This window comes from Bacteroidota bacterium, from assembly GCA_039111535.1.
Taxonomy (GTDB): Bacteria; Bacteroidota; Rhodothermia; order Rhodothermales; family JAHQVL01; genus JBCCIM01.
In genome coordinates, this window is sequence record JBCCIM010000012.1 from 1 (window position 1) to 57,671 (window position 57,671).

Here is a 57,671-nt window from a genome sequence, read left to right on the forward strand (position 1 = left end):
CAACCAAAATGGGGCTATAGCTCAGTTGGTAGAGCGCTTGAATGGCATTCAAGAGGTCAGGAGTTCGACTCTCCTTAGCTCCACATATGAAAACTCCTAAGCCATTGCAGCGCAATAACGTAGGAGTTTCCATATGTGGAGCTAAGGAGAGTCGAACTCCTGACCTCTTGAATGCCATTCAAGCGCTCTACCAACTGAGCTATAGCCCCATTTTGGTTGAGAATCCTATCAACGTCGATAGCGCCGGCTTGTTTCAGGCCGCTGAATAGATAAGCAGAAGGAGCTGGTACCATAATTTGCCCTGTCAAAGTTTAACATAAATGGGTATGTTATGACAAACAGGTTAGCATGCAGGGATGCACAGATGAAACACAAATTCACCCTACTCCTCATCGTTCTCTTCACCCTGTCTGTAACAGATAAAGCAGAGGCACAGCGCGTCAGCACAACAGATTCGCTTGCGCTGGTTCAGCTATTCAATGCCACTGATGGCGCTAACTGGACAAAAAACACCGGTTGGCTCTCAGCCGAATCTGTATGCACGTGGTATGGCATCACCTGCAGTACCTCAGCTGACGACAGCTTACGCATTGCACTTGACCTGCACCGCAACAATCTAACTGGCACACTGCCAGGTGCATTGGGTGATATTGCCGGCCTTATCGAATTATCACTGACCGACAATGCCCTCTTTGGCCCCATCCCGCCCAGCCTGGGAAATCTTGCCAATCTTGAAGAGCTTTCACTTTTTTTCAACGAGCTAAGCGGTCCGCTCCCAGCTTCCCTTGGTCAGCTAAAAAATCTCAAGGTCCTCCAACTGTATGACAACCAGTTCTCTGGAGACATTCCCGGGTCGCTGTCAGACCTGACCAGTCTCGAAGTGCTTGTCCTCTCGGGAAACCAGCATACAGGTCCGATTCCTGACAATATTGGGCAACTCTCAAACCTGACGTATCTGACGCTTGCCCATAATAACCTGAGTGGCGAGATACCTGCTTCGCTGGGCAACCTAACGCTACTCTGGTGGCTGGATCTGGGTAACACCGGCCTGACGGGCAACATCCCGACTAGCTTCAGCCAACTGGATCAACTGCAATTTCTCAACCTTGCAAACAACGCACTCAGCGGGCCAATTCCGCCAGAAATGGGCGAACTGGGCCGGCTCCATACGCTGTGGCTCAATCACAACCAGCTATCGGGTGCTATCCCTTCCGAACTTGCAAAAGCGCCTCAACTGTCAACATTGTGGCTTTTTAACAACCAGCTGATAGGGTCCATTCCGCCAGAATTTGGTAACGCCCCATCACTGGGTACATTGTCTGTACAACACAACCAACTCACCGGGACCATTCCACCCGAACTTGGTAGTTCTTCAACGCTAGGCACCCTGATTTTTAGTGACAACCAACTTACCGGGACCATTCCACCCGAACTTGGGACATCCACGCTCAGCTTTCTCGCACTCGAAAACAATCAGTTAACGGGCACCATTCCTGAAGCACTGGGAAATGCAGCTAACCTGCATATCCTCTGGTTGTCCAATAACAACCTGCAAGGTTCCATTCCTACATCCATCGGTAATCTGATTCAGCTCACTTCACTTTTTATTAGCGGAAACGCCGAACTTGCAGGGCCCTTACCCCAATCTTTTGCGCAGCTGTTCAATCTGAAGCATCTTCGATTCCAGGATACAGCGCTATGCGAAAATGGAGACGCATCCTTCCAGCGGTGGCTTGATACGCTGGAGGAACTTCAAAGTACAGGATGCCTACATCTCGGAGTGCTGCCCACCGATACCGTGTTGAATCCTAATTTCCCTAACCCTTTTATCAGCAACACCAGCTTCAGTTTTGGAATCCCCGAGACCATGCCGGTAAAGGTAACCGTTTATGATATTCAAGGGCGACTGGTCACGACTTTGACAGACCGCATTTATGACCGTGGATGGTATGAATTAACCTTCGACGCCACCAACCTCCCCGCCGGCGTCTATTTTTACCACCTGCAAACCAATGCGGGGCAGGATACCAGGCGTATGGTTGTGCTCCGGTAAGAAACTTGATACCCGCTTTGCGCGGCAAAATGCACCGGAACCGCTTTCTTAGTCTATTATTTAGCAACGCAACGAGTAAAATAACTTTTATTGGGTCGATTGCGCTTCCATCCACCAGGCAAATCAAAGATGCAGTCCGGCCCCTGGCACATCATCCATACGGAATTCACCACCCTGAACAAGGCGGGTGGCACTTATAACCTGGTGCATTTGCTTTCACAGCAAGCGGGGAGCCCTGTGCTGCTTCTCAGCCAGTATGCAACCGATACGTGTCCGGGGAAGGCAACTGTGCAAGCGCTGCTGGATACCATCAACGGCATAGCTGTCCACACCATTTGGCTGGCACAGCACAACACCTCCAACGCTGAATTGGCTGAGCAACTTGATGGCTGTCCGGCTGACACCGTACCCATTTTTGTAGCACCCTGCACAGATCAGGCCCTTGCTGGTGAGCAACTGGCTGCAAAACTCGTGCAGACACGGCAGGCGCAAAGATTAACCCTGCTGACCGAGGCGCCGGGTATCTGGTCTGCGCCGCCGGCATTGGCTGACGATGCATTTATCCTGCAAAACCTGAGCTTTCAGGAAGCTGCAGAGCTTGCATTTACCAACAGCGAGGTGCTACACCCACAAACGCTCATGCTGTTGCAGCCTGAACACCTGACGATCTGCGTGCATGCGCTCGATGGTGAATCATCAGGCACAAAAATTACAAACGAAAGCGGAAAAGAAGACGGACTCGCCAGGGGAATCACGGCACAAACCGGACTCTCTCTGATTGCCATCGAGGGACTCGGTATGACGGGTGTACCCGGCATTACTGCACACGCCTTCAGCGCCCTCGCCGCAGCAGACATTAACCTCGTTTTACTGTCGCAGGCCTCTACCGAGCAGAGTATTGGTATTGTCATCAAAAGGGCAGATAAAACGCGCGCGCTTGATCTGCTCGAAAAAGCTTTTGCTCCTCGGCTCGCTGCCGGCGAAGTATCGCGTATTTATGCGCTTGATGACGTGGGTATTGTTACCGTTGTCGACGACCACATGCGGTATCGTCCAGGATTAACAGGCAGCATGTTCTCCACACTCGGCCGCAGCGGCATCAACGTGCTCACCATTGCAGATGGGGCTTCAGAAAGCAATCTGTCTGCAGTTGTTGCCGGCGAAGACGTTGCTGCTGCAGTACAAGCGCTGCACGAAGCGTTTTGCTTTGGCCGGCGGGTTGCCCACGTATTTATGTTTGGTGTTGGTACCATCGGCGGCAAATTGCTCAAACTGATGGAGCAACAGGCTGAGGCCTGGCTGTCTGACCTGAATCTCAAAATCAGCCTCGTGGGTTTGTCGAACTCCCGGCACATGATATGGAATAAACGCGGCATTCCATTTAACAGGGCGCGCGATACCCTGCTGCAGGCTGAAGACCCACTCGATGTACAGGCAATTTTCAAACACCTCATTGAAAGCCGGCTCGACCGACTCATTGTCATCGATGCAACGGCTTCCGATGCCATTGCAAAGCTGTACCCCGACCTGCTTGAGCATAACATTGCCGTGGTCACGCCAAACAAACGCGCCAACACACAATCGGTAGCAGCATACCAACGCTTGCAAACTGCAGCCCGCGACCATCAGGTGCCCTATTTCTACGAAACTACCGTCGGCGCCGGCTTGCCTGTCATTTCCACCTTACGGGACCTCATGCGCAGTGGCGACGAACTGATCCAAATTGAAGGGGTGGTATCAGGCACGCTGTCCTTTCTGTTTAATCAAATGGGAGATGGCAAATCGTTTGCTGAAGCGCTCGAACTTGCCTACGACAGCGGCTTCACAGAACCCGACCCCAGAGACGATCTTTCGGGTGAGGATGTGGCCCGCAAAATGCTGATTCTTGCCCGCGAAGCCGGCATGATGGTGGAGCGCGATGCTGTTGAAATTTCCCCACTCCTACCCGACAAATTGATGGCGCTATCCAGGGAGGCATTTATGGATACATATCCGCAAGCGCTTGTCACCTGGCAACCTGACATTCCGGTACAATCCGGACAAAAAATCCATTATGTAGGCCGCATTACTGCCGACGGCGTCCGTATAGGCTTGCAAGCATTGGATGCAAACCATCCGTTTGCCGCACTACACGGCACGGATAACATGATCATTTTCAAGACACGCAGGTACTTTGACAATCCGCTGATTATCCGCGGCCCTGGCGCCGGCCCGGCAGTAACCGCCGGTGGTGTACTCGCCGACCTGATCAAAGCAGCCGAACTGGTCACTTGATACCAGTTAAGCAGAAAACAGTAGCTACCAAAAGAGAGTCATTTTCCAGATTTTTTGCGAGAACGTCCGCGACCTTTTAGCGACAGTGCAAAATTTTAAATTCTGCTAAGAATCTTTTGTAGCACAAAGGCTATCTATCCAACACAACAAACGTTTTCTCTACCAAAGCCCATGAAGATTGCGCTCGCCGGCACAGGCAAAACAGGAACAGCAATCGAAACCATGGCCCACGACATGGGCCACGAAATTGTTGCCCGATTTAACTCAGGCGACCCGGTCCTTGCACAGCAAAATGACAAAATCCTGCAACACTGCGATGTTGTCATCGATTTTTCCCAGCCGGCGCTTGCATTGCCTCATATCACGCATTACTGTAAAAATAGTGTGCAGGTTGTAATGGGGACCACCGGTTGGTACACAGAATTGGAGCACGTGCAGCGCTTGCTTGCAGCACACACCTGTGGGTTACTCTATGCGCCGAACTTTTCGATTGGTGTGGCCGTTCTTTCGCGGCTGATCGAAAAGGCAGCCGGCATCATGGATAAAATTCCGGAATATGACGTCAGCGTGCACGAAGCGCATCACCTGCACAAACTCGACAGCCCCAGCGGTACGGCGCTACATCTGGCAAACATACTGGTTGAAGGCATCAACAGGAAAGCCCGTATTGAGCCAGAGACACAACATCAGCAAATTGCCGCAGATGCACTGCATGTAACCTCGCAACGGCTGGGACATATTTTTGGCCAACATACCGTGACATTCGACAGTCCATACGACCAAATCAGTATTTCTCACGACGCAAAAAACCGCAATGGTTTTGCGCTGGGGGCGCTGCGTGCTGCTGAATGGATCGTCGGAAAACGAGGCCTCTACACGCTGGATAATCTGCTGGATGACTGGCTGTCCGACTTGTAGTTGATTGCTTCGACGGCTTACGGCCAATCCCCGACCCTTATGCAATGCCCCCATCCCCATGAACACAGACATGATTTTTAAAGGTACCGCCCCGGCACTTGTAACACCTTTTACCCCTGCCGGAGACATAGACGAAGCTGCTTTCCAGCAACTAATTGACGACCAAATTAGTGGCGGTGTTGCTGCCCTTGTTGTGCTTGGCACGACGGGCGAAAACCCGACCATCAGTCACACCGAAAGACGTCGGCTTATCGATCTCGCCATTGCCCACACCGCAAAACGCGTCCCTGTAATCGTGGGCAGCGGCACATACAACACGCAGGAGAGCATCACCTTTTCAAAAGAAGCGACAGCAGCTGGCGCTGATGGGCTCCTCGTTGTTGGACCGTATTACAACAAACCAACGCCTGCCGGCTACAGGGCCCATTTTGCAGCCATTGCAGACGCCACCGACTGCCCGATTATTGTTTACAATGTACCCGGGCGAACCGCATCGAATATCACAGCGGACCTGCTCCTTGAACTTGCAGCGCTTCCTACAATCGTGGGGGTCAAAGAGGCATCGGGAGACCTGGCACAAATTGCTGATATTCTGCGTAATCGACCAGAAGGGTTTGCCGTCTATGCTGGCGACGACGAAATGGCATTCCCTTGCATTGCGCTCGGGGCAGAGGGTGTAATTTCAGTCATTAGCAACGCTTGCCCACAGCCTTTCTCGCACATGATTCAACTGGCATTGGAGGGCGACTTTACTGCTGCACGAGCCGCCCATTTGGCCATGCTGCCAGCCATGCGGGCCTGCTTCCTGGAAAGCAACCCGGTCCCGGTCAAAACCGTGCTTGCTGCCGGCGGGAAGATGCACCCCACGGTACGCCTCCCGCTTGTACCGATGAATCAATCGTCAACCGCATCGGTTCTAGCTGCATTTGAACCGTTTGTTGCACAAGTGAGCGCCTGATTTTGATGCTGGAAGACCTAGCTGCTGCTTACCCGGATTACCGCATAGAAGACCGTTCCGTTGCCATTGCCAGCCTGCCTTCGTGGGTTTGGATCCTGTCACTCGTTCTCGCGATCGTTCCTATCGTGATCTACCTCTGGCTTACCGGTGCAGGTTTTGAAATACAATGGAAATGGCTCGCGTATACGTTTGGGTTGCTGCTGCTCCACGAGGGTACACACGCCGTTGCATGGAAACTTGCCAGCGGTCTCCCCTGGTCGTCGTTTACCTTTGGGGTACAGTGGAAAACAGTGACGCCGTACTGCCACAGTACGGCGCCAATGCCGGTACCAGCCTATCGTATCGGTGCAGCGATGCCCCTTTTCCTGACAGGGATCCTGCCGTGGCTGGTTAGTTTCATTACACTGGATACAGAGTTGGCATTTGCCGGCGCCATCCTGATCAGCGGCGCGGCCGGCGACCTGTACATCCTGCACGCCATCCGCGACCTTCCTGCTGATGTCTTGCTGCAAGATCACGATACGCAGGCCGGTTGCGTTGTATTATGGCCCGAGGATCAGGAAGCTACATAATCGGCGTTACCGTGTATCCCGCTTTTTTCAGCAAAGCAAGTACCCCAAGCTCGCCCCCCAAATGCCCTGCGCCGACACCAAAAAACGTGGATTTTTTGCTTGCCTGTTCAACCATGCGGGGAATCCAGTTTTTATTACGCGCATGAATCATTACATCGAGCTGAGAAGGGTCGTCAAAATAAACGCCCATCATTTGATATAGCCCCGCCTGATCCTCTTGCAAATATTTGAGCATGAGTTCATTGAACATGGCTTTAGTTCGGGTCTCATCGTCAATCATCTCCACGAGGTCTGCCGCCTGGTCAACATAAGCGATCCGGTCAAATACCTCCATCTGCTCCGCAACGGTTTCGAGGCCGAGCACTTCCATGTTGTTTTCAGCAGCCATTTGCATCAAACTCACTTCAAAGCTTGCCGGCTGCTCTCCCACGTATTTTGCAACAAGAAACGACGCAATGAGCATTGGCTTGAACGTGTTAAACGGCGCTAAGCCCACGCCCATCAGCGACTTTAGCTGCGCATCGATTGCTTCGTAGGCACGCGCCGGCAATAGTTTTTCAAGCGTCTCTCCGCCTTCCATGCCGGCATTTGCCATAATTGCACCCTGCAAACCCGGATCATCGATATCAAGCTCGAGCACCAACTGTTCAGTTTCTTCAAACGCCGCTTTCACTTTATCTTTTACGACAAACCGGGACTGGGGCATGACGTGAATCGTACCCAATACATACGACGGAGCTATCCCCTCACCCTCAACCTTCCAAAGCAAGGTTTCTTCAACTGGCTGCCCAGTAACCTCCTGCGCGGGCATCAAAGCAGCCAGCAACAGCAAAAACGGGAGCATTGTATTTAAACCAGATCTATTGTTCATGTCATTTATGATGTAGATGATGGATTGCTTTCAGGCGTTGCTTCCTCCTGAAGCTGAAATACCTCTTCAACGGAAGCATTAAAAATGCGCGCAATTTTTAACGCAAGCACGGTAGAAGGCACAAATCGCCCGCCTTCAATGGCATTGATGCTCTTACGCGTCACATTCACTTTCATCGCCAGGTCAGCCTGCGTGAGGTTATGCATCGCGCGGAATACCTTGATTTTGTTTTTCAGGCTATCACTCATTGGCGCTGCAGGTAAATAAATCTTCCGAGGGAAGCTGCGATGCCCAGTGCAATGCCTACATCAGCAGCCAAATCAGCAGCAAGTACATAGCCGGTAAATTTGGAGAGTAATGAAGTCCCTACGGTTACCACAACCAGCCACACAAGCACCGTCATAAAGGCAAACGAAAAAGCTTCCGTTCGGTTTTGCTGTACGCGCTCATCATCAACAACTGCCGAAGGTAGTTGCCCCTGGCGCTTTTGGTGGAGTCCGCGTAGCTGGAATACGCCTACAATAAACATTCCCCATCCAAGCAGCGAAACGATCGAAAACGCTACAACCCAGCCACCGCCGGCACTAAAACTCTCCACAACGTCGGAAGCAACCATGCCCGTCATGCCTATGATAGCACCGATAAACATGTTGATTTGATAGCGCTCATACAACGCCTCTTGTTGATTTATATCCATAGCATTGAGCAGTTTGAGTTACACAATGTAACCTATACTACTCTTTATGAGACATAAAAGTTACGTTCCTTCGATAATTTTTATACACGGGGGTAGTTTGGCGTGAAATACTGCGCGACGGGCACTCGAAGGGCTTCGCTTGATTTGGCCGTTCGGCAATGTATGGCAAACTGCTAGCCCAGATCCTTCGCTAGCTCAGATGACACGAAGGAAACAGGCTGCCATGCCCTAATCGACATTCGGCAATCGACATTCGGCAATCGACATTCGGCAATCGACATTCGGCAATCGACATTCGGCAATCGACATTCGGCAATCGACACTCGGCAATCGACACTCGGCAATCGACACTCGGCAATCGACACTCGGCAATCGACACTCGGCTTTCGCGCTAATCAACAGAGATAAAACGCGAGGCAATGTTGGCAACGAGTGCGGTATAAAGGGCTGCGCCTAGCCAATGGGAAAGGATAACGGAGGGATTACGGGCACCGGACTGGAGGACAAGAAGTGCAACGAACAGTCCATTGTGTAGTAACGCGATAAACAAACCGACGAGAAATGCCTGTTGCGGTCGTACAATCACGGTGTCTCGGTCGTTGGCCTGGAAAAGGCCAACCATAAAACCCAGCAGGGTTTTGACAAACATCTGAATGCCCCAGGTGCCATAGATGGCATCCATGAGAAAACCAAGGGCAAATCCACTTATCATACCAACGCGCCGGCCGTAGATAAAGCCCATCCATGCAATAAAGAGCAGTACGCCATCAGGATATGCGCCCCAGAGTAGTAACCGCCCAAGCACCAGCCACTGCAAAGCGATGCAGGCCAATCCAATTAAAGCAGCACGAAGGGCAAAGGGCATAGTAAAACCAGCGCTGGGGTATCAGGCCGGCCACCGCCGGTCCTGTATAATTTCTACCAGTAAAATATCAAACCATCTGTCAGACGCCTTCAGCTTCAGTAATTGCAAGCACGATACGATCCATCGCTTGCATAATCCTGTAAGATGGTGCGGTGTAGTTGTTGGCAATCAGGGAGAACGCAATTAAACGCCCGTCATCAGTGGTGACATACCCGCTCAGCGACCGAACGTATTCCAATGAACCGGTTTTGGCCATTACAGGTACGTTTTTGAGCCGATGGTCGAGCGTCGTTTCAGCTTCTCCACCACGCGGGAGCGTTTGTTTGAACGTCTCCCAGTCGGAATGCCGCTGCATGTACGCAAGCAAACCACCGATCGTTTCTGTCGTCAGCATGTTTTTGCGCGACAACCCTGATCCATCCCGCACAGCAAGGCCAGCCCTGCTAATCCCGGTTTTTTTCAGGAATTCTTTGACGCGCCGCTCTCCCCCTTCGACAGATCCTCCCCAGCCAAAGGTGCGAAAGACCTGTTCGGCGTAGAAGTTATTGCTTTCTTTGTTAACCTGCACAAGGATATCGGCCATTGGCGGCGAATGGTATACAAAAAGCGGCGCTGCATTTTTATAATCGATGTTTTCGTCGATGTCATCGATATCATGCAAGGTGGCCACCATTTCAATGCCGGCTTCTTCCAGGTATGTTTTGAATGCATGCAAGGTAAACATCGTGGGATTTGAGACCGGAATGACCACGCTACGGCGATATACGCGTGGTACGGAGCCTTTCACGGTTACCTCTTCGGTACCCAGTTTCCGGTTGACCCGAATCGAGCGGCCCCGGCGGCGGGCGCTTGTGGTTGCCTCATTGTCTAACTCAAGGTATCCCGCCGGCATATCGGTAAGTACTGGCGGCGCCCCTACGCGACTTGATTCGATCTGCACCCGCACAATGTTGTCGTGTGCAGATAACCCACTACTCGCGGGAGCAAAAGACTCCGTAGCTACAAAGGAGAGGTCCCAGCCTTCAGCATAAGGCTGGTCGTCAAATGCATTGTCATCTCCAATCAGCCGGCCTTCAATGCGGGTAACGCCAAGTCCGGCCAGTTTTTCTGCCCACGCTTTGAGCGGATTCTCTCCTTTAAATTCTTTGCTTGCAAACGTAGGATCACCTGCTCCTTCAAGCACGAGGTCTCCCCGCATGACCGATCCGCCGATTTCTCCTTTGAAGTGCAAGGTCGTCTCGTAGCGATAATCAGCTCCGAGCGCATCAAGCGCCGCTGCCGCGGTTATCAATTTCTGGTTAGATGCCGGCACCAGGGTTTTATCGCCATTGCGCTGATACAGCACACGACCGTTTGAGAGATCTTGCACATGTACTCCCCAAAATGCCGCACTGGCGTGGGGGCCGGCAAGGATCTCATCAATTTTCTCTGGCACAGATGGCAGCCTTACGGTGCCCGTCATCGTAGCAAGGGCCAACAAAACTATCAGCAAGCCCGCTGCCTTTTCCGGAAACTTCTTCACGTTTATGCTCTTTCCTGATGATCTCATCTACAATACTATTTTTCCAGCTCGTCCGTTGTTAAAGTAGGTTGTCACTAGGTTGAGCGCCAACTAGCTTTTAGCTTTCTGTAGCGCGCTTTTCGCCCACTCTTGATGCGTCTGGCAATTACCGGACCAACCGCTTCAGGAACCCATAATTGAACAGCAGGTTTGTTTCCTGCCTGCTGCCGGCAGGTGCGCAACGTTGTATATTCAAACTAAACTGTACATCCCAACCGTACAGCCCACCAGGGTGCTCAACCGGAGCATCAACTAAACTGTAGCCTATCCTAATGGCAAAGAGCGCTAGAAATAAGAGAAACCGAAACAGAAAAGTTGCCAATAAATCTTCAAGGGCAGGCAATTCGTCCAGAAGTGGCAAATCCAATGCGGCCATGGTGTTCTCCAGAAAGAACTACCTGCTCATGCTACTCGGTGTTGCACTCGTCGTTATCGGATACTCAATTATGCGCATGGAAAATGAGGTAGACGGTTTTATCTCACTCTATGTTGCCCCGCTCATCATTTTAGGGGGGTATCTTGAGATTATTTATGCCATCCTGTGGCGCCCGAAAGACACTTCGCAGTCTGAAGTTACCGATGCCACCCCGGCAACAGAGGCCTCTTAACACAACCTCTTTACCCTTAGAAAGCTGCAAGGCTAATATAACAAATAGGGCTGCCGTGCTTGCGTGAATTGGTGTACATCTTCCTCCCAGGCGTCTACAATTTGCGCCGGCGGAACCTGCATTTCCAACAATTCCGCCAACTGATCCGTGCCTGCAAGGCGCCCCATCCAGCTTTTGTTGACAAAGTCGTTTTCCAGCGCCTGCGCGTAAAAGCCTGCAAGCAAGTGCATACCTGTTTCCAGCGGATCAAACGTCTCCAGATCAGTAATTTCTATATGCACGCCCTGCTGTAGCTCCCCTTCGAACCGTGGATTCCTCGACATATCGGCTATAGATTCAGGCGTAAAGGAGGCTCTTGAAAACGCAACGCCCGGCAATTGAGCCGCTTCAAGGCTGTCAACCAGTACCTGTGCATCAAGCCATGATGCGCCAACCTGTGTAAAGGGTGTGCGTGTGCCACGGCCCTCGCTGGCATCTACTGCTTCAAAAAAGCAGGTGCCGATGTAGGCGACCGCTGTTGTAAAGTCTGGGATATTGGGACTCGTTGGTCGCCAGGTGCGGCCTGTTGCCGGCCACTTCTGCGTACGATCCCATCCTTCCATTTCAACCACATGCAGAGCAAGATTCTCCAGGCCGTCCAAATACCCTTCACCTTTGATCATGCGCGCAAGCTCACCAACCGTCAGGCCATGTGCAACTGGCACCGGGTATAGGCCTACAAAAGAGGAAAACGCTTCTTCCAGGACAAAACCCGCAACGTAGTTGCCACCCAGCGGGTTCGGTCGATCAAGCACATAGAAGGGAATGCCGGCTTCTGCGGCTGCCTGCATCGCATATCCCATGGTTGAGATGTAGGTATAAAACCGGGCGCCAATATCCTGAATGTCAAAAACCAGGGCATCCAGGCCTACGAGGTCTTCCTGGGCAGGCTTGCGTTCCTTGCCATGCAGGCTATGGACAGGAAGGCCCGTTTTCTGGTCAACGCCATCTGCAATTTCTTCGCCGGCATCAGCATCTCCTCTTATGCCATGTTCTGGGCTAAAAAAAGCGCCTAGCTTGACGTTGGGCGCCTGTTCTACCAGATCTCCCAGATGCATGGAATCAACCCGGGCAGTATGATTAACCACTAACCCAATCGTTTTACCTTCAAAAAGGGCAAAGCCCGATTGGTGCAAAACGTCAGCACCCGTCTTCAATCGAACAACAGGCGGAGCCTCTACTTCAGGTGTTTGGGTAGCTGGCGCACAGGCAGCAAAAAAAAGGACGATAAAAAACAGGCAGCTCGAAGCTGCCCATTTTGAATTACACTGCCTTGACAACATGGCAATCACTTTTGAACTTGCAATCAGGATCCGTTAGCAACAATGACATGCTCTGCAAAGAAATAGTTCGATTCAATTTTACCATTCTCAACAGAATCAGAGCCATGAACGATGTTTTCGCCCATTGAATCTGCAAATGCTTTACGAATGGTGCCTTCTGCAGCTTCAGCCGGGTTGGTTGCACCGATGAGTGCGCGGAAGTCTGCAATCGCGTTCTCTTTTTCGAGTACCATGGGCACACAGGCACCACTAGACATGAATGTAGTCAGTTCTCCAAAGAAAGGGCGCTCACGATGTACTGCATAAAATCCTTCTGCTTCAGCTTTCGTCAGCTTAACAAGTTTCATAGCACAGACTTTAAAGCCGGCTTCCTGGATGCGCCGGGTAACTTCGCCGATGAGGTTTTTTCTAACACAATCGGGCTTCAAAATGGTCAGGGTTCTTTCGATCGCCATAGCCTCGTTCAAATTCAGATATATAAAGTATGATTCAAATTAAAAGCGGCCAGTCTGCTATAGACCGGCCGCAAAGATACACGGATACGAGGTTGGAGTTTCGGCAACCAACTTTAAAGTTTGATTACGGAAAAAGCTGACCGTTGCCAGCGCTTAGCGCATAACTGCAAGCGTGACTTCGCCCCGATACGTATCAATATCCAGATCGGGGCCACCGCCACCAACTTCGCCACGATATCTGTTTTTGTCGACAACCCTTACGTCGTCCAGGTCAAAGTCTGAATCCAGGTCGCCTTTTTTCCCCATATCAGCGTTTAGATCAAAACCAGCGGATTTCGGCAACACGAGTTCTACCGTACCGCGGTACGTGTCAACAGCGCTGTTGCCATTAAACGCGATAAACTCCGCGTTGATGTAGCCTTTGTAGGTATCAGCTTCCAGTGAGCCGGCCAGATTGGTCAATTCAACGCGCCCTTTATAGGTATCAATCCGCACCTCACCCGCTACATCATCAATTTCAACTTCACCTTTATATGTCTCGAGATCCAGGTCGGCTGCGAGGTCGTTAATTTCTATCGTTGATTTGTAATCGTCGATCTGCAGGTCAGCCGTGTGCGGCATCCGAATGCGGTAGTGGACATAGGGCAAACTCATTGATTTATTGCCAAATAGCCCGCGTTTGCCGGCTTTTTTAGCCCGCTCATAGTCTGATTCAATCCGCAGTGTTTTGCCTGACTTGTGGATACGAACCTCGGTATACTCCACAAGGTATTCGTCCTTGTCCGCCTCAATCAAAGCTTCAATCTCAACGGTTTCTCTGTCCCACGTAGCAATGTCGATACTGCCTTTATAGGTATCAATGACCACCCGTCCTTCACCAGACAATTTGATGGATTCAGATACCTCTTTTGTATCCTGCGCCTGTGCAGGCAAGGAGATGAACAGTGCAAGCAAGAGGATTGGCAAGGCACTCTTTGAGCGGTATGACATGGCCGGTTGGTTTTGATTGTAGACGTACTGGATGTCTATATACCGTATCCGAGCCGGCAAAAGTTACAGTGCCCTGCGGGAAGTCATTTGCTGTCAGCGTTATCGACTGCCTACACGTGCCGTTCTGCATGATAAGAAGAACGGACGAGGGGGCCACTTTCAACGTGACCAATGCCTTTTGCCTCACCAACTTCTTTGTACCACGAAAATTTATCCGGATGGATGAATTCCACAACCGGCAGGTGCATGCGTGTGGGCTGTAGATACTGGCCGATCGTCATGACGTCAACGCCGTTTTCCACAAAGTCGTCCATCAACTGCAGAATTTCATCGTCTGTTTCCCCCAGGCCAACCATAATTCCGCTTTTGGTTTTCAACCCCTGGTCCTTGGAACGTTTAAGCACTTCGAGGGAGCGCTCGTAGTTGGCTTGCGGGCGTACTTTCCGGTAGAGCCGTGGGACCGACTCAACGTTATGGTTCATCAATTCAGGGCGGGCGTCGATGACAATCTGGAGTGCATCCCAGAGCCCACGGAAGTCAGGAATCAGCACCTCAATGGTACATCCTGGCTGGTATTCGCGAATGAGGCGGATCGTTTCTGCAAAAATTGGCGCCCCGCCATCTTTGCGTTCATCGCGGTTTACACTGGTCACTACCGCGTGTTTTAGGCCCATCAACTTAACAGCATCGGCCACGCGGCGCGGCTCATCCCAATCGAGCCCTTTGTCTGGCCGGCCGGTTGCTACAGCGCAGAATCCGCAGGAGCGGGTGCATACGTTGCCGAGGATCATGAAGGTCGCCGTGCCGGCAGTCCAGCATTCTCCCATGTTCGGGCACCGCGCGCTCTGACACACCGTGTGTAGGTCATGCGAATCGATGATATCAACGAGATTTTTATAGGTCTCGCCATAGGGAAGCTTTACCCGCAACCAATCAGGACGCTTGCTCCGTACGTTTGCCGCAACAGGCGCATTTACTACAGGGAGTTCAACGAAACCGGAATCTCCATCGCCCGTTGGAACGAGCGAATCACTCTTAACACGTTTGAGCTCAATATCACCTGGCTTGAGCGGTTTACGAGAAGGTTTTTCTGGTGGGATAGTATTCGACATCTGCCTCTAAGATATTCCAGCAAGCATCCGATTTTAGTACCATACTGGAGAATGACTGCAACGGCGAAAAGTTGCATTCCACTTCCAATGGTGGCTACCACAAGCTTTGTGGAATGATCCCAACCTCGTCGGGTACCACTATCCCTTTCCCATGACTGCTTAAGACTTATTTGATCGTATGGAAGCTGTTGATACATCCTTAATCACCCCACAGGACGTACACTCTACCCTGGGTAACCACATGCTGGTAGACGGCATGCAAATGGTCCTCGACCTGGAGCATAGCGATGGCGTACATCTTGTTGACATGCTCAGCAACAAGAAATATGTCGATTTCTTCGGTTTTTTTGCCTCGAATGCTATCGGCATGAATCACCCGAAGATGCGCTCCGATGCCGCTTTTATGAAGCGGTTGACAGAGGCTGCGCTATGTAAGGTTACCAACTCTGATGTGTACACCACACACATGGCGCGCTTTCTAAAAACCTTTAGCCGCGTTGGTATCCCTTCTTATCTTCCTTATGCATTTTTTGTATCGGGTGGTGCGCTTGCAGTTGAAAATGCGTTAAAAACGGCATTTGACTGGAAAGTCCGCAAAAACTTTCAGAAAGGCTACCGGGAAGAAAAAGGCCACATGGTACTTCACTTCGACCAGGCGTTCCATGGCCGCTCGGGTTACACCCTCTCACTCACCAACACCGCTGACCCACGCAAAACCCAGTATTTCCCGAAATTTGACTGGCCGCGGATTTCCAATCCGAAGATTGAATTTCCGCTTACAGAGGAAAACATGGCCGACCTCGTTGCCCGTGAACAAGCTTCGCTGGCCCAGGCCAAAACATTTTTCGAGAACCACAAAGACGACATTGCCTGCGTGATTCTTGAGCCATTGCAGGGTGAAGGTGGAGACAACCACTTCCGGCCAGAATTCTTGCATGCCCTCAAAGCACTGGCGCATGCGAATGATGCCTTGCTGATTTTTGACGAGGTGCAATCTGGCGTTGGGATTACCGGCAATTTCTGGGCACACCAGGGACTGGGCGTTGAACCAGACATTATTTCTTTCGGCAAGAAAACGCAGGTTTGTGGCATCCTTGCCGGCCGCAAACTCGACGAAGTTGACGGCCACGTATTCCAGACCGCAAGCCGCATCAATTCAACATGGGGTGGCAACCTCGTTGATATGGTTCGCTTCGATAGAATCCTCGAAATTATCGAAGAAGAAAACCTCGTTGAGCAAGCTGCAGAAGTCGGGGCTTACCTGCTCAAACAACTGCAAGATCTCGCAGAATCAAACGCACACGTGTCAAATGCGCGTGGTGCCGGCCTCATGTGCGCGTTCGACTTGCCAGACGCACACGTTCGAAATGCTTTCCTCGAGAATGCATTCAAAAAAGGTTTGATTATGCTCGGCTGTGGTACACATTCTGTGCGCTTCCGTCCACCCCTTACCGTCTCGCGTGAAGAAATTGATGGTGGCATCCAGCTGATTAAAGAAACCCTCGCAGCATTATAAAGACCTTGACCAGGCGCGGAGGCATCCAGCTTCCGCGCTTGTTTTTTACCCACCTGCCATGATAAAGAAAACCACGACACCCACCCGCATTCCCGTTCCCGGTAACAAGCTGATTGAAGAGTATGTCGGACGGGTACATACAGAAACCTCGACCCTCAGCGTAGCGCACATGATTGCCCCGCCCGGATGGGCAGAACCCTATCAAACGCCAGCTTTCGACGAAGTCACGATTGTAATCAGAGGCACCATGCGTGTAGAACATGACGGCATGGAAATTGACGTAGCCACCAACGAAACCATTCTGGTTGAAGCCGGCGACCGGATTCGCTACAGCAATCCTTTTGAAGAAGAAGCAGAGTATTGGGCCGTGTGTACGCCAGCTTTCAGCCCCGATTCAGCCAATCGAGACGATTAACCTGGGATCTTCGCCTGGCGCAGATCCTACACCTGCGCCAGCACATGAAACACTTCCTTTTTGCCGTCCTGCTGCTGACGGTATGCACTTCAGTCTTTTTACCAACAGCCAGCGCCCAACGTACGGACACACCCGTTCTCTTTCTCATCCCGGCGCCAGATCAGGAATCTATTTGCCGGCTGCATCCGGTCATGGATGAACTCGGCACCTTTATTCCGCCGCCCACCGCCATTTCTGATCCACTGGGCGTCCGTACTTCAACCATTAATGTAACCTATATCGATGATGACGTAGCTGAACCCTGGCCGCAAGCGGCCAAAGACGCGTTCAATTACGCCAAAACCATCTGGGAAAACCACCTCGATTCACCCGTTGACATCGAAATTGACGCACACTGGTCTAACCTCGGCGGTTGCGACATCATGCAGGGTGTTACCCTCGGCGCTGCAGGGCCTACATTTGTTGCGAGTTGGGTTGGTTCACCCATTGCCAATACTACATACCCCATTGGACTTGTAAACGCACTCTTCGGCAGCGATCAGGCTCCCGGCTCTGCTGATGTCAACGCATCGTTTAACAAAGATTGTGATGATGTAAGTACTGATCTGTGGTACCTGGGCACCGACGGCAGCGTGCCTTCCGGCAAAATTGATTTTGTCAGCGTTGTGCTGCATGAATTGGGACATGGACTTGGCTTTGCCGGCTCAGCCAGCTATGACGACGGCGTAAACGATACCGGAAGCGGCGGCACCAATAACAATGAATGCAACGGGGCAACAGGCGCCGGCTGCTTTTCAGCCACCCCCAATGTGTACGACCGGTTTATATTTGATGCGGCTTCCAGTGGAACTGCATTACTCGATACCGGAAGCTATCCCGACAATTCAACAACCCTGGGGACCGCGCTCGTCAGCGGGGTCGGGCATTTTTCCAGTAGTTCGGTGGAAGCAAACAATGGCGGTACAGCAGCACCCATCTTTGGCCCCAATCCGTGGGAAGGCGGCTCCAGTTATTCACACTGGGATGAGACATCGTACAACGGCTCACCACACGCCCTGATGACACCTTATTTGAGTTCACAGGAGGCAAATCATAGCCCAGGCGCACTTACTTGCGCATTATTCCAGGACATTGGATGGCCTATGGGCCCAGATTGCCTCACGTTGTTGCCTGTGGAAATCAGTAACATCGAAGCAGTGGTTGACGCGCGAAATATCACCCTTTCATGGACAACTGCAAGCGAAACCAACAACGCCCGTTTTGAGATCGAAGTCCAGCAAGGCAGTACACCGTTCACCTCAGTGGGTTTTATAGCTGGAGCTGGCACAACCGATGAATCGCAAAGCTATGAACACACGTTTGAGGCGCCGGCTGCAGGGATCTATACGCTTCGGTTAAAGCAAATCGACTTTGACGGCACCTTTGCTTACAGCAAAACGGTCAACGTACAGGTTGCGCTGGAAGCGGCTTATGCATGGGAGCCGGCATACCCTAATCCGTTTAACCCAACGACACAATTTGGCTTGCACGTGGCAGTAGCACAGGAGGTTACCATTCAGGTTGTCGACATGACAGGCCGGATTGTGGCAACGCTGCACCAGGGCCAGCTTGCAGCGGCCAACCAGCACCGCTTTGCGTTTGAGGCCAGTACCTTACCCAGCGGTACATACTGGATCCGCGTAATTGGAGAAACCTTCCAGTCCAGCCAGCCGGCAATCTTGCTGAAGTAGCCTGAAATACAAGTAGCCTGAAATAAAAAGAGCCGGCAATAAAAATTGCCGGCTCTTCAGTTTACTATAATTTTTAGCTGCTACACTTCTTCATCATCAGCATCAGCTTCTTCGCCGGTGCCTTCGCTGGCTGCATCTGCCGGCGTTTCTGCGGCTGCATCCGCTGGTGCAGCGTCTTCCGCAACGGCCTCACCGTCGGCACCCTCTTCGCCTTCTTCATCTTCGTCGATAACCAGGCGGGTGACATCAGCAATGGCGTCACTGTCTTTGAGGCGAAGCAAGCGCACACCCTGGGTGTTACGGCCCTGCTGGCTGATCCGATCGACGGCCATGCGAATCATGAGTCCGTTGGTCGTCACGATCATCAGGTCGTCGGTCTCAAGCACGCCTTTCACCGAAACGAGATCACCCGTTTTATCGGTGGTTTTCATCGTGATGATGCCCGAACCGCCGCGGCTCTGGATGCGATAATCTTCAAGCGAACTACGTTTGCCATATCCGTTGGCGCTAATCGCCAGTACGGAGCGGCCATCGCCTTCCTCAAAGATGCTCATTCCAACTACGTGTTCGTCATCACGCAGTTTAATGCCGCGTACACCACGTGTTTTGCGGCCCATTGGGCGTGCATCGTTTTCGTCAAAGCGTACGCTTCGGCCACCTGAAGCAGCGAGCAACACATCCGCTTCGCCCCCGGTAAGGTGCGCTTCGATCAGTTGGTCACCTTCGTCCACGGAAATGGCGATAATACCATCCACGCGTGGCCGGCTAAATGCCTCCAGGGAAGTTTTCTTTACCTGGCCCTTACGGGTAGCCATCAAGACGTAGTGCACATTAAGGAATTCCTCATCGCCAAAGTCAGGTTTACTGACGGCAAGCACGGCACGTACGCGATCATTCGGTTCAATCTGTATCAGGTTTCGAATCGACCGCCCTTTACTGGTCCGCCCGCCTTCGGGTATCTCGAACACACGCAGCCAGTAACACTGCCCGTGGTCCGTGAAGAAGAGCAGATAGTCGTGGTTGTAGGACACAAACAGGTGTTCTACGAAGTCTTCATCGCGCATGCCGCTACCACGCATGCCAACGCCACCACGGCCCTGCTGCTTGTATTCGGTAGTGCTTGTACGCTTGGTAAGGCCCTGGTGAGAGATCGTTACGACAACCTGCTCGTCTTCGATGAGGTCTTCGAGAATGATATCGCCGCCGCCAGTGTAGTCAATTTCTGTTCGACGGACATCGTTGTACCGCTCCTTGACCTCAAGTAGCTCAGCCTTGATGATGTTCATACGCAGCTCCTCGCTACCGAGAATGCCACGCAGACGCTCGATCTCCTTCAGTACGGCTTCCAGTTCGTCTTCGATCTTCTGGCGCTCCAGGCCGGTCAGACGGCTCAGACGCAGATCAAGAATGGCCTGGGCCTGTGCTTCGGAGAGTTCAAACAGCGAATTGCCGTGTGTTGGCAAGCCGAGGCGTTGCAACTGGTCTTTGGTCAGCTTTTCAGGGAAGACGCCGGCCATCAGGTTTTTCTTGGCCGCATCCGTGTCATCTGAATGCCGGATAATCGATATCACGGCATCCAGGTGATCCAGCGCGATAACCAGGCCTTTCAGGATGTGGGCGCGCTCTTCAGCTTTGCGGAGCTCATACTCGGTCCGGCGAATAACAACTTCGTGCCGGTGCTCCACATAGTATTTGATAATCTCTTTTAGATTCAGCGTACGCGGCCGGCCATCCACGAGGGCAACAACGTTGACCCCAAAGGTTTGCTGGCAGGCAGTAAACTTGTACAGCTGGTTCTGCACCACGAGGGGTACAGCATCGCGCTTCAGCTCGATGACAATGCGCATACCATCGCGGTCACTTTCATCACGCAAATCGCTGATGCCTTCGATCCGTTTCTCGCGGACGAGGAACGCAATTTTTTCGAGCAGCGTGCTTTTGTTGACCTGGTATGGAATTTCGGAGATGATGAGTGCCATGCGGGTGCCGCGCAACTCCTCTTCGTGCATTTTAGCACGGATAACAACGCGGCCGCGGCCCGTCTGGTAGGCACTCAGTACGCCGGCATAGCCATAAATGGTACCTCCGGTAGGGAAGTCAGGCGCCGGGATGTACTTAATAAGATCTGCTATCTCGATTTCGTTGTCGTCGATGTACGCGATAACGCCGTCAACTACTTCGCCGAGATTATGCGGCGGAATTTTGGTAGCCATCCCCACGGCAATCCCGTCTGACCCATTTACGAGCAGGTTGGGATAGGTAGCCGGCAAGACCTGCGGCTCGTCCAGCGAACCGTCAAAGTTTTCCTGAAAATCAACAGTTTCTTTGTTGATGTCGCGCAGCATCTCTTCAGCAAAGCGCGTCATGCGCGCTTCAGTATAACGCATGGCTGCTGCGGAGTCCCCATCTACGGAGCCAAAGTTGCCCTGGCCATCAACGAGGGGGTAGCGCATGGAAAATTCCTGCGCCATACGCACCATGGTGTCATACACGGCTGAGTCACCATGTGGGTGGTACTTACCAAGCACCTCCCCCACAATACGCGCACTTTTCTTGTATGCGCTGCCGGCGGTTAAGCCTAGTTCGCTCATGCCATAGAGCACGCGCCTGTGCACGGGCTTCAGGCCGTCGCGCACATCGGGCAACGCGCGACCAACAATCACCGACATGGAATAGTCGATGTACGAAGACTTCATTTCGTCTTCGATGCTGATCGGTATTATTCGGGTATCTTCAGGCTCCATATACGTATTCTAAGAGTAACCAAATCACTGGACAGAAAGAAAGCAACTGGAATTGCTAGCGCCTGGAAATGCTAGTGAGAACTTCGGTGAAAATCTCGGGCAAACGGTCAATAAGAAATGTTGTTGTTTGATCCGCAAAAGGTAACAGGTGGGTTGCTGTAATAATCCTTCAAAATATACAAAAAAACCCTGAAACGTGCTACCTGATCGAATGTAAAGAAGCAACAAATAAATTATTAATTTTTAAACGCTTAAAACCCCATAGGGATCCCTTTTTACCAACGCCACGGCGATCAGGAAGCTCGTCCGTGCTGCGCCTGCTGTGATCCGGCCGAAAAGGCTCCGGGAATCATAAAAAAAGCGGTGCCCGCATCGCGTCTGGATGCAGGCACCGCAAGGTACTGAAGCAATCGTGTTGATCTACGAACTCTTGACCCATTCAGCTGCATAGCGGGCAAGCTCTGCGGCATCTTTGAGCATCAGCTTTTGCTTGAGTCGCGCTTTGTATGACTCTACTGTTTTAGCGCTCAGGATGAGCTTAGAGGCGATGTGCCGCGTTCTATAGCCATCCCCTATCATTCTGAACACTTCGAGCTCACGGTCACTCAGGCGGTCCACAGACGTCCCCTGGTCTGTTGTTTTGCTGTCTGAAAGCAGCTTCAGGATTTTCGAGGTGGCTTTGTCACTGGCGTATACGTCGCCATTTAACACAACGCGAATGGCCTGCACAACCTTTTCCGGGTCTTCCTCTTTCATCAGGTACCCGCGTGCGCCGGCACGCAAAGCGCGTTCTGCATACAGGTTTTCGTCGTGCATCGACAACATCAACACGGGTATTTTCGGATGGTGCGTTTTCATACTGCGCACCAGTTCCAGGCCACTAAGGCCCTTCATTTCAATGTCTACAACAACCAGATCCGGATTGAGGTCGTCAATTACCCGCAGGGCTTCGTGGCCATCGGAGGCCTCTCCACACACCTGCAGGTCTTTTTCCTGGTTGATAAACTGGGCAATGCCCTGGCGAACAAGGGGATGATCGTCCACAATGAGAATGCGACTTCTGGCGATCTTGGTAGCTTCGGATGAGTACGGTAGTGCGTGCATATTGATTGCTTCCTTTTGGTTTAGTTCTGGGTCACCAGGCTTGGGTTCACGAGAGAACAAGAGACGAGCGTTCCCCCCTGTGGTCGTTTGCTGATATTGAGGGCAGCATTAATCATTTGTGCGCGAAAGGCCATAATGCGCAGTCCCATGCCTTTATTTTTTATGTTTTGAAGGCCTTTCCCATTGTCCTCTATTGAAACAATGAGCTGGTCATCTTCTTGCCTGAGCACAACTTTTACCTCACTGGCCTCGCTGTGCTTCACGGCGTTGTTAAGTGCCTCCTGGCAGATGCGGTAGATATGCATGGCTACCGTTTCATCCAGGATGGGTATTGTTAGTTTAGAGACAACGCTGCACTCCACGTCGGCAAACTGCTCTACGCGCGCAGCCAATTCTTCAATGGCCAGAATGATACCATTGCCCTTGAGGTCAACGGTTACAAGGCCCTTGGATAAATTGCGGGCGTCTGATTTTGCATCGTTCACCAGTTGTGCAATGGTCATGGCTTGCTCTGCGGCATCGCGGTCCTGGTTTTTCAACCGACGTTCCAGGCTCTTGGCCATAAAAGCCAGGCCCGTCAGTTTTTGTCCGAGACCATCGTGCAAGTCACGGCCGATCCGCTGTTGTTCGCGTTCACTGATTTCCACCAGTTCGCGCTCAAGCCGGCGTTGCTCCGTAATTTCGCGCTGTACAGACACGTAGTGCGTAATTCGCCCCATAGAATCGCGCACAGGCGCAACATCCCATCGGACGAGATAAGGCGAATTATCTTTTTTGTAGTGCACCATTTCTGTCGAGAAAGAATCCCCGATCCGCATGGCACGGTTCATATTTTCCATCACTTCCTGGTTCGTTTTTGGCCCCTGAAAACTGGCCAGCGACTTACCAATAAGTTCTGATGGTGAATAGCCTGTCATGGCCGACATACCGTCGTTGGCATACACCACACGCGGCACTTCTTCGTCCATGTTGGTTGTCGTAATGAGGATGCCTTCGGAGGAGCTTCGAATCGCTGCGTCTAGCAGGCGCAGCTGTTCCTGGGCCTCCTTGTGCTCAAGCAGGTCGAGTACGCGGCGCTCGGCAATGGTGAGCCGCACGTTCAACAGTTCACGATCAACCGGTTTGGCCAGATAATCATCAGCGCCGGCTTCGAGCACTTCCTCCAGATGTTGTGGCTCCGTCATGGCTGTAATAATTACAACCACGCAATAAGGGCCCATAGGCGATTCGCGGACCTTGCGACAAAGCTCAAGTCCGCTCATACCAGGCAGCATCCAGTCCAGCACAAGCAGTGGATACGTTTTTTCCTGGAAAGCCTGCCAGGCTTCCTCCGCATCGGCAAATGGACTTACCGTATGGCCTTGCGCAGTGACCATTTTGGTCAGCAAACGCCGGGTAATCATGTCATCTTCAACAAGTAACACTTCCATCTATGCAACCTCTTATCGCAAGATGATATAACTTGATTTCATGTAGCTAATACAGATTTTTAAGGGGCGTCTGGCACGAGGAAAACAGGATCTCCTGTCTTCCAATGAACAAGGATGCCAACAATTAAGCAAATACTTACCCTGACAGGTAAAGAGGTCAGGTATCCAGCACGTTTGCAATTACATCGTACAGCTCTTGTTTTGTAAGGGGCTTGCCCAGGTATCCGTTGAAACCGTGCGAAAGAAAACGCTCACGGTCACCTGTTACGGCATAAGCAGTCAGCGCAACAACAGGTATCTGTTCATATCCTGACAGGTGACGTAGCGCACGCAGTGCATCCACACCGGTACGTCCGCCGCCCAGATTGATATCCATCAACACAACGTCGAACAGCTGCTCGCGCGCCAGCTCAAGAGCCAGATGCTCTTCTCCAGCCAATGCGACATCGTAACCACCTTCAAGGAATTTTTCCAGCAACCGTCGAGCATCCTGGTTGTCCTCCAGCACCAGCACCCTTGGCCGGCCACGACCGACACTGCCATCATCTTGCTTTCGGCCAGCTGCACGCCCGCGGCTATCTGCCTCGAGCACTACATCAGAAAAAGTAATAGTGAACTCCGACCCTTCGCCCAACGCACTTGCCACGTTAATTTTTCCTCCCAGAAAGTTTATCAACCGTTGTGTAATCGTTAGCCCGAGCCCGGTACCTTCGTAGGTACGGGTCATCCCGGTGCTTTCTTGCCTGAATGCCTCAAAGAGATGCGGCATAAACGGCTCACTAATGCCAATCCCGGTGTCGCGAACCTTTATGATCAGGTCCCGATTTTTCTGTTCGATCAACACCGTTACACCACCCTGTCGGGTAAACTTGATCGCATTGCTGATCAGGTTTGACAACACACGATCGAGGCTATCGCGATCCAGTGTGGCAAATAATTTCTTTGGCCCGGGCGCAAGCTCCAAATAGAGACCTTTCGCGCGTGCCTTGGGCTCCAGGTAATGCACCCGGGTCAACACTTCGTCGATGATATCAAGCCGCTGCGGCTTGAGTTGCATGGTGCCAGACTCAAGCGTCGAAAGATCGAGTATTGCATTAAGTGTTTGCAACAACCGCTGTCCGCTTTGCTCGATCAGTTGTACCAGTTCTTTCTGCTCTTCGTGTACTTCGTCTTCCAAGATGGCTGCAAACCCGATAATCCCCGTAAGCGGGGTTCGAATTTCGTGGCTCATGTTGGTAAGGAAAGACGATTTGAGCAGGGTCATCTCTTCAGCCTTGCTCTGTGCAGCAACAAGTTCAGCTTCGGTTTTCTTACGGGCAGAAATGTCTTCAACCATACCGATCATGTATTCGACAGCACCTGAATCATCGCGAATTACAGCCATCGTAAGGCTGCCCCATACCAATTTCCCGTCTTGGCGCAAATAGCGTTTTTCCAACCGATACCGATCAATTTTGCCTTCGTGTATCTGGCGGTAGAATTGCGCCTGAATCCCAAGATCTTCCTCGTGGGTGATCTCTTTGTAATTCATTTCCCGCAGATCGTCCGCTGAATAATCCAACATTTTCTGCAAAGCGGGATTGGTTTCCAGGATGCGCCCGTCGTGTGTAGACAGGATGATGCCGATACCCGCACGTTCGAACAGCGCCCAGAACCTGCGCTCGCTTCGCTCCAATGCTGCAAGCGCGCGTTTTTTATCGGTAATGTCGCTAACCACCAGCTGAGCTGCTTTCTGGCCGTCATACTCAACGGGCACGCCGTAGCTCCGCACATAGCGCACGTGTCCGTCGAGCCGGCGAATGCGCGACTCAAGCGGCTTTGTTGCCTCTCCATTTTCAAGCAACTCAATCCGTCGCTTGAGCAATTTATGGTATGGCGCCAACGAAAACTCATACATCGAACGACCAATCATCTCGTCGATGGCTGTTGCCCCAAAAAGGGCAGCACAGGCAGAATTTACATAGACAAAATGCTCACCTACCGTAATCGCAATGGGTTCGGGATAAGAATCAAAGAGTTGGTGCCATTTGACCCCGGCCTGCACCGAATCCTGAACGGCAACGTGTTCTTCGGTCAGCGGTTTGCCAATAAAAACGTATTTTAGTACGCCATCAGACGGTCCGCGCTGCATGACCAGCACGGCATCCAATACCATTTGCACGCCAGATTTGTGTTGTTGAAAGACTTGCCCTTCCCATTGCCCGGAAGTCTCCAGACTCCGGGAAACAGACGCACCAGGGTCCTCCTTGAAATGCAATTGCCAGCATTCGTCAGCCGGCTTGCCAAGCACTTCATTAATTGACCAGCCGTATAGCGCTTCAGCAGCACGATTCCAGCTTCGAATAACAAATTGCTCGTCAAGGACAACTACTGCATTCGAGAGTGCCTGTAGTATCTGGCTCTCGAAAATAAAAGATCTGATCTGCGTGCGAACGCTTGCGTTCCTGCCACTCGTCCTGCCGGCATCGGTGGCGGATCCCCCGGTTTTACGGTCAGATGACGCAGCCCCCAGGAGCTGGCTCCAACCGAAGGGTGATACCCTTTTTGCCATAACAAATTTCGCCTCTTCCATGGGGGGCACAGAATTAAACTCAAATAAGACGGTCCCTCATGATCAGGAAGCTGCCTTCCGAACAAAGCAGACATTTCTATTCCAAATAAACACTGGAAATCCCTTGTCAGGATTAAGAGAATGGAATATAAATGCTGTTTCTAAGAGCTGATGAGGGGAGCAATAGAGACAGAACCAATGTTACTGTTTAACTAAACGGTGCTAGCGAGTGGATGTCGAGCGGAGATTTATGTTAATTTTTTAATTGCTACTAGAATACAATCCATCTTCACATCTATCTTAAACACCGATCGTCGTTTCTGTTAAGAAGTGCACGCAGAAACAAGAGTACCATGATAATAAATCTGTGGTTAATTGCAAGTCTGCTTAAATAATTTTCTCATTCTCCATCATGTGAGGGAATTTCCCCCTATGCGAACCGTCTTTTTCTGCATCTTTGCGTTAGTCTTTGGGGGTTGCGCACGCCCGGGCAACATGCAATTGCAACAACTTTCTCCTGCTATCCAACCTATGCTTGATTTACAAGGTCATCGTGGCGCACGCGGCCTATTGCCCGAAAATACCATCCCTGCGTTCGAAAAAGCACTTGCGCTTGAGGTTACGACGCTGGAAATGGACGTCGTTATTACAAAAGACAGCCAGGTTGTTGTTTCTCACGAGCCCTGGTTTTCTGGTACCATCTGCAGCAAGCCCTCCGGAGAGCCAATTCCGCACGACAACGAAAAGTCCTACAAAATTTTTGAAATGACCTACGAAGAGGTCAAGAGATTTGACTGTGGCCTCCGCGGCAATCCCCGGTTTCCCCGCCAGGAAAAAGTGGCTGTTCACAAACCCCTGCTGAAAGACGTCATTGCCTTTGCTGAAGCCTATGCCCGCCAGCCTGATCAACCAGCCATTTTGTATAATATTGAAACCAAATCTACCCCCGCCGGCGATAACGTATTCCACCCTGATCCGGCGACCTTTACGCAGCTACTGATCGAGGTATTGGAAGAGACGGCCATACTGAATCGCGCAACCATCCAGTCGTTCGACCCGCGCACCTTGCAAGTTGCCCGCAGCTTAAAACCTGACTTGTCGCTGGCCTTGTTGGTGGGTGACCACGACACCTTCGATTTTGCCGGCCACATCGAACACCTTGGGTTTACCCCTGCCATCTACAGTCCGTACTATAAGCTTGTTGACAAAGCCCTCGTGGACGCAGCCCATGCGCACGATATGCTGGTTATCCCCTGGACCATCAATACCCTCGAAGAAATGCAAGCGCTTGTTGACCTCGGTGTGGACGGCATCATTACGGATTACCCGGATATCAGCCAAAAACTTGTATCAGGTAAAAATTAGGGCAATCAGAAGCCCAACGACGCAGACAAACGACTTTGTGAACGAAAGTTCGTATCTTGAGAACGATCTTTTCCTGGCGGTGCTCGTTATACCACCAACCGCCGTTTACTTTGTGACCTTTACATTTCATAATTGTATGTCAACCGAACAGACACCTTCTGAGGAAGCTTACAACCCTGGTGCTGACCCGGTACTTCGCCAGCAGATTGAAGACGCACTGGAAACCATCAAACCCTATCTTAATGCAGATGGTGGTTCAGTTCGACTTGTTGATATCACGCCAGACATGGTGGTTGAACTTGAACTCCTTGGTGCATGCGGTTCGTGCCCGATGAGCACCATGACACTCCGCGCCGGCATCGAGCAGACGCTCAAAAAAGCTGTCCCCCAAATCGCGCGCGTTGAAGCCGTCAACGAAGCACCCATCTTTTAGCCCATTAACCAGGCTAGTCCCCACATCTTATTCCAACCCTGCTCGCCAGAATGGTACGAAATACCATTTGCAAGCGTCATCTTTGTATAGCGAAGCCCCGGGCTCTATTGTAAGGTTTACCCTGGTCACCTCCCCTGCTGCCGGCTGCATTTTTACAGCTATTTCCAACGGCCGATCTTTTGGCAGCGTCAATGGCCCCCCTGCATTTTCCCCAAACAACACAAACGCATCGCTTATCCTGAGCGAAAGCGAATCGTACACAACCGGGTCTACCCGCGTCGACAAAATCATTTTCCCGACATACCGATCAGGTAAGATCTCAAAGCTGTTCAATTCAACCGGATAGGTGATCCATTCTCCTTCATCCGTGTGCAAACGGATTTCATCGATCCGGAACCGCAACGCCTGTACTTCTTCGGGCAGGTTGGTTTCACCCGTTTCTACATCAATGGTGAGCAATCCCATACCCGAGGCGGGTGCCCCAGCGTTACCAGGCAAATTTACGGGGCGAGGAGATGCGGTTTCGATTTGCCGGGTTGAGCCGCAACCTGTAATCAGAAACAGCACAATCAACAGCAAACAGGACGTTCTATACATAAACAACGAGTAACTGGGTGACTTCCTGAGGGACAATCTACAAACTGTACAGACAAATAGGGGCTAACGCGCAAGATCGGCTGTAAACACCACAAAAAAAGCCGGCTGCTCCTTTTGAGGAGCAGCCGGCTAACAGGCGAAATATATCCTGCCTACTTGAGCAGCACCATCCGTCTGGTCATCACATTGCGGCCGGCTTCCAACCTGTAAAGGTAGACACCAGAAGCCACACGCAGTCCCGCACTGTTGCGTCCGTTCCACTGGACTTCATGCGTACCTGCAGCCATTGCGCTAGACACAATGGTTTGTACTTCACGACCCGTTACGTCGAATATTTTCAACGTCACATCCGCGTTCGCCGGCAAGGAGAATCGGATGGTTGTGATCGGGTTGAACGGGTTCGGGTAGTTCTGGAAGAGGGCATAGTCTTCCGGCAGTACTTCGTCTTCTGTGGCTGTGCCTTCAGGCTCAACTTCGAGTTCGTACTCACCAGATCCTTCTGCATCGATGATTTTGATCTTCGATGCAAGAATAGATGCGCCTGTTTTACCAGCTACACCACCTTCAGCTTCACCCACACCGCGCACTTCGAGGAACTGGCCGGCTTCGACATCATTGAGGTCGAGCTGTACGTTGTTCTCACCAAGTACCATGGTGTTTTCATCCACTGAGTAGTCATTGCCAAACATGCTGAATTCGCCATCGACAATACCCGTTGTTTCGCCAGAACTGAGTGAAACGTTCTGTACATTAACCCGGGTTACGACAACGGTGCCATTGGCCTGACCTTCACCCGTCACGGAAACGGTCTGTCCTTCTGCGAACTCATTAACCGTCACTTCATTGCGGTTGAGATCGTAGAATTGAGAGGATTCATTGATGAAGAAGAAGATACCCATCACCTCGAGCGTAGAAGCGCTCACGGATACAATTGGTCCTTCAACTTTGATGTCAGTAGCCGCTGCGTCGAGCTTGCGAACGCGCAGGGCAACAAGGTTATCGCCGGCCAGGAGCAGGGCTCGGATGCGAACTGCATCGCCAACGCTGTACCCCTGGATGCTTATTGGGCTGTCGTTTTCGTCAACCATAAGCGTGTTCGGAATAACCTGGAATCGACGGCCAAGTACAACAATCAGATCGTCGACAACAGCCTCAACGGTACCGTTGAGTACCACTTCGTCCTCGATGCGCGGCAAGAGCCGGACTTCGGTAGCCAGTGGTTGTCCACCAGGGCCGAGGGTAACGGTAAGGTTCGCCGTCTGGCCTGGTACGATATCCGTCTGACTGATGGCTTCTTCGTCGCCATTCAGGAAGACTGTCATCGGATCAATTGTGATTGTAAGGCCGGCAACAACCAGGTAATCTCCCTGGATGTCTGTTACCGTACCGGTGAGCTTGCGATCACGCGGCTTGGCCTGTACTTCGCGGGCGACGAGCACATTGCCATCAGCAACTGCTTTCACCTCAACGCGCATGCGCTCGAGCAGATCAGCAAACGCCATCGGGTCGCCAAGCGGATCGAGGTATACGGTTTCTTCATTCACCTCAAACGTGAGTTCTCGGATCGTGAACGAGTTGGTGGAAAGCGACTCAACACGGCCGAGCACAGAGCGCTCATCCCGTACGATATCAAATACGCGCATAAAGCGAACATTCAGATCGTCGCCATCGCCAAAGGCAAATGCTGCTACGTTGTATCCATCTTGCAGGGCAGCCGCGCCAATGCGCTGGTCATTGCCATCCAGCAGGAAGGTTTTGTCGTCGTAGCTCATGCCGAGAGTACCTACATCAAACTGGTCATTGCCCAGGTTGCCCAGCGAGCCGATGACTTCGATAGATTGACGCTCATCCAGTCCGAAGATCTGAACTTTTTCTGCAATCAGGCCACCGAGTTCACCTGTGTCGCCTTCAACATTAACAACCATGCCTGGGAAGAGACGGTCAAATGCAAGCCGGCCAATGTCGGGAGCACCAACAAAGGCTTCTGTTGGTACAAGGAATTTAACGCCATTGACATACACAAAGCGGTCTTCGATGTCGGTGAGTACACCCACAATCTGGAAGTCCTCTTTGTTCGGCAAACGTAGTTCAACGCGGAATCCTTCGATATCCCCGTTTTCGTGCAGCCAACCCCAGATCGAAACCTGCCGGCCAGCAGCCAGGGCTTCAAAAGCAATGCGCTCGTAGGTATCCCCTACAATCTCTGCTTCAGGATTGATTGCCACTACATGATTCCGTACCACAAGGATACGCCGGTCACCATCTACGTCAACCAGGCGACCAGACACGCGAATGCTGCGGTCTTCATTGCCGTTGGAAACGAAGATATGCAGTGCATTGTGCACATCACCTTCCCCAGGCGCGCCAGCAATTGAAACGATCTGGCCAGACTGGAGGTCTTCCAGCGTAAGTGGCGTACCCTGTGCATCACCAATCCAGGTATTGGGCGTTACTACAAAAGGTAACCCACGCACGAGGATTTGCTGATCTTCCAGGATTTCTATACGGCCACGGAACTCAACCTCGAAGCCTTCGCCACTGCGAACTTCGATGCGGTATGCATGAACCGAACCTTCTCCTTCGTATTGACCAAACACGCGGACATTCATGCCCTCTTCCAGTTCAGAAAGGGGTATGAACTCAAAGTTAGCACCAATAACTTCTACAAAGTCTTCGACCCGCACAACGCGGCCCTGAACTTCGAGGAAGCCATTTGCCAAATCCAAGCCGGCAACCTGACCACTGATGTTCACGTGGCGGTCGCCATCACCAGCACCCACGTGCATCCGCACGATATTGAAGGTGCCTGGTCCTGCAGGTGCACCCACAACACTCACAATTGTACCAGGCGTGAGCGTCATAAAGTCTACAGGGAAACCGTTGTTATCTTCGAAGTACGAGTCCTCATTAACGAAAAACTCTGTATCCCGAATGACAAACAGCTCACCGTTCACCGCGGCGACAACACCGCGGAACTCAATTTCTTCGAGCTGCTCTTTAAGGGCTTCTATTTTGTACGCGTGTACATTGCCGTCTGGATCAAAGCCACCAAACACAGTCACAATCTGACCGATTTCAAGGGCTTCGAGCGGTACAGGCTCATAGTTATCGCCAACAATCATGGTCTCTTCGCCGAGTACCACAAACCGTCCCTGCAACATGAGGCCGTCAGCTGTGACTTCCTGAACGGCGCCACGCATTCGGAGGTTGTTGTCGTTCTGTGATTCTTCGAGATACACTTTGGCAACCACGGGGCTACCGGTAGCATCGGGAATAACAACAACGCTAACAAACTGACCGGGCGTCAACTCTTCGGCCGGCACTTCAAATCCATCCGGACCAGAGATGTACGTATCTTCAGTCAGCGTGTAGGTACGGCCGTTGATTTCGAGTAAATCACCATCAACAGTACCTACTGGGCCAAAGACCTGCAATTCACTGAACTCAGTACCACGTACTTCGACAGAGAAAGCCACCAGGACGCCATCTTCCCCTACTTCACCGTATACAAACACGGACTGGCCGGCTTGTACATCTGCAAGGGTAATTTGGGCATAAGAGGGATCAAAGAAGCTGGTCTCAGGACCCGTTACAATTGTGCGGCCCTGTACTTGCAGGTCTTCTGTTCCTACAAACTCAACTTCACCGTTCATCCACGCGGTAACATGGTTGCCCGGCACAAAGATGTCTGTTGCAACAACAACACCATCTTCGCCACGATCGCCTCGGATGTTGACTTCCATGCCTGGAGCAAGGTCTTCCAGGGTAAGCGGCTCTCCTTTGTCGTTGTTCACGAAAGTAAATTCGCTTGCAACGAAAGCTGTACCAAGTACAACAACAAGCTCACCCTGAATAGACTCGATGTCTCCCCAGAATTCAAGCTGCTCACCGCTGCCCGGACGAATTTCGATGTTGTGTGCGTCCACACTACCATCTGCAAGAAACTCGCCGTATACCTCGATATACTGGCCATCAACAAGCGTCTCAAGTGCGACAGATTCGAAGTTTTCGTTCTGGATGAAGGTTTCAGGACCAACCAGAACAACGCGGCCCTGCAAAAACAGGCTGCTTTCTTCAAGGCCTTCAAGTGAACCACTTATGCGGACGCGGTCTCCTTCATCATTGATATGAATGACATTGGCAACATACTCGCCATCCTGATCAAGGGCGCCAAATACTTCTACCCGGAGGCCTTCTTCAAGATTTTCGAGTCCTGTTGCTGCGCCGGCAAATTTACCTGGCCCTTCGCGCAATGGCGTACCGGAATACTTGCCCGGCGCATCTGTGCCGCCGGCGCCTGTATCGTCGCCATTGTTATCATATACCTGTGTGCCATCGGTGATTTTGAAAGAAGTACCACCAACAACAACGGTGAAACCGTCGAAGAATTCGATCTGACCATTTAGCGATAATTCTTCCAGGTTAGCGCCACGGAATTCCACCACGTCAGCCCGGATCACGCCAAACTCGTCATACTGACCGAACACATCGACTTTTACACCATCAACAACAGCTTCTGGCCCAACAGGCTGGAAGTCTTCGTTGTAGAACTGGGTAAACTCTGTGAACAGAACTTCCTGTCCCCAAAGCACCATACCGTTCTCAAAGGCACCAGATACTTCGCCACTAATACGAACCTGATCGCCTGGCTGGCGCGGCACATATACCCATTCGATGAATGGTGTACCTTGCTCGTCCAGTACGCCCACGATTGAAACAACGTCACCAGCAACCAGGTCTCCCGGGCTGCCTTCTTCACCACCAGTCTCGCTGTCGAAATACACGCTCGTGTTTGCGCCAACATAGAAATCAATACCGCTCACGGTGATGATATCGCCGTTTACAGTGTCAATGACGCTCCACAATTCGATTTCTTCGCGATCAGCGCCGGTGAGCATGACCTCGTAAGCAATGATGCCACCATCAGGACTGAAGTGTCCGAAAACCTGCACTGCCGTGCCATCTTCGAAGGTTGCAAAATCCAGCGGTTCGTAATTCCGATCGCGGAACTGCGTTTCAGGCATGATTACAACATCTTTGCCAAGCACGGAGAAGCCTTGTTCGCTCAGGTTGGTCATTTCGCCGCTAATGCGTACACCGTCGTCAAATCCCTGTGGGATGTGCACGCGTTCTACGGCCAATGCACCTGAAGCATCAGGCAAACCTACAACCTCTACAATCTGTCCGACTGTGAGGTCTTCAAAAGCAACAAACTCTTCTGGACCTACTTCAAACACAGCGTCTTCATCAACGGTAAAGGGGATATCCCAAACCGTCATTACACCAGGTTCGAGGGCTGTGATGGGTCCAAAGAGGGTAAATTCGTCGCGCTCTTGCCGGCGATATTCGATATGATGGGCTTTTATAACACCATCTTCGTAGATCTCACCAAACACAAGCACAAGCTGACCATCTGGCAGCTCTTCAAAGGGTACCTCTTCAAAGGTGTCGTTAAAGAGATGGGTATAATCGGTTACATTCACCGACCAGTTGCGGATGCTGAATCCACCTTCGTTCAGCGCTTCCACTGCACCGCTTATGCGGATACCACTGTCAACACCAGATTCGATTGCAATGCGTTCTGCCACCTGCACACCATCAGCGTTAACAACGCCGTAGACACGCACAACCAGGCCAGGATCGACATCATTGAAACTGGCAGCTTTGCCGGTACCATCAGGATTTCCACCATCATCATCTCCTCCTTCCCCACCATCACCTTCGCCGCCTTGGTCGCGGCCATCAGAGGTAAAGTCTTCAACTACCGTTGTTGGCAAAACCACAAACGGGAAGCCCTGGACAACCATTTTGTTGTCTTCAACCTCTTCAACAACGCCTCGGACTTCCAGCTCTTCACGTACACCTTCTGCAACATGTACAAAATGTGCAAGGATTGAGTCGTCTTCCTGGAAGTGTCCGTAGATGCTGATCTGACGACCTACCAACCATTCAGGAATTTCCTGGTCACCAACGGTTTCATCTGAGTTACCCACCGAGGTATACTCATTCACGAAAACCTGGCGGTCGCGAACAACAAAACTTCTGGACTCCTGGTCGATGCTCTGAACACGGCCACTGAGGTTGACTTCGCCGGGCACATAAGGCTCGCCAAAGATTTCAACGCGGCTGGCATGCAAAGCACCGTTGGAAGGCTCAACTTTTACGCGAACCTTGAATCCTTCCTTTACATCCTCAAAACTGGCGGGCTGTGGGCCGGCGTTTGGCGGCGGAGCAATGCCCGGGTCGCCATTGGGGTCTGTGTGGAAGTCAGGAAAAACAAATTCAGTCTGATCATCAACGAGAAATTCGTTGCCTTTCAGCACAAAAAAGTCCGTACCCACAGATTCAACTACAGCACGGACTTCAAATCCCGAAAATTGTGCGGGGTCTCCGATGCGAAGCAATACCCGGGTGGCAAATGAGTTGCCGGCATCGTCTTCAATCAACCCATCCCAGTTCCAGAGATAATCCACCAGATCGAGGTCTGCAATTGGAATCTCGGCGGTATAGGTACCATCGAAGTTGTTAATGAATTCGCCGTCGTACTCGGTGTCTTCGGTACGTGGCGTAAGGGTAAAGTGGGCAACTCGAACACTGGAAAAATCCACGTCCGAAGCTTCCACTTTTATATAAATTACATCGTTCTCCGCAAACTCCCGGTCTTCATTGCTGAAGGCGGCGTCTTTGGAAAACATCAGGTTACTTTGCGCCTGTATTGTCCCAATTCCCAAGGTCATACAAGCTAACAGAAGCACACACCACCTGATGATACTAGAGGTAGCATTACGTTTCATCGTGTTTAGCTAGCTGGTTTTTAGATTTAGAAGTGCAAAACGACTACCCGTGGCATCGACGTCTGGTAATGCAGCTTAAGGGTGGGACACCCGCGTACATGGCAAATTGGAGATTCTCCCCATACCAAAAGCCCGGTGAGGAGTGAGGAGTGAGGAGTGAGGAGTGAGGAGTGAGGAGTGAGGAGTTGGATGCTTGATTTCTGGGCAGGTTCTTAACTTTGGACGAAGAACTGCGCAGTATGGGACGTAATCAGGCCTTCGATCATTTTGTTGGATACTAAACCCGCGTATTACTCGCCGGCGCCGGCCAAGTCGTAGCGGAGCGTTTTCGACTCACCTGCCTGGATGTCAAACTGCTCCTGTACTGTTCCATAGTTCGGGTGAGTGAGTGTAATGCTGTGGGCGCCGGGTTTTAGAATAAGCGGGCTCATCAGAGGCGTTTTGTCGCGGTATGTACCGTTAATTGAAATATCAACACCGGGCTGTGTGGCAATAGTCACAGCCCCAACCAAAGACCATAACGATATCTTAAAGGGAGTTTCTCTACCAGGCACGACATCTACCAGGGTTTCAAAAGGAGGAAACGCTGGGTTTTGTAGCGTAATACGGTGCGTTCCGGGGGCAACAACCATGGTGAGTGGTGTAACCCCAAGCGAATCACTGCCCCGATATACTGTAGCCGCCGGCGTGGAGACAATCGTCATTTTACCGGTCCGGCTGTCTGGTGGTGCCAAAACAACCGTATCAGGAATTGCGTCGCTATCGCCGGCAGCCCGGAAACTGTCTGCCTTTGCAATCAGCTTCTCAAGCGGATCGTCTCCAATTACGGTTACTTCTTTTACAGGATTAGGGGCATTTTCTGCTGGCTCTGCCGCGTTTTGCGATGTGTTGTTCGTTTTTACAGGCGTCCCCCCTTTCCCACTTTTACGAACCGCGGTAGCTGTACCTCCAGAAGACGCTGAGACTGCACCATTATTGGGGTTATTCTTTGCGCCAAACGAACCGTCTTTGCTGAAGAAGAACGAGCCGGCAAAACTGAGTCCGCCAAACACAAACAATACGGCAACCACAATACCGATCATCCGGGTTCTCTTGAGCAGTGCATCGCGCGAAACGGCTGGTGTTTTCGCCCGTTCAGGCACCACCTCCCGGTCTTCCGCTTTTTGTCGTGGCTCCCTTGTTCGCAGGGTAACCGGTTTATCTTTGAGCCGGCGCACGTACGCTTCCGGGTCATCAAGGAAGCTTTTCATGTCCCCCGTTGTAGCAACGGCGCTTGTCCCCCTGCCTTTACGGTAAGCATTTAAATCTGCCAGTAGAACCGTGCAATCCTGATACCGCTGCTCGGGCTTCTTTTTGAGCATCTGCTGACAAATGCGACGTACCTGAGAGGGCAGGTCTTCATCATCCTGCAAATACGAAACAGGATCATATTCTCGTATTTTTTCCAGCATTTCCGCTGCATCAGCGCCTGTAAAAGCAGCCTTACCGAGCAACATCTCAAAACACACTGCCCCAAGGGAAAACACGTCAGTTGCTGGAGAAGGTGATTTGCCTACAACATATTCAGGTGCAAAATAGGCTGCTTCGCCCTGCACATCCAGATCTTTGCCGGCTGCGTCGTGTAACACGGCCCCAAAGCCAAAATCTGTTACTTTTACCTGGCCCTCTTTGGAGATGAGAATATTAGATGGCCGGATATCCCGGTGAATGTAATTCTTTTCGTGGGCACGTTTAAGCGTCGAAGCTACTTCAGCCAGTACGTACGCTGCAATAGTGGGTGGCAAAGGGCCCTTTTTGAGGAGCGTTGCCAGTGTCATGCCTTCCACATATTCGGTGGCAACGTAGACGTTATCATTGTCACGTCCGGAAGCGTATACCTGGACAACACCTTCGTGTTTAAGCCGGCTAACCTGTTGTATCTCCTCTTTAAAACGGGCTACAACTTTTTCGCTTCGTGCATGCCTAACATGGAGAAGCTTCAGCAGAACAAAACGGTCCTTTGCTTTCTGGAAACCTTTATAGGCCGTTGTAAGCGGCCCACGATGCAACTCCGCATACGGCTGTATATCACCAATTTTTTCTGGGCTGCCCATACCATTTACCTGACAGGCTGCCAAACAGGATTACACACCTATGCATTATCCGGCAGCGCTACTGAATTAATCAGGAATCAGGCAGAAAATGATGTGCCAAACCCAAAATTGCGCCTTTACAGGGCACAAGCGCAGATTGTGTATTGCGAGGCATGCATCCGATACGAGCATTCTTCCTCATGATGCACCCAATTTACACCTGGGCAACACCGTATGGGTGAGATTCTACAGTACAAGCACACTGCGCACAGACGCACCTTTGATATCAAGGTCTGTATCTACGGGTTGGCGAAATGCTTTGCGTTCACCTGCCGGCACATCTTTAACAGTGATGCTCATGCTCGACACCCTGATGTTGTTGCTGTCGAACAACGAAATCTGAATCTGTGCACCCTTCACAAGTGCTTCAGATGGATTAAAAAGTGTACCGGACACGATGCGTGCACCACCAGGCAGCAGGGAATATTTGACGTCTTCAACCTGAACCTGATTTGCATCGGACACTTCAGGTTCTGACTGACAACCTGAGACCAGAAGCAATACAAAAACGGCACAAAAGGCTATATATCTCAACGAACTAACGATTTAGTGATCATGATAGAGCGGCTCAAAACCCCGTATGCAATACGGGTGCCATTCCAATTAGACAAATTCCAGTGGCAAGTGATTCCCTGCAACATGAGATAATTCTCCATGCCGTACAAACATGGGGGCGGTACCTGGCAGGACATGTTACACGGGAGTGGGTATTTCCTAAGCCAATTCATCCAGGTTAGCACGAAGCCGCTCCAGTTCTTCTGAAGCATTTTTAGCCTTTTCGCGCTCTCCTTCCACCACCTGGGGTGGCGCCTTGGAGACAAACTGCTCGTTTTGCAATTTGCGCTGCAAGCCCGTCAGATATTTCTCTGTCTGGGCGATAGCTTTCTCCAGCCGCTCACGTTCTACACTCAGATCGATCATGCCGGCTAGCGGAATGAAGATTTCGTGTTTACCGACAACAACAGAGGCGCTGGCTTTGGGCTTTGCCTGGTTCGCGCCAACAGTCAACTCCTGTACGCGGGCAAGTTTTGCAAAATAACGTTTGTTCGCTTCCATGATATCCGCAAGTCCATTGGCATCTTCCGGCATATTCAGGATGGCTGATATATCTTTCCCGGGAGAAACGCCATATTCACTTTTTACGTTGCGGATGCCCGAAATGAGCTCTTGCATGAGCGAAAGCGTCGTGCCGGCGTCTTTGTTCTGCTCAGCGGTGTTTTCTTCGGGCCAGGCCTGCATCATGCAGGAAGTCCCGGCTTCGCGCGGGCGAAGTTTCCACCACAGCTCTTCCGTGATAAACGGCATGAACGGGTGCAACAACAGAATCATTTTCTCAAACAGTTCTACTGCCAGTGCGATTTTATCTTCGGCCATCTGCTCGCCATAAGGCGGCTTGATAAGCTCGAGATACCAATCGCAGTAATCTCCCCAGAAGAGGGTGTAAATATGCGTAAGCGCTTCATTGAGACGATAACGCGACACATCTTCATTTACCGTTGCGATGGTTTCATTCAACCGGGTTAACATCCACTGTTCAACCAGCTCAAGCTCGTCGAAGGAACGCTGCCGGCGGTAGTCTTTGCCCTCTTCCATAAACTGGCCAAACACGTTGAACGCGTTCCAGATTTTATTGGCAAAGTTGCGCCCCATCTCAAACTTGGTCGGATCGAGCTTAATATCCTGCCCTTGCGCGCACAAAACAGTGAGCGAAAAGCGAACAGCGTCTGCCCCATACTGCTCACACATTTCAAGCGGATCGATTCCATTGCCGAGGCTTTTGGACATCCATCGGCCCTGTTTATCCTTGATCATGCCAGTGATAAAGATGTCCTGGTACGGGATATCTTTTTTCACGTACAGGCCGGCCATAATCATGCGGGCAATCCAGAAAAACAGGATATCATATCCTGAAACAAGCACATTACCCGGGTAGAAAAAGTCCTGGTCTTTGGTTGACGTTTCGTCTTCGTCTGGCCATCCCAGCGTAGCAAACGGCCACAACCATGAAGAGAACCACGTATCAAGTACGTCTTCGTCCTGAATCATGCCCGGCTCGGGCTGCTCGACAGATACGACAAACGGCCGGCTTTCATCGGCTTCGCCGGCGTCATTGGTGTGGTACCATACCGGTATACGATGCCCCCACCACAACTGCCGGCTGATACACCAGTCGCGGATGTTTTCGAGCCAGCGGTAGTATTCATTTTCCCAGCGTTTGGGGTGAAATTTGACTTTGCCACTCCGTACCGCTTCGAGTGCCGGGCCAGCAAGGGGCTCCATCTTAACAAACCACTGACGAGAAATCAGCGGTTCAATAATGGCTTTGGAGCGACTTGAAATAGGCACCGTACTTTTATACGATTCGATTTTAACCAGCAGGCCGGCTTCTTCGAGATCCGCTACCATTTTCTTGCGGGCCTCAAACCGGTCCATACCTTCGTACACCCCACCATTTGCATTAATGGTGGCATCGGTGTTCATCACATTGATGATTTCAAGGCTGTGCTTTTGCCCAATTTCAAAGTCGTTTTTGTCGTGCGCGGGTGTAACCGTGAGTGCGCCGGCGCCAAAATCGCTTTTGACGTATTCGTCTGCAATGATAGGAATTTCACGACCAACCAGCGGCAAGATCGCTTTTTTGCCAATCAGGTCCGTATAGCGGGCATCATCCGGGTGTACGGCGATGGCTGAGTCTCCAAGCATCGTTTCCGGACGCGTTGTGGCTATTTCGATGTGCCCGTTTCCATCAGCAAGCGGGTATTTGATGTACCACAGATGGCCATCTCGCTCAACATTGTTTACTTCCTCATCAGAAAGGGCCGTCATATCAACCGGACACCAGTTGATCAGGTATTCGCCGCGGTAGATAAGCCCGTCTTCATACAGGCGAACAAAAATTTCCTGCACAGCCGTAACGTACTCGGCATCCATCGTGAAGCGCTCACGATCCCAGTCACACGAATCACCTAGCCGGCGCTTCTGCTCGAATATAATGCCGCCGTATTCTTCAACCCAATCCCATACCCGCTCGACAAACTTCTCGCGGCCAAGGTCGTGGCGATTTTTACCTTCGTTTTTCTTGAGCGTCCGCTCAACAACATTTTGTGTTGCAATGCCAGCATGGTCTTTACCAGGCATCCATAAGGCGGCGTATCCCTGCATCCGTCGCATCCGCGTCAACGCATCCTGTACCGTATCCTGCAGCGCATGGCCCATGTGCAAGCGCCCCGTCACGTTCGGCGGCGGCATCACGATCACATGCGGCTTCTTGCTTTCGTCGCGTGTAGCATGAAAGAAACCATTTTCTTCCCAATACGGATACCACCGGTCTTCGATGGTCTTCGGGTCATAAGGCGTGTGTTTGCCGGCCATGACGGTCCAGTTTTGCAGGTTAAAAAGGAATTGGGGAAAACCCCGAATGCATAGGGGGGGTTCCTCAGCGCTTTGCGCTGAGGGGTTAAATGTTGAAGGTTGCTGGTTGAAGGTTCTTGATGTGATGAACGCAGCTAACTTTCGACCACTAATTAACTGGTAACGTTTAACGGCCAACCCAATCCTGTCATCACCAGGTTATCAGGCTGAGGGGTTAAATGCTGAAGGTTGAAGGTTCTTGAAGTGATGAGTACAGCTAAATTTCGACCACTAATTAACTGGTAACGTTTAACGGCCAACCCAATCCTGTCACCACCAGATTATCAGACTGAGGGGTTGAAGGTTCTTGAAGCGATGACTTCCGACAACCTTAAACCAGCAACCTTAAACCTTAAACCTAAATCACCCTGCAACTTCGGCTGCGTAGCGGCGCTTGATCTCCTCGAAGCTGTCGCCACCAAACTTTTCCAGAAAAGCATTTGCGATGGTGAATGCAACAGTGGCTTCGGCTACAGTTGATGCTGCCGGCACGCTGGTTACATCGCTGCGTTCGTAGCGGGTAGGCTGGACGTCGCCTGATTCGATATCAACGGTACCAAGCGGTTTGATCAGGGTTGGGATGGGTTTCATAAATCCGCGTACCACAATCGGCATGCCGTTGGACATACCGCCTTCGATGCCACCGGCGTGGTTGGTGCGCCGGCTATACGTGCCATTTTCACGAATGATTTCGTCGTGTACCTTCGACCCCACAGTCGCGGCATTGCGCACTCCATCACCCACTTCTACGGCTTTCTGTGCCTGAATTGACAGGATTGCCTGTGCAAGCAACCCGTCGAGCTTGCGATCCCACTGCACGTACGATCCCAGTCCCGGGGGTACGCCGGTTACGACAACTTCGTATTGCCCCCCCAATGAATCGCCCTGCTTTTTGACAGCCTTGATGTGTTCAATGCATGCTGCAGAGAGGTCATCGTCGAGCATCCGCACTTCGCTTTCATCTGCAACATGGTTGAGTTGCTCTGCGCCTCCAACAATCAGAGACTCAACTTTCTCTCGCCACGCTTCAGCATCTGTGTACCCTACTTCGCCAATCCGCACAACGTGACTACCAATTTCAATACCAAATTGTTTGAGGAATTGACGCGGTATAGCACAGCAGGCCACGCGCATTGCTGTTTCGCGTGCACTGGAGCGGTCGATCACCGGACGAATATCGTCGAACGCGTATTTCTGCGTACCAACAAGATCTGCATGACCTGGACGCGGAAGGGTTACGCGCTCAATGCCGGCGCCGTCTCCATCGAGGGCCATCACTTCAGGCCAGCCCGATTTGTCGCGTTTGAAAGCCGCGTTATCGAGTTGCATCGCGATCGGGCCGCCCATGGTTTTGGAAAAGCGGACACCCGAATAGAAATGAACTTTATCGCGCTCAAATTTTGCGCGTCCTCCGCGGCCAAAGCCCAGCCAGCGTCGGGCCAAATGCGTGTTGATATCCTCTGCGACAAGCGGTACGCCGGCGGGCATACCTTCTACAATACCAATCAGGGCTTCGCCGTGCGATTCCCCTGCGGTCAAATAACGAATCATTCTGGAGTGCCTTCCTTTAACGACAGCGGCTCTGCTTCATAAAAAGCAATTCTACCGTCTTTATGCTTCACACGAAAGAGAACCGGTTCACCCTGCTCACCTACTGTTTCAAACAGGGTCAACGCGCTTTCGAGAGAGTATACCGTTTCTCCGTTAACTTCCAATAACACAACATCCCTGGGCAAGCGCGCCTTCGCTCCTTCTCCTCCCCGCCTTACAAATGCAATGTAAACACCATGCGGTACGTCATACTGGGTGCGCACCTGGTCTGTGAGTTGTTTGATACCTATGCCCCACTCCTCTATCTCGAAAGCCGTATCAGCACCGAAGCTTTCAGGCTCGATTTCAGGGACGGCGCGGCGGCGATCTCGGTCTTCCGCCTGCTGATCAAGGGCGGCCGTCCAGGCCCGGTATGAGGCGTCTTCTTTGCCAAAAAGTTCAACGTGAAATACACGCATCGCATTATTTCGCCACACTTCAACTTTGAGTCGATCACCCGGACGGTGAATGGCAACTACACGCTGGAGCTCATTGGGCTCGCTCACTTCTCGCCCTTCTATCGACAACACAACATCATCCACTTCAAGGCCGGCTTTGGCTGCCGCGCTCAACGGATCCACTACACTCAATTGAACACCTGTAATACGATCCAGACCAAATCTCCGCGCTGATGCTGCATCAATGGGAGAAATAGTTACGCCGAGGTAACCACGCTGTACTTCACCGTACGCAATTAAATCTTCCACAACCCGCTCCACGAGATTCACGGGCACCGCAAAACCATAGCCTTCATAAGATCCAGACTCGGTAGCAATGGCTGTGTTGATACCAATCAATTCGCCATAAACATTTACGAGTGCGCCGCCCGAGTTACCAGGGTTAATCGCAGCATCAGTCTGAATAAAATCTTCTATCCCAAAAGCGTCTTCAATAATATTGACCTGCCGGCCCAACGCGCTTACAATGCCGGCCGTAACCGTAGAGGTAAGCCGAAAAGGGTTGCCAACAGCAATGACCCATTCGCCAACCGACACGTTATCCGAATTCCCAAAAATAGCAGAAGGCAGGGTATCGTTGGTCTTTGCTTTTAATACCGCAAGGTCTGTAGATGGATCTGTACCGACAACGGTGGCTGCGTACTGTCGTTTGTCATCCAGCGTGACGGTAACTTCATCAGCACCTTCAACCACGTGATTGTTGGTGACGATATACCCTGTTTCGCTAATGATGACCCCACTACCAACGCTCTGACGTGGTTGTCCGAATCGGGGCAACCAGCCGCGCTCAGAACCGCTGTCAGCCATTTCAACGCGGATATAAACCACAGCCGGCGTAACGTTGCTTGCAACAAATTGAAAACTCTCACTGAGTGAGGTAAGGCCGCTAAGCTGATCTTCTTCATTGGCAAGAGAATCCGCAGGGCGATAGTGTGGCGCCTCCGATCTGTTGCCCAATTCTACGCGTTCAACAATGGGCCGGCGTGAACCGTCTTCCATTTGCCCATTGATCACAAAGAGCATGATAAGAATACCCGCGAGCAATCCTGCGAGGACCAACCCAATGCCGGTAAGCAACGATATGCGTTGCGGCTTTTGTGGTGTGTTTGATGTTTCAGGCATTATTATCGACGTTGGTATCGACCGTTGCGGAGAGGCGGCTCAGCGCGGTAACTGCATCATAGGAAAGCCGGGCCAGTTCTTTTCGATCACGATTGGTTGTGTCAATTGGTTCCCCTACGTGAATTTCAAATATGATTTTTTTCAGCGACAGGATGTCCCATGCATGCAAAAACAGCGGCTGACCGTTGGTCCATGTGAAGCCGGTTAGATAGTCGCCAGATGCCGGCTCACCATCTGCCGTGATACCCCGCATGTAGAAAGGCAAAATTGCGCCACCCTCCATATTAGCTACAGCAGCAAATGCCCCCGTTTTAAACGGTAGAATTCCCATACCGTCGCTGGTCGTTCCTTCCGGAAAGACCAATACCCTGATGCCTTCCCTGATCCGGTGCTGTACTTGCTCTACAAATTTGCCAGTCTGCATCCGTCTCTCACGCTTCACAAAGATCACACCGACCAGTTTACAAACCCATCCGATAACAGGCCAATTGCCAATTTCAGCTTTTGCTGCAAACGCAACCGGCATTTGAGAAGATAACAGAAAGGGGTCGAGTAAACCAAGGTGGTTACTTACCGCCAACATAGCGCCTTTTGTAGGAATTTCGCCGACAAGGTGCACCTCTACGCCCAGCAGGTGACATAGTTTGGCTGTTGCCTTGCGCTGCCAGTTTGCTTTAAAAAGGGGCAATTCTTCCGATTCCACGCGCCGCTCTGCCAGGCGCAATCGTATTGCCTGGGTAATCATGGTGTTAAAAAAGCGAATCATTCGCCAAATCCGACGCATCAGTCTGTCTCGCTAGTTGCTGGCTAGGTACGTGCATGGGTCCGTCATGCAAAACAATAGGACCTGTCCCTTTCTCTTATCGGTCAGGATGGTGAGGCTTTAGGTGAGCCTTCATCCGGCACGCCCTGCAGTTGTGGTGGATAAAGCTTCCCTTTGCTGCGGTCGAATCTAAGACACGGGTGTCGGTCTTGCAATCATTAATCCCTGCTATTGTATAGCCGGATGTGGATCCTGTGCCCTGCGATCGCTCGTTTTATCATCAGGCGCTGCCGGCAGTGTCACTTCATCAATCTGGAATGAAACTGTAAACGTACTGCCGATACCCTTTTTACTGTCTACCTTGATTCTGCCATGAAGCAATTCTACAAGCTTGGCAGTAATGGTGAGCCCCAGTCCGCTGCCTTCCACCCGCACATCATTGTTGGGCTCTTGTTTAAATTCTTCAAACAACTGCGGGATAAAGTCGGGGTCGATGCCAACTCCTGTATCTACAACATGGACGTGCACCTGGTCCACGTCTTTCTCTATTTCAATGCGTACGCCACCTTCGTGGGTAAACTTAATCGCGTTGCCAACCAGGTTATACAGAATCCGCTCGTAACAATCTTCATCCAACCGCACCATGATCCGCTCAGGTGGCGTATTAACGGTGAGGGTGAGGTTACGATTTTTTGCAAGCTGGTTGAGGAGGTCAACCACTTCTTCCGTTTTCTCTCCGATCTCAAACCGCTCAAAACTCAGTTCAAACATGCCGGCGCGCAGTTTTGCGAGATCAAGCAATGAATTGATCGTTTTCAGGAGCCGTTTTCCGTTTTCGTCTATCAGACCAAGAAACTCCAGGTTTTCCTGTGGCACTTCTTCCTTAAGAACGGAAGTGAAGCCCAGAATGGCAGTAAGCGGCGTACGCAATTCATGCGATGCATTAGCCAAAAACTCGTCCTTCATCTGGTTGGCCTGCTCCAAGCTCGAGTTTGCTGTTCGGAGTTGTGTGTTTGCCAATTGTAGACGCGCATTCAGTTCACGTTCAATGTTGAGCAAAATCAGCTCTTTTTTTGCACGCTGAAAACGCACAAATTGCAGCAAACTAAACCCGAGAAAAAGCACATAAAGAGACTTGGTCCACCAACTCCAGAACCAGGGCGCCTTTACCGTAATCGGAATGGCAGCCTTCTGTCCCATTGGCATGCCAGAGACGCGAGACTCCAGTTCAAAGGTAACACGGCCAGGCGAGATATTGCGGTAATCGGCAAATCGCTCTTTCGTCCATGCAGACCAGCCACTGCTATGTCCTTCAAGTTTGTGTCGAAATTCTACCTGGTCGCGTTTACTATACATTGGCAGGGTAAAATCAAACCGGAAATCATTGTCTCGGTGCGACAAATCCAACGCCAGGTGTTTACCTTCCTGAAACTTTGCGTTCGCAACCGTACTGGAAAAAGCCCCGCCATACAGTGCATCTTCCGAAAGGATCGAAATGTGCCGGACCAGCGGGTCAACGGTATTGTTCAGTAAGGGATTCGGACGCACGTCAGGCTCGAATTTAAACAGGGGGCGCACCCGCGTACTGCTGAACCAGACAGGTCCATTAGGCTCTGCATACAGATGCTTTACTTTGCCCCAATCAGGCAGCATCGCATCTTCAGAAAACACTTCGATGGCTGCAGAATCCTGATAAGACTGGATGTGCTCTAATCTATCCCGATACAATACCCAGTAACCGGAATCGGCATCACTCACAAAGTCAACAACCGGATTGTTTGCGGTGACTCCTGCGGCAAAGAACGCCTGAAACGCTTCATCAAGCACAAGTTCAAACCCTTCTGGCAATTCGTTCTTTGCAGCACGAAAAATTCCTTTGGGCAGGGCAATCACACCTAACGTGCCACCGATATCTTCGACATACATACTTGAAACGCCCATCGCCCGGCCGCTAGCAACCTGCATGGTCTTGCTTACTTCACCCGCCGAATCAAAGGTGACGTGCCAGAGTTCTGCCGGCTCGGTTGTACCTATCCAAAGCGAGCCATCAGCCGACTCATACATTGACGATATTTTACGCCCAATTTCATCATACTTTTTGGCAGTATACGTCGGCCCCTTCATGGACATGACACCCCATCCCATATCGAGCCCTACATACATGCGCGCGTCGTGGAATTGGGATTTGAGTAATACCCCGGGCTTGTGCGACACTTCAAAAGCTATATTCTCAGCAAAGTGTTCTCCATCACGATCTTCCGTTACCCGAATAACACCATATTCAGAAGCGACGTACAAGGCGTCCTCCTCTGAACTAAGTCCCCAAAAAATACCATTGGATATGTCTGATATTTTTATCCGCTTGAAATGAGGAAAATCTTTTTCTGATTCCGCTTTTCCGATACGGTCTTCCAGGGTAAAAAGTCCGTCGTTGGTTGCCACATAGAGCCGGCCCTTGTGCCGGCGTACATCGTTGACTGCACCTTTCAAGCCTTCCATGATACCGTACGAAGACAACCCCGCAGGAGAAGCCATATAAGAAAGCCCCGTAACGTTGTGCGCCAACCATAGTCCACCATGCGCATCCACAAACGTTGCGTTTACATCTTCCCCTACTCCCCTGTCAGCATCAAGAGTCTCTACCAGACTGCCATCTTGATCTAAAACAAATACGCCGTGATAGAGCGTAGATAAGGCAAAATACCCAGCAGGTAATATGCTCCCATGGTAAAAGGTGTAGACGTCTACATCGTTGTCAAGATGGGAGTCGAGTGTCAATGCGGTTAGCCCTTCCGAATTATAACGATAAGCTTCAAGGGGGCCTTCAAGGCCTTTCTGTACATAGATGCGTACTGCGTTTGTAGCGTCCGCTCCCATGAACACAACCCGATGATTGGCAAAACGCTCCGTACCAGGCAATAATGTCATTGCATCACCATCGATGGCCATAATGCCGATGCCATCCCGCTTCACGTAAAAGGTATCGTTAACAACAAAGGACGTGTGCATGCGCTCCGCAGAGCGCCATGTTGTAATCTCGCTACCATCCCAACGAAAGAGATGCGAATTGGATTGATAAAATACGCCTGCGGTGGTTGCGTCGGTGTTCCAGATCTCACCGAATCGGAGTGTATCGCTTTCGGACAGAAACGGCAATAACGAGCGATATTCGAGTGTTCCTGTTGAATCTGGCGCCAAAAATCCAAATTCATCTCTGGCGCCGGCGTGTACGGTGCCATTGAGGCTTTTGCCAACAGAAAAGACGGTGGCAGAATCTGGCACATGAATGATACGCCAGGTATCAGCGTCATATTCTAAAACGCCGTTGCTGTTTGCGACATATATAAGGCCACGATCGTCTTGGGTAATCGACCAGTTTTGGCCCATATTGGGCAGTGACTCCTGATCATAGAGTGCCAACCCGTACGCCTGACCAGCGTACTCGTGCGCCTGAATTGACTGCGCAGATACTTCGACACTACAAAGCGCAAGTACAAGCAACAAACTATGTAACAATGCATACCGCATGAAAACCCGACAAATACAAACACCTGTGGGAAGCAGGAGAATAGCCGTTAACGTGGGGGCATCCAGTTATGGATGAACGAAAGCACCGTAGACGGGGCGATAGGGGCAGAACGTAGAAAACTGCAAAGTTTCCCCAATTACACCATGTAGATAGTTAGGTTTCACTTTCTTAAGCGAAACAAGTCCGGCACCATTTTACCCTAAGTGAACTTGGACGCACGAATCGGAAAGATTAACTGATTTAACAAGCCACTTATGTTTAAGTCATACCGAGACCATCTGTAACGAATTATTTACTAAGGAAATTCTGAAACAAGACGCGCTTTGGAATCACTTTTGCAGCTTTTAGCCGCTTCATCAACTACAGTAGGTATTGATTAATATAGCACAAAACAATTTCAATGTGAATTTGTTGTAACGCAGTGGGCTTTATTTTTTTAACATCGTCTAATCTAAAGCAGCTTTTCCCGAGTCTTCAACCAGCCCAACGAGCTTATAGAAATAGCTTTACAAGATAGACTTTATCATACAAGCAGTGCATTTCAACATATCCCCAAGCTCAATTCTCTCTTCCGAAATCTCGATTTCGCTCTGTCAGATTGACCCACAAAATGCGCTGTACAGTGAGTCCTTGCCCCATCCTGGGCTGACTGCAAACTATGCCTTGCCGGCACAGACGGTATCTCCGTTACCCGGCAGGCACCACCTGTAAAAAAATCTGACAACCAATAGCAAGCGATATGAAACGCTCCCAGCTTATACCAGTAGCCCTGTTTTTGGCCCTAACCTTTTGGGCTGTGCCACAGGCTTCATTTGCCGGCACAAGCTCAACGTCACCTGGCGCTATACACACTTCCGATCCTGAGCCCAGGTCTTACAACACCCCCAATCTGGACAAGCAAGATGGCTTCGATGCTGTTGCGCATAAAGAAAAGCTCCAGAGCAAGCCAAGACAGGTAAAGCAATTCACGTCGGACAAACCTCTCGACAAGCATAACCTGTAGTCTGCGCGCGCTATAGATCCAGCGCTGCAATTTCCCAAATTTTCCCAACGTGTGTCTGCTATTGACAGGCCCATGCCATGCGTGCGTGTACGCCATTTTTTCAATCGATCCAAACAACCAACAAAACCAACAATCCTATGAAAACGATCAAAAACCTCGTCATTCTCGCATTCTTCGCTGGCTCCACTATGCTCTTTGGCTGCAACGCAGCTGAACTGGCAGGCCCAGAAGCACCGCAGACACAAAATGACTGCGAAAACGAATGCTCCAACGGACGCAACCTGTAATTCCTAATTCTCAAAACGACTCATTCTTCCTGAGGTATTCCTTATGAAACGTGTTGCAAATTTTGCCAAATCTCTCTTCGTCATCACACTCTTCGCCGGCTCTACCATGCTCTTTGGCTGCAACGCAGCTGAACTAGCCGGCCCAGAAGCACCGCAGACACAAAACGACTGCGAAAACGAATGCTCCAACGGACGCAACCTGTAAGCATCATTTTCCAGCCTGCATTGAGACCCGGGCAGCACATTGCTGCCTGGGTTTTTTATTTTCAGGCCCTGCGGCATGTTACTTTTTCTGCTGGTTGTGCGGCTTAATCAGTGCTTACATGCCCAAAGAAGCCCAACTACAAATTTCTGTCTCTTGATACAACGCTATACTAGTCGACAATGAACGACGTTTTAGAAGCGATAATTTTTTTCGATGACCTTTCCCTCGAAAAACAAAATGCGCTTTTTGCTGAAATAGAAAAAGACCCGAACCTGAGCCGTTCTTTTAAACGGTGGCGCGGATTGCAGCAAAAAGTGCGTGCAAGCATTGGCACCCAGCTGCCAGACAGAAATTTACTTGTACTGCAGGCTTTGGCCCAGGAAGATGCAGCATTGCTGACAGAAGATGAGCAGCGCGCACTATCCTCGGCAAAAAAAGATCTGGACAATGCACTGCGCGTGCATCCCGGACTTTCCGATGTTATAGACGACATCAAAAACGCACGTTCAGATTTCCTGAGTGTTTGGGATGACCTCGCAAACGCGTCAGATGTAAGACCCGCCTTATCTTTCGCGCCAGATCGAGCTACGACAAAGCCAAAACGCCGCAGTCCTGCCCTTACGCGCATTGCGTCGGTGTTTACCGTATTGGCCCTGGTGGTAACTGCAAGCATTCTGATGTGGCGGAGTCAAAACCTGGAAATTGTCAGAACTTCGCCAGGAGAATTCAAAGTTATAGAATTAACCGACGGTTCTACGGTGCGGCTTTTTGGAAAATCCAAGATTTCTTATACCAAACACCAGGAGGCTTTCAGCCAGAACCGCGAAATTGAGCTGAAAGGTCGCGCTTTTTTTGACATTGCCCCTAAAACAGCCCCGTTTGTTGTTCAAACATCCACGGCGTTGACAGAAGCTACCGGCACGCGGTTCAGCATTGAAGCGGACCGGTCGCTAACAAGAGTTATCCTTACAGCCGGCCAGGTGGCTGTATCCTCGCGCAAACGGCGGGGAGAGAACATCTTGCTGGCCCCCGGACAAATGACACGCGTACCACGAAGAAGCGCACCAAGTAACCCGGAATCCATCGTCGACCTTACCGACATGCTAAGCTGGACAGGCCTGCTCGTCTTCCATGACACGCCACTGGATGAAGTAGCTGCCCACCTGAGCGCTCACTATAACGTCACCGTCGACATCGATTCGCAACTCCTGGATGAACAATGGGTAGCCACCTACGACCCCGACACCCTCTCCGTGGACGAAATCCTCGACAACCTCGCCGCCACCCTCGGTGCGCGCGTTGAGACAAGTGGGGGAAACACGTTTCTACTTAGACCTTAGTACGCAAATCCTAGCCCCTCATCAAGTCGATTTTGTCTGGCCCAGGGCACAAATAACACGCATTGTAACATCCTGAAGGGTTACCGCGTCATAATCTCGCACACTGGTCGGAATACTAAGGTTCATCGAAGATTAAGGGATCTCCCACGCAAGCATTGAACCCTTGGGTCGGCCAGTTGTATTTTATGCTGAATCACTGCTCATCTGCTGCACGTGAAGCATTTCTTACACAATTTCAACTTATGGGCGCTCGCGCTTTTTGTTCTTTTTTCGAGTCCACGGATCTCGAACGCGCAGACTATTGACCTGGATTTTGAGAAGGTACCGCTCACACAGGCCCTCACAACACTCGGCTCTCAGACTGGCGTTGACTTCATTTACGCCGTCCGCCTGGTCTCCCGGCACAACACCACGTGCACCTATGCCGGCACAGACACGGACGCGGCATTAGACTGCCTCTTAAAAGAGAGTAATATCTTTGCCAAGCGCTTGCATGCACGTCAATACTTGCTTGCACCATTACGCCCAGCCTCTGGTGCAATCAATGCTCCCGATGCCTATTTGCCTCCCCTGATTCAAGGTAGAATTCTGGATGCCGTAACCGGTGTGGCATTACCCGGGGCACACATTTATATCCCTGATATCCGACGCGGCACGACTTCAGACCGAAGTGGACAGTTTTCTTTCTCTCAAAAGCAGGATACCGTGTATTATGCCCACGTATCCTACATAGGCTACAAAACGGCGAAGTCACGCCTATACCCCAAAACGCAACCATTCACCATTTATTTGCAACCTATAGCCCTTGAAGCCACAACAGTACTGGTTGAGGCCCAGGGCGATGAAGAGGCAGACCTTGCTGCTGTACCGGGGCTTGTTGCGCTGAATATCCAAGACCTGGACAACGTCCCGAGCTTTGGTGGCGAAAAAGACCTTTTCCAGACCTTGCAATGGACGCCTGGCGTACATAAAGCCGGCGTATTCAATAACGATCTCCTTATACGAGGCGGCCTTGCAGACCAAAACCTCTATTTGCTGGACGGTGCACCCATTTACCACCCCTGGCATGCATTTAACCTTGTCTCCACCTTCCAGACCGATTCGTTTGATCGCATCAAACTCTATCGCGGCTCTTTCCCTGCACAACATGGGGGACGACTGGCTTCCGTGCTGGATGCACGACTCAAAGATGGTAACCGCGCAAATCCTAAAACCATCGCAAGTTTCAGCCTATTGAGTGGCCGTTTTATGATCGAAAGCCCGCTTACCAAGCGGACTTCCTTCATGATCTCCGGCCGAAGGTCATACCTGGATAAAGTCATTGGAACAGAACACCCAGTGCAAGATGCCTCAGGCCGGCGAGATACGCTGCGCACCGGCTATCATTTTTCGGATATCACCTCCAAATTAAGCTTTCGCCCCAATCGCCAGCATAAACTCTCTTTCACCTTCTATTCAGGGGGAGACGAACTGGATTTACGGCTGCCTTTTGATTTATCGCTCGACTTCTCCTCCTGGCTTCGGCCGGCAGACCTGTTTTTTGAAGTTGAACACAACTGGGGCAACCGGCTTTATAGCATGCAACATCAATACGTGCATACAGATCGGCTCCTGTTTACAACTACTGCCTACAGAACAAGCTATAACGCAACGGAAAGCGAGCTCGTACGCCCAACCAGTAGTTCACTCGTCCAATCCAGGTACCATGTCCGCGTAAAAGACATTGGTGTACGTACAGACATTGACTTTTTCCTGTCCTCTCGTCACCACATGCAGGGCGGCTACCAGGTCATTGGCCACACCTTCAATAGTTCGCTGATATCGACGCTTCAACGCTCGGAAAGCTCTACAAAATACCAGGATCAGACGAGCGACCTGACGGCGTTCGAAGTGGCAACCTACATTCAGGACAATTGGCAGCCCAATAACAAATGGCTCATTCAACCAGGCCTTCGCTTAAGCTACTTTAGCGGCGGTCAGTATACGTTCCTGAGCCCGCGACTCAATGTCCAATACATTGTAAACCCACGGTACCTCATCTTAAAAGGGGCCATAGGGAGACAAGTGCAGTATATGCAGCAATTGCGCGACCGCTACTCGTTCATGTACGACCTGGTCTCCAGCCGCTGGATCCCTACCAGCGACAACATCAAACCTTCCACCAGTGTACAAACGTCTCTCGAAGCTGAAAGTCAGATTTTGCCCTGGCTCAAGCTGGCCAGCGAAGTATACTGGCGCGATTCGGAAAACATTTTACTCCCGCGAGACGAATTCCAAACCAAAGATGGCATCGATGGGCCAGGCATTGAAGTAGCCAGCCTGCTTGCACAGTACACCCCTGGCCTTGCGCGCGCTTATGGCATGGAGTTCACCGGCATCATTGAACGGGGGCACTGGCGCTGGTTGCTGAGTTACACAGGGGGGCGTTCAAAAAGCAAAGCACCAACGCTAAACGAATCTTCGTTCAGACCAACCCGGTTTGACGTCCCACGTGCAGTAAAAAGCGCGATTATCCGTCAGTACACAGATTGGCACCTTACGCTTTCAACAACCATTCGAAGTGGATATCCGATTACAGTACCCGTTGCGCAATACGATTTGTCGGGCCCCGGAGAAGATGAGCCTACCCAGTATTTATATCGCCCACAAATCAATAATGGCCGGCTGCCGGCGTACATCCGGTTTGACATGAGTGTAGGCTACAGGTTCGATATGCTCGGTGCAAAGTGGCATACCAAATTCCACCTGTACAATTTCACAAACAAGCGGAACGTAATTGACAGGTTTTATGACCCAACAGGTGAAACCGTGAAAATTCAGAACCGCAAAGGACTCCCCATTCTGCCTTTGTTTGAGCTTGAAATGGAGCTTTGATTGCTTCATGCACGTATACAACAGCCCCACACGCCCGTATACCGTAAGTTAAAAATGCGTCACGGCCTCTATTTCCTTTTCATCCTGTGCGTTCTAACGGGATGTGACAGCATAGAACCAACAGCGGAGAACCTGCTTGTTGTTGAAGGCTTCCTTGACGCGGGCAAACCGCTGCCCAATGTCTCCATCACGCGCGTGCAGCCGCTGACGGCTGCCAGCGCCGGCACAAGCATCAACGAAGCGGTATCAGACGCCAGCCTGTCTCTGATCATCAACAATACGCCCGTCCCATACCGACCTTCAGCCTCCTCACCGGGCACCTACGAGCCGGCAACTTCCGTTTTTGAGGTAGTCCCTCCGCATGCCCGCTTTTCCGCTGAAGTCAACTGGCAATCACAACGCGCAACCACAACAGACATCGTTCCACCGCCGATTGCTATTGAAGATGTATTTATTCGCATCCCGGAATCACCAGTTTCTGCGGTACTCCTGGATTCACTTCGACTTGAAGATCAGGAAGTGGGTGCACGCATGGGTTTTATCTACCCTATTGATGTTTCCGTAAGCTGGCAAAACGAAATGCCGGCAACAGACACTACCTACTGGATAGAAGCCCGCCTAAAGCCACAATCTGATTTTTCGTCCACCGTGCTCGACGTTTTCCTACTCACGGAAGATGTACAGGTGGAAGATTCGCTGCGCACTACAGGCTCTACCCGGTTTAGCTGGTCAGGCGTCTATGCCATCCCGGTGCCGGACAGCCTCGCGCCGGCGCCAGCACACCTGCTTACCGTACAGCTTACTCGCGGCACCAAAGCTTACGCTGATTTTGCAGCAAGCCGAAATGCACCGGAACGACGTGAACCCGTGTCCAATATCGCTGGCGGCATTGGCATCCTGGCCGGCATTTCGCTGGACGCAATAGTATTTGAGGTGAAGGATGGCGTGGCAACGGCGCAATAAAAAGTCTGGATACAAACGCAAGTACAAAGCCAAAAGCCCGGAGGACGCCGAGAATACCCCGCCTCCAGCCCGAAACCTGTCGCCCGGACAAATCACCGGCATCGAAATGCAAAAGAAAAATGCCAAACGCATTTCGATTTTTATCAATGATAAATTTGCGTTCGGATTACACCAGGATGTCCTCCTGCAACACGCGCTGCACAGCGGAATGTCTCTTGATGCAGCACAAATAAACATGCTTGTCGAAGCTGATGCTTTGCTGCGGGCCAAAGAAGCCGCCATTATGTACCTAGGTCACCGTGCGAGAACCGAGCACGAGGTACGTACCAAGCTAAGAGGCAAAGCTTTTGAAGAAGAAATAATCGACCAGGTTGTAAAGCGTTTGTATGAGCTATCGTACCTGGATGATGAGCAGTTTGCAAGCCGGTATACCCAAAACAGGTTTCAGTACAAAGGATATGGGCCCCAGCGGATTCGCACAGAATTGCGCCGACTCGGCATAGCACCAGCGCTCATAGAGCAAGCGCTCGAGGCGTTGCTACCTGCCAATGACGTTGTCGCACGCGCACAGGTTGAAGCTGAGAAGCGATTGCGCCGGCTCAGAAATGAAAAGGACCTCTATAAAAAACGGCGGAAATTATTTGATTTTCTGGTGCGTCGTGGGCATACTTCAGAAGTAGCACGGGAAGTTATCGAAAAGTTGAATCTGGATGCAGCGGATACATAGTGCACCGCACATCGGGATCACAAGTGGAAGGCAATCGTTCGATTTTCACCCATCCACGAAGTATGTAACCATTTGCGAACGCCCCGTTATCAATCCCGGAAAGCGCGCAATTCAGTAAACAACCTATGCAAATCGAGCCCGGACCAAAATCTTACGAGCGGTACGAGTACGTGGAGCCCACAGACGCTGCCCAGGCCAAACAATCTGCTACGCCGGTACGCAATGCGTTCACCGTCGACCGGGTTGTTAAATTTGTTATTGCCGTCATCTTTCTCCTTGCAGCCGGCGCGCTTTTGTGGTATTTCTCACGTCTGGTCCTTTACCTCATGGCCGGCCTGATCATCGCGTACTTGCTCCGGCCTGTTGTAGATCGAATCCAGGGATTTGGTGTTAGCCGTGTGCCAGCTATTTTGCTTTCCTTTATCCTGGTTTTTGGTGTAATGAGCGTGCTCGTCACATCACTTATTCCCTTTTTTGGCAGCCAGATCAGCGATGTTACCCAACAAATAACCGAAGAAAAAGTCGACGCATGGGCCGTTTCGATCGAATCTCAGTTGCGCCAGCGTATTCCAGCAATCGGTGAAGGGACTGTTATTGAAGGCGTACGCAGGGTGTCTTCTACCTTGTTCCAGGAGCAGCAGTTTACCCAGTTGGTAGAATCCCTTTTTGATGTATTCACCGACATTTTTTACGCCATTCTTGTAATCCCTTTTGTTGCGTTCTTTTTCTTGCGGGATGCAACCAAAATGAGCAGGGGCATTCTGCAACTTGTGCCCAATCGATATTTTGAGGTTACCCTTTCCATTGCTGCAAAAATAGAAACCAATCTTGGCCGATATTTGCGCGGCCTGCTACTCCAGTGCACCTACGTTGCCATTGTGGCCTCTATTCTGCTGTCTTTCACAGATTTGAATTATGCATTAGTTGTTGGCATATTCACGGGCGTGGCCAATTCAATTCCGTATTTTGGGCCGTTCATGGGGCTTATAGCCGGCTCCCTGGTTGCCATCGCCCAGACGGGAGACTTTTCCCTCATTCCGGGCCTGCTAATTGCAATGGGACTCACACAAATGGTTGACAATATTCTGATTCAACCATTTATTTTTTCCAAAGCAGCGCAAACCCACCCCCTGGTGATTCTGTTTGTCGTGCTTATAGGCGCCCAGTTGGCTGGCATCGTAGGTATGCTCATTGCCATCCCGTTAACAACCACCGTATTGGTTACGATTGAGCAAGTATTGTGGAGCTTGCGTAACTACAGAATATTGCATGTAGCCTGATTATGCCCCGTAGTGCAGTTTTCTCACGTGCCGACCGCATATTGCTATCCCT

General features: G+C 51.2%; 43 protein-coding genes and 2 tRNA genes (1 of these 45 running past the window's edge). 21 read left to right on the forward strand and 24 right to left on the reverse strand.

Translation table 11 applies throughout. The annotated features are described in order from the left end of the window. Positions 1-10 precede the first annotated feature (10 nt). Positions 11-83 (forward strand) — tRNA-Ala (locus AAF564_03400). Between the two features lie 53 nt (positions 84-136). Here AAF564_03400 and AAF564_03405 read toward each other — a convergent pair. Next, a tRNA-Ala gene (locus tag AAF564_03405) sits at positions 137-209 on the reverse strand. Positions 210-364: 155 nt separating this feature from the next. On the opposite strand from AAF564_03405, the gene AAF564_03410 reads away from it, so the two are divergent. From AAF564_03410 to AAF564_03430, 5 genes are all read left to right on the forward strand, one after another. Beyond that, positions 365-2,053, forward strand: coding sequence for a leucine-rich repeat domain-containing protein (locus tag AAF564_03410; protein ID MEM8484565.1), 1,689 nt, complete (start codon positions 365-367; stop codon positions 2,051-2,053). Between the two features lie 129 nt (positions 2,054-2,182). Beyond that, the gene (locus AAF564_03415) at positions 2,183-4,327 is read left to right on the forward strand and encodes an ACT domain-containing protein (GenBank protein ID MEM8484566.1); all 2,145 of its coding nucleotides are present in this window, start codon (positions 2,183-2,185) and stop codon (positions 4,325-4,327) included. A gap of 171 nt (positions 4,328-4,498) precedes the next feature. Beyond that, positions 4,499-5,245: a 4-hydroxy-tetrahydrodipicolinate reductase gene (dapB, locus tag AAF564_03420; GenBank protein ID MEM8484567.1), complete on the forward strand. Its 747-nt coding sequence runs from the start codon at positions 4,499-4,501 to the stop codon at positions 5,243-5,245. Positions 5,246-5,303: 58 nt separating this feature from the next. Further along, positions 5,304-6,203 carry a 4-hydroxy-tetrahydrodipicolinate synthase gene (gene dapA, locus AAF564_03425; GenBank protein ID MEM8484568.1) on the forward strand — a complete coding sequence of 300 codons (900 nt, stop codon included), beginning with the start codon at positions 5,304-5,306 and terminating at the stop codon, positions 6,201-6,203. A gap of 5 nt (positions 6,204-6,208) precedes the next feature. Further along, positions 6,209-6,775, forward strand: coding sequence for a DUF3267 domain-containing protein (locus tag AAF564_03430; GenBank protein MEM8484569.1), 567 nt, complete (start codon positions 6,209-6,211; stop codon positions 6,773-6,775). On the opposite strand, the gene AAF564_03435 is transcribed toward AAF564_03430, so the two are convergent. The 6 genes from AAF564_03435 to AAF564_03460 form a co-directional block, all read right to left on the reverse strand. Further along, positions 6,768-7,646, reverse strand: a complete 879-nt coding sequence (locus AAF564_03435; GenBank protein MEM8484570.1) for a TraB/GumN family protein — start codon at positions 7,644-7,646, stop codon at positions 6,768-6,770. The genes AAF564_03430 and AAF564_03435 overlap by 8 nt on opposite strands. Before the next feature lie 5 nt (positions 7,647-7,651). After that, positions 7,652-7,894 (reverse strand): helix-turn-helix transcriptional regulator, encoded by a 243-nt coding sequence (locus AAF564_03440; GenBank protein MEM8484571.1) that lies wholly within the window; start codon positions 7,892-7,894, stop codon positions 7,652-7,654. After that, positions 7,891-8,343, reverse strand: coding sequence for a hypothetical protein (locus AAF564_03445; GenBank protein MEM8484572.1), 453 nt, complete (start codon positions 8,341-8,343; stop codon positions 7,891-7,893). The genes AAF564_03440 and AAF564_03445 overlap by 4 nt, the downstream gene beginning before the upstream one ends. A gap of 391 nt (positions 8,344-8,734) precedes the next feature. Beyond that, complete coding sequence (gene mreD, locus AAF564_03450; GenBank protein ID MEM8484573.1) at positions 8,735-9,208, reverse strand: rod shape-determining protein MreD; 474 nt, start codon at positions 9,206-9,208, stop codon at positions 8,735-8,737. A gap of 79 nt (positions 9,209-9,287) precedes the next feature. Continuing rightward, positions 9,288-10,730, reverse strand: coding sequence for a D-alanyl-D-alanine carboxypeptidase/D-alanyl-D-alanine-endopeptidase (gene dacB, locus AAF564_03455; protein ID MEM8484574.1), 1,443 nt, complete (start codon positions 10,728-10,730; stop codon positions 9,288-9,290). 145 nt (positions 10,731-10,875) lie between these two features. Next, entirely contained in the window at positions 10,876-11,145 is a 270-nt protein-coding gene (locus AAF564_03460) for a hypothetical protein (protein MEM8484575.1), read from the reverse strand. Here AAF564_03460 and AAF564_03465 point away from each other — a divergent pair. After that, a complete protein-coding gene (locus tag AAF564_03465; GenBank protein ID MEM8484576.1) occupies positions 11,144-11,377 on the forward strand; it encodes a DUF3098 domain-containing protein in 234 nt (77 codons plus the stop codon). The two genes, AAF564_03460 and AAF564_03465, sit on opposite strands and share 2 nt — an antisense overlap. Positions 11,378-11,409: 32 nt before the next feature. Here the strand turns inward: AAF564_03465 and AAF564_03470 are convergent, their stop codons facing one another. The 4 genes from AAF564_03470 to lipA all read right to left on the reverse strand — a co-directional run bounded on the left by AAF564_03470 (position 11,410) and on the right by lipA (position 15,256). Beyond that, complete coding sequence (locus AAF564_03470) at positions 11,410-12,699, reverse strand: DUF1343 domain-containing protein (GenBank protein ID MEM8484577.1); 1,290 nt, start codon at positions 12,697-12,699, stop codon at positions 11,410-11,412. 23 nt (positions 12,700-12,722) lie between these two features. Continuing rightward, positions 12,723-13,148, reverse strand: coding sequence for a nucleoside-diphosphate kinase (gene ndk, locus AAF564_03475; GenBank protein MEM8484578.1), 426 nt, complete (start codon positions 13,146-13,148; stop codon positions 12,723-12,725). Between the two features lie 159 nt (positions 13,149-13,307). Continuing rightward, positions 13,308-14,144 carry a DUF4097 family beta strand repeat-containing protein gene (locus tag AAF564_03480; protein MEM8484579.1) on the reverse strand — a complete coding sequence of 279 codons (837 nt, stop codon included), beginning with the start codon at positions 14,142-14,144 and terminating at the stop codon, positions 13,308-13,310. 110 nt (positions 14,145-14,254) lie between these two features. Beyond that, positions 14,255-15,256 carry a lipoyl synthase gene (lipA, locus tag AAF564_03485; protein MEM8484580.1) on the reverse strand — a complete coding sequence of 334 codons (1,002 nt, stop codon included), beginning with the start codon at positions 15,254-15,256 and terminating at the stop codon, positions 14,255-14,257. Positions 15,257-15,434: 178 nt separating this feature from the next. On the opposite strand from lipA, the gene lat reads away from it, so the two are divergent. The 3 genes from lat to AAF564_03500 are packed head-to-tail and all read left to right on the forward strand — an operon-like array spanning position 15,435 to position 18,917. Next, positions 15,435-16,772 (forward strand): L-lysine 6-transaminase, encoded by a 1,338-nt coding sequence (lat, locus tag AAF564_03490; GenBank protein ID MEM8484581.1) that lies wholly within the window; start codon positions 15,435-15,437, stop codon positions 16,770-16,772. A gap of 58 nt (positions 16,773-16,830) precedes the next feature. After that, the gene (locus AAF564_03495; protein MEM8484582.1) at positions 16,831-17,187 is read left to right on the forward strand and encodes a cupin domain-containing protein; all 357 of its coding nucleotides are present in this window, start codon (positions 16,831-16,833) and stop codon (positions 17,185-17,187) included. 44 nt (positions 17,188-17,231) lie between these two features. Then, positions 17,232-18,917 carry a M57 family metalloprotease gene (locus tag AAF564_03500; protein ID MEM8484583.1) on the forward strand — a complete coding sequence of 562 codons (1,686 nt, stop codon included), beginning with the start codon at positions 17,232-17,234 and terminating at the stop codon, positions 18,915-18,917. Positions 18,918-18,997: 80 nt separating this feature from the next. On the opposite strand, the gene gyrA is transcribed toward AAF564_03500, so the two are convergent. From gyrA to AAF564_03520, 4 genes are all read right to left on the reverse strand, one after another. Continuing rightward, positions 18,998-21,661 (reverse strand): DNA gyrase subunit A, encoded by a 2,664-nt coding sequence (gene gyrA, locus AAF564_03505; protein ID MEM8484584.1) that lies wholly within the window; start codon positions 21,659-21,661, stop codon positions 18,998-19,000. Between the two features lie 420 nt (positions 21,662-22,081). After that, the gene (locus AAF564_03510) at positions 22,082-22,765 is read right to left on the reverse strand and encodes a response regulator transcription factor (GenBank protein MEM8484585.1); all 684 of its coding nucleotides are present in this window, start codon (positions 22,763-22,765) and stop codon (positions 22,082-22,084) included. Positions 22,766-22,785: 20 nt separating this feature from the next. Next, a complete protein-coding gene (locus AAF564_03515; protein ID MEM8484586.1) occupies positions 22,786-24,195 on the reverse strand; it encodes a response regulator in 1,410 nt (469 codons plus the stop codon). A gap of 157 nt (positions 24,196-24,352) precedes the next feature. Beyond that, a complete protein-coding gene (locus AAF564_03520; protein ID MEM8484587.1) occupies positions 24,353-26,767 on the reverse strand; it encodes a PAS domain S-box protein in 2,415 nt (804 codons plus the stop codon). 510 nt (positions 26,768-27,277) lie between these two features. Here AAF564_03520 and AAF564_03525 point away from each other — a divergent pair. Together AAF564_03525 and AAF564_03530 are read left to right on the forward strand one after the other, a co-directional pair. Further along, on the forward strand, positions 27,278-28,111 hold the full coding sequence (locus tag AAF564_03525) for a glycerophosphodiester phosphodiesterase (protein ID MEM8484588.1): 834 nt from the start codon (positions 27,278-27,280) through the stop codon (positions 28,109-28,111). A 136-nt stretch (positions 28,112-28,247) separates the two neighbouring features. Further along, entirely contained in the window at positions 28,248-28,544 is a 297-nt protein-coding gene (locus tag AAF564_03530) for a NifU family protein (protein MEM8484589.1), read from the forward strand. A gap of 27 nt (positions 28,545-28,571) precedes the next feature. Here AAF564_03530 and AAF564_03535 read toward each other — a convergent pair whose 3' ends face one another. From AAF564_03535 to AAF564_03575, 9 genes are all read right to left on the reverse strand, one after another. Beyond that, the gene (locus AAF564_03535; GenBank protein MEM8484590.1) at positions 28,572-29,141 is read right to left on the reverse strand and encodes a hypothetical protein; all 570 of its coding nucleotides are present in this window, start codon (positions 29,139-29,141) and stop codon (positions 28,572-28,574) included. Positions 29,142-29,293: 152 nt separating this feature from the next. After that, the gene (locus tag AAF564_03540; protein ID MEM8484591.1) at positions 29,294-35,878 is read right to left on the reverse strand and encodes a DUF5666 domain-containing protein; all 6,585 of its coding nucleotides are present in this window, start codon (positions 35,876-35,878) and stop codon (positions 29,294-29,296) included. A gap of 347 nt (positions 35,879-36,225) precedes the next feature. Further along, positions 36,226-38,028, reverse strand: coding sequence for a serine/threonine-protein kinase (locus AAF564_03545; GenBank protein MEM8484592.1), 1,803 nt, complete (start codon positions 38,026-38,028; stop codon positions 36,226-36,228). Positions 38,029-38,253: 225 nt separating this feature from the next. Further along, on the reverse strand, positions 38,254-38,601 hold the full coding sequence (locus AAF564_03550; GenBank protein ID MEM8484593.1) for an FxLYD domain-containing protein: 348 nt from the start codon (positions 38,599-38,601) through the stop codon (positions 38,254-38,256). 180 nt (positions 38,602-38,781) lie between these two features. Continuing rightward, entirely contained in the window at positions 38,782-41,439 is a 2,658-nt protein-coding gene (locus AAF564_03555) for a valine--tRNA ligase (GenBank protein MEM8484594.1), read from the reverse strand. Between the two features lie 402 nt (positions 41,440-41,841). Continuing rightward, positions 41,842-43,029, reverse strand: coding sequence for a chorismate synthase (gene aroC / locus AAF564_03560; protein MEM8484595.1), 1,188 nt, complete (start codon positions 43,027-43,029; stop codon positions 41,842-41,844). Then, positions 43,026-44,648 carry a trypsin-like peptidase domain-containing protein gene (locus tag AAF564_03565; GenBank protein ID MEM8484596.1) on the reverse strand — a complete coding sequence of 541 codons (1,623 nt, stop codon included), beginning with the start codon at positions 44,646-44,648 and terminating at the stop codon, positions 43,026-43,028. The genes aroC and AAF564_03565 overlap by 4 nt, the downstream gene beginning before the upstream one ends. Next, on the reverse strand, positions 44,641-45,432 hold the full coding sequence (locus AAF564_03570) for a lysophospholipid acyltransferase family protein (protein ID MEM8484597.1): 792 nt from the start codon (positions 45,430-45,432) through the stop codon (positions 44,641-44,643). The genes AAF564_03565 and AAF564_03570 overlap by 8 nt, the downstream gene beginning before the upstream one ends. A gap of 207 nt (positions 45,433-45,639) precedes the next feature. Beyond that, entirely contained in the window at positions 45,640-48,939 is a 3,300-nt protein-coding gene (locus tag AAF564_03575) for an ATP-binding protein (GenBank protein ID MEM8484598.1), read from the reverse strand. Positions 48,940-49,679: 740 nt separating this feature from the next. Between AAF564_03575 and AAF564_03580 the strand changes: the two genes are divergently transcribed. The 9 genes from AAF564_03580 to AAF564_03620 form a co-directional block, all read left to right on the forward strand. Further along, the gene (locus AAF564_03580; protein MEM8484599.1) at positions 49,680-49,943 is read left to right on the forward strand and encodes a hypothetical protein; all 264 of its coding nucleotides are present in this window, start codon (positions 49,680-49,682) and stop codon (positions 49,941-49,943) included. A 137-nt stretch (positions 49,944-50,080) separates the two neighbouring features. After that, positions 50,081-50,230, forward strand: a complete 150-nt coding sequence (locus AAF564_03585; protein ID MEM8484600.1) for a hypothetical protein — start codon at positions 50,081-50,083, stop codon at positions 50,228-50,230. Positions 50,231-50,273: 43 nt separating this feature from the next. Beyond that, complete coding sequence (locus AAF564_03590; protein MEM8484601.1) at positions 50,274-50,435, forward strand: hypothetical protein; 162 nt, start codon at positions 50,274-50,276, stop codon at positions 50,433-50,435. Positions 50,436-50,614: 179 nt separating this feature from the next. Continuing rightward, positions 50,615-51,775, forward strand: coding sequence for a FecR domain-containing protein (locus tag AAF564_03595; GenBank protein MEM8484602.1), 1,161 nt, complete (start codon positions 50,615-50,617; stop codon positions 51,773-51,775). Between the two features lie 213 nt (positions 51,776-51,988). Beyond that, positions 51,989-54,649 carry a TonB-dependent receptor gene (locus tag AAF564_03600; GenBank protein MEM8484603.1) on the forward strand — a complete coding sequence of 887 codons (2,661 nt, stop codon included), beginning with the start codon at positions 51,989-51,991 and terminating at the stop codon, positions 54,647-54,649. A gap of 54 nt (positions 54,650-54,703) precedes the next feature. After that, positions 54,704-55,612 (forward strand): DUF4249 family protein, encoded by a 909-nt coding sequence (locus AAF564_03605; GenBank protein ID MEM8484604.1) that lies wholly within the window; start codon positions 54,704-54,706, stop codon positions 55,610-55,612. Beyond that, positions 55,590-56,339, forward strand: coding sequence for a RecX family transcriptional regulator (locus tag AAF564_03610; GenBank protein MEM8484605.1), 750 nt, complete (start codon positions 55,590-55,592; stop codon positions 56,337-56,339). The genes AAF564_03605 and AAF564_03610 overlap by 23 nt, the downstream gene beginning before the upstream one ends. A gap of 125 nt (positions 56,340-56,464) precedes the next feature. Continuing rightward, on the forward strand, positions 56,465-57,619 hold the full coding sequence (locus AAF564_03615) for an AI-2E family transporter (GenBank protein MEM8484606.1): 1,155 nt from the start codon (positions 56,465-56,467) through the stop codon (positions 57,617-57,619). 2 nt (positions 57,620-57,621) lie between these two features. Next, positions 57,622-57,671, forward strand: the start of a protein-coding gene (locus tag AAF564_03620) for a SpoIIE family protein phosphatase (protein ID MEM8484607.1). The gene runs 2,608 nt beyond the window's last position; 50 of the gene's 2,658 nt are visible here — the first part of the coding sequence; the start codon lies at positions 57,622-57,624; its stop codon lies beyond the right edge, outside the window.

Coding starts and splice junctions, on each gene's coding strand:
- lat (MEM8484581.1), top strand. CDS start 15,435: ATGGAAGCTGTTGATACATCCTTAATCACCCCACAGGACGTACACTCT.
- AAF564_03465 (MEM8484576.1), top strand. CDS start 11,144: ATGGTGTTCTCCAGAAAGAACTACCTGCTCATGCTACTCGGTGTTGCA.
- AAF564_03510 (MEM8484585.1), bottom strand. CDS start 22,765: ATGCACGCACTACCGTACTCATCCGAAGCTACCAAGATCGCCAGAAGT.
- AAF564_03415 (MEM8484566.1), top strand. CDS start 2,183: ATGCAGTCCGGCCCCTGGCACATCATCCATACGGAATTCACCACCCTG.
- aroC (MEM8484595.1), bottom strand. CDS start 43,029: ATGATTCGTTATTTGACCGCAGGGGAATCGCACGGCGAAGCCCTGATT.
- AAF564_03540 (MEM8484591.1), bottom strand. CDS start 35,878: ATGACCTTGGGAATTGGGACAATACAGGCGCAAAGTAACCTGATGTTT.
- AAF564_03580 (MEM8484599.1), top strand. CDS start 49,680: ATGAAACGCTCCCAGCTTATACCAGTAGCCCTGTTTTTGGCCCTAACC.
- AAF564_03460 (MEM8484575.1), bottom strand. CDS start 11,145: ATGGCCGCATTGGATTTGCCACTTCTGGACGAATTGCCTGCCCTTGAA.
- AAF564_03445 (MEM8484572.1), bottom strand. CDS start 8,343: ATGGATATAAATCAACAAGAGGCGTTGTATGAGCGCTATCAAATCAAC.
- mreD (MEM8484573.1), bottom strand. CDS start 9,208: ATGCCCTTTGCCCTTCGTGCTGCTTTAATTGGATTGGCCTGCATCGCT.
- AAF564_03565 (MEM8484596.1), bottom strand. CDS start 44,648: ATGCCTGAAACATCAAACACACCACAAAAGCCGCAACGCATATCGTTG.
- AAF564_03430 (MEM8484569.1), top strand. CDS start 6,209: ATGCTGGAAGACCTAGCTGCTGCTTACCCGGATTACCGCATAGAAGAC.
- AAF564_03590 (MEM8484601.1), top strand. CDS start 50,274: ATGAAACGTGTTGCAAATTTTGCCAAATCTCTCTTCGTCATCACACTC.
- AAF564_03500 (MEM8484583.1), top strand. CDS start 17,232: ATGAAACACTTCCTTTTTGCCGTCCTGCTGCTGACGGTATGCACTTCA.
- AAF564_03530 (MEM8484589.1), top strand. CDS start 28,248: ATGTCAACCGAACAGACACCTTCTGAGGAAGCTTACAACCCTGGTGCT.
- AAF564_03545 (MEM8484592.1), bottom strand. CDS start 38,028: ATGGGCAGCCCAGAAAAAATTGGTGATATACAGCCGTATGCGGAGTTG.
- AAF564_03605 (MEM8484604.1), top strand. CDS start 54,704: ATGCGTCACGGCCTCTATTTCCTTTTCATCCTGTGCGTTCTAACGGGA.
- AAF564_03595 (MEM8484602.1), top strand. CDS start 50,615: ATGAACGACGTTTTAGAAGCGATAATTTTTTTCGATGACCTTTCCCTC.
- AAF564_03525 (MEM8484588.1), top strand. CDS start 27,278: ATGCTTGATTTACAAGGTCATCGTGGCGCACGCGGCCTATTGCCCGAA.
- AAF564_03480 (MEM8484579.1), bottom strand. CDS start 14,144: ATGTCATACCGCTCAAAGAGTGCCTTGCCAATCCTCTTGCTTGCACTG.
- AAF564_03470 (MEM8484577.1), bottom strand. CDS start 12,699: ATGTTGTCAAGGCAGTGTAATTCAAAATGGGCAGCTTCGAGCTGCCTG.
- AAF564_03585 (MEM8484600.1), top strand. CDS start 50,081: ATGAAAACGATCAAAAACCTCGTCATTCTCGCATTCTTCGCTGGCTCC.
- AAF564_03520 (MEM8484587.1), bottom strand. CDS start 26,767: ATGGAAGAGGCGAAATTTGTTATGGCAAAAAGGGTATCACCCTTCGGT.
- AAF564_03440 (MEM8484571.1), bottom strand. CDS start 7,894: ATGAGTGATAGCCTGAAAAACAAAATCAAGGTATTCCGCGCGATGCAT.
- AAF564_03495 (MEM8484582.1), top strand. CDS start 16,831: ATGATAAAGAAAACCACGACACCCACCCGCATTCCCGTTCCCGGTAAC.
- gyrA (MEM8484584.1), bottom strand. CDS start 21,661: ATGGAGCCTGAAGATACCCGAATAATACCGATCAGCATCGAAGACGAA.
- lipA (MEM8484580.1), bottom strand. CDS start 15,256: ATGTCGAATACTATCCCACCAGAAAAACCTTCTCGTAAACCGCTCAAG.
- AAF564_03435 (MEM8484570.1), bottom strand. CDS start 7,646: ATGAACAATAGATCTGGTTTAAATACAATGCTCCCGTTTTTGCTGTTG.
- AAF564_03575 (MEM8484598.1), bottom strand. CDS start 48,939: ATGCGGTATGCATTGTTACATAGTTTGTTGCTTGTACTTGCGCTTTGT.
- AAF564_03570 (MEM8484597.1), bottom strand. CDS start 45,432: ATGCGTCGGATTTGGCGAATGATTCGCTTTTTTAACACCATGATTACC.
- AAF564_03610 (MEM8484605.1), top strand. CDS start 55,590: ATGGCGTGGCAACGGCGCAATAAAAAGTCTGGATACAAACGCAAGTAC.
- AAF564_03615 (MEM8484606.1), top strand. CDS start 56,465: ATGCAAATCGAGCCCGGACCAAAATCTTACGAGCGGTACGAGTACGTG.
- AAF564_03535 (MEM8484590.1), bottom strand. CDS start 29,141: ATGTATAGAACGTCCTGTTTGCTGTTGATTGTGCTGTTTCTGATTACA.
- AAF564_03515 (MEM8484586.1), bottom strand. CDS start 24,195: ATGGAAGTGTTACTTGTTGAAGATGACATGATTACCCGGCGTTTGCTG.
- AAF564_03555 (MEM8484594.1), bottom strand. CDS start 41,439: ATGGCCGGCAAACACACGCCTTATGACCCGAAGACCATCGAAGACCGG.
- AAF564_03410 (MEM8484565.1), top strand. CDS start 365: ATGAAACACAAATTCACCCTACTCCTCATCGTTCTCTTCACCCTGTCT.
- dapB (MEM8484567.1), top strand. CDS start 4,499: ATGAAGATTGCGCTCGCCGGCACAGGCAAAACAGGAACAGCAATCGAA.
- dapA (MEM8484568.1), top strand. CDS start 5,304: ATGAACACAGACATGATTTTTAAAGGTACCGCCCCGGCACTTGTAACA.